At 62.6% G+C, this 55294-nt stretch carries 60 protein-coding genes (2 of these 60 running past the window's edge); 36 read left to right on the top strand and 24 right to left on the bottom strand.

Annotation, left to right across the window (positions count from 1 at the left end):
* On the top strand, window positions 1-57 hold the 3' portion of the coding sequence (locus NKJ81_RS16220; protein ID WP_352541020.1) for an ATP-binding protein. 1359 nt of this gene lie to the left of the window's left edge; only the last 57 of its 1416 coding nucleotides appear in the window; the start codon falls outside the window, past its left edge; the stop codon is at window positions 55-57.
* Between the two features lie 206 nt (window positions 58-263).
* Complete coding sequence (locus NKJ81_RS16215) at window positions 264-1286, top strand: glycosyltransferase family 4 protein (protein ID WP_352541019.1); 1023 nt, start codon at window positions 264-266, stop codon at window positions 1284-1286.
* A 12-nt stretch (window positions 1287-1298) separates the two neighbouring features.
* On the opposite strand, the gene NKJ81_RS16210 is transcribed toward NKJ81_RS16215, so the two are convergent.
* From NKJ81_RS16210 to NKJ81_RS16200, 3 genes are all read right to left on the bottom strand, one after another.
* A complete protein-coding gene (locus NKJ81_RS16210; protein ID WP_352541018.1) occupies window positions 1299-1658 on the bottom strand; it encodes a tRNA-binding protein in 360 nt (119 codons plus the stop codon).
* Between the two features lie 6 nt (window positions 1659-1664).
* Window positions 1665-2165 (bottom strand): type III secretion system chaperone family protein, encoded by a 501-nt coding sequence (locus NKJ81_RS16205; RefSeq protein WP_023678420.1) that lies wholly within the window; start codon window positions 2163-2165, stop codon window positions 1665-1667.
* Between the two features lie 331 nt (window positions 2166-2496).
* The gene (locus NKJ81_RS16200) at window positions 2497-2799 is read right to left on the bottom strand and encodes an accessory factor UbiK family protein (RefSeq protein WP_352469829.1); all 303 of its coding nucleotides are present in this window, start codon (window positions 2797-2799) and stop codon (window positions 2497-2499) included.
* Between the two features lie 131 nt (window positions 2800-2930).
* Here NKJ81_RS16200 and lgt point away from each other — a divergent pair, with 131 nt between their 5' ends.
* The 6 genes from lgt to NKJ81_RS16170 all read left to right on the top strand — a co-directional run bounded on the left by lgt (window position 2931) and on the right by NKJ81_RS16170 (window position 8806).
* The gene (gene lgt, locus NKJ81_RS16195) at window positions 2931-3782 is read left to right on the top strand and encodes a prolipoprotein diacylglyceryl transferase (protein ID WP_352541017.1); all 852 of its coding nucleotides are present in this window, start codon (window positions 2931-2933) and stop codon (window positions 3780-3782) included.
* Window positions 3779-4867, top strand: coding sequence for a class I SAM-dependent methyltransferase (locus tag NKJ81_RS16190; protein WP_352541016.1), 1089 nt, complete (start codon window positions 3779-3781; stop codon window positions 4865-4867). Before lgt ends, NKJ81_RS16190 begins: the two co-directional genes overlap by 4 nt.
* Window positions 4868-5005: 138 nt before the next feature.
* On the top strand, window positions 5006-5794 hold the full coding sequence (gene pgeF / locus NKJ81_RS16185; RefSeq protein WP_352469752.1) for a peptidoglycan editing factor PgeF: 789 nt from the start codon (window positions 5006-5008) through the stop codon (window positions 5792-5794).
* A complete protein-coding gene (locus NKJ81_RS16180) occupies window positions 5794-6945 on the top strand; it encodes a M24 family metallopeptidase (RefSeq protein ID WP_023678425.1) in 1152 nt (383 codons plus the stop codon). The genes pgeF and NKJ81_RS16180 overlap by 1 nt, the downstream gene beginning before the upstream one ends.
* Window positions 6946-6998: 53 nt before the next feature.
* Window positions 6999-7619 carry a hypothetical protein gene (locus NKJ81_RS16175; protein WP_023678426.1) on the top strand — a complete coding sequence of 207 codons (621 nt, stop codon included), beginning with the start codon at window positions 6999-7001 and terminating at the stop codon, window positions 7617-7619.
* 251 nt (window positions 7620-7870) lie between these two features.
* Window positions 7871-8806 carry a ribose-phosphate pyrophosphokinase gene (locus tag NKJ81_RS16170; protein ID WP_023678427.1) on the top strand — a complete coding sequence of 312 codons (936 nt, stop codon included), beginning with the start codon at window positions 7871-7873 and terminating at the stop codon, window positions 8804-8806.
* Between the two features lie 99 nt (window positions 8807-8905).
* Here NKJ81_RS16170 and NKJ81_RS16165 read toward each other — a convergent pair whose 3' ends face one another.
* Window positions 8906-9787, bottom strand: a complete 882-nt coding sequence (locus NKJ81_RS16165; protein ID WP_352541015.1) for an AraC family transcriptional regulator — start codon at window positions 9785-9787, stop codon at window positions 8906-8908.
* Window positions 9788-9915: 128 nt separating this feature from the next.
* Here NKJ81_RS16165 and NKJ81_RS16160 point away from each other — a divergent pair, with 128 nt between their 5' ends.
* Entirely contained in the window at window positions 9916-11166 is a 1251-nt protein-coding gene (locus NKJ81_RS16160) for an MFS transporter (protein WP_352541014.1), read from the top strand.
* 123 nt (window positions 11167-11289) lie between these two features.
* On the opposite strand, the gene NKJ81_RS16155 is transcribed toward NKJ81_RS16160, so the two are convergent.
* Window positions 11290-12480, bottom strand: coding sequence for a glycerate kinase family protein (locus tag NKJ81_RS16155; protein WP_352469747.1), 1191 nt, complete (start codon window positions 12478-12480; stop codon window positions 11290-11292).
* Window position 12481: 1 nt separating this feature from the next.
* On the bottom strand, window positions 12482-13906 hold the full coding sequence (locus tag NKJ81_RS16150) for an SLC13 family permease (protein ID WP_352469746.1): 1425 nt from the start codon (window positions 13904-13906) through the stop codon (window positions 12482-12484).
* Between the two features lie 208 nt (window positions 13907-14114).
* Between NKJ81_RS16150 and NKJ81_RS16145 the strand changes: the two genes are divergently transcribed.
* The 10 genes from NKJ81_RS16145 (at window position 14115) to NKJ81_RS16100 (ending at window position 22926) form a co-directional block, all read left to right on the top strand.
* Window positions 14115-15719, top strand: a complete 1605-nt coding sequence (locus NKJ81_RS16145) for a sensor histidine kinase (RefSeq protein WP_352469745.1) — start codon at window positions 14115-14117, stop codon at window positions 15717-15719.
* Window positions 15697-16377, top strand: coding sequence for a response regulator transcription factor (locus NKJ81_RS16140; RefSeq protein WP_352450507.1), 681 nt, complete (start codon window positions 15697-15699; stop codon window positions 16375-16377). Before NKJ81_RS16145 ends, NKJ81_RS16140 begins: the two co-directional genes overlap by 23 nt.
* Before the next feature lie 421 nt (window positions 16378-16798).
* A complete protein-coding gene (locus NKJ81_RS16135) occupies window positions 16799-17305 on the top strand; it encodes a DUF2938 family protein (RefSeq protein ID WP_352541013.1) in 507 nt (168 codons plus the stop codon).
* A gap of 223 nt (window positions 17306-17528) precedes the next feature.
* Window positions 17529-18173 (top strand): 50S ribosomal protein L25/general stress protein Ctc, encoded by a 645-nt coding sequence (locus NKJ81_RS16130; protein WP_352469743.1) that lies wholly within the window; start codon window positions 17529-17531, stop codon window positions 18171-18173.
* A 23-nt stretch (window positions 18174-18196) separates the two neighbouring features.
* The gene (gene pth, locus NKJ81_RS16125) at window positions 18197-18922 is read left to right on the top strand and encodes an aminoacyl-tRNA hydrolase (RefSeq protein ID WP_352541012.1); all 726 of its coding nucleotides are present in this window, start codon (window positions 18197-18199) and stop codon (window positions 18920-18922) included.
* A 3-nt stretch (window positions 18923-18925) separates the two neighbouring features.
* Window positions 18926-19489 (top strand): hypothetical protein, encoded by a 564-nt coding sequence (locus NKJ81_RS16120; RefSeq protein ID WP_352541011.1) that lies wholly within the window; start codon window positions 18926-18928, stop codon window positions 19487-19489.
* Window positions 19490-19566: 77 nt separating this feature from the next.
* A complete protein-coding gene (ychF, locus tag NKJ81_RS16115) occupies window positions 19567-20670 on the top strand; it encodes a redox-regulated ATPase YchF (protein ID WP_352469740.1) in 1104 nt (367 codons plus the stop codon).
* Between the two features lie 218 nt (window positions 20671-20888).
* Window positions 20889-21863: a magnesium/cobalt transporter CorA gene (corA, locus tag NKJ81_RS16110; RefSeq protein WP_352469737.1), complete on the top strand. Its 975-nt coding sequence runs from the start codon at window positions 20889-20891 to the stop codon at window positions 21861-21863.
* Between the two features lie 134 nt (window positions 21864-21997).
* A complete protein-coding gene (locus NKJ81_RS16105; protein WP_352469736.1) occupies window positions 21998-22459 on the top strand; it encodes a MaoC family dehydratase in 462 nt (153 codons plus the stop codon).
* Complete coding sequence (locus NKJ81_RS16100) at window positions 22456-22926, top strand: MaoC family dehydratase (RefSeq protein WP_352541010.1); 471 nt, start codon at window positions 22456-22458, stop codon at window positions 22924-22926. Before NKJ81_RS16105 ends, NKJ81_RS16100 begins: the two co-directional genes overlap by 4 nt.
* Window positions 22927-22972: 46 nt before the next feature.
* Here NKJ81_RS16100 and NKJ81_RS16095 read toward each other — a convergent pair whose 3' ends face one another.
* The 4 genes from NKJ81_RS16095 to petA all read right to left on the bottom strand — a co-directional run bounded on the left by NKJ81_RS16095 (window position 22973) and on the right by petA (window position 26573).
* Entirely contained in the window at window positions 22973-23518 is a 546-nt protein-coding gene (locus NKJ81_RS16095) for an adenine phosphoribosyltransferase (RefSeq protein WP_352469734.1), read from the bottom strand.
* 214 nt (window positions 23519-23732) lie between these two features.
* The gene (locus NKJ81_RS16090; protein WP_352541009.1) at window positions 23733-24605 is read right to left on the bottom strand and encodes a cytochrome c1; all 873 of its coding nucleotides are present in this window, start codon (window positions 24603-24605) and stop codon (window positions 23733-23735) included.
* An 89-nt stretch (window positions 24606-24694) separates the two neighbouring features.
* Window positions 24695-25996 (bottom strand): cytochrome b, encoded by a 1302-nt coding sequence (locus tag NKJ81_RS16085; protein WP_352541008.1) that lies wholly within the window; start codon window positions 25994-25996, stop codon window positions 24695-24697.
* Between the two features lie 16 nt (window positions 25997-26012).
* Complete coding sequence (gene petA, locus NKJ81_RS16080) at window positions 26013-26573, bottom strand: ubiquinol-cytochrome c reductase iron-sulfur subunit (protein WP_352541007.1); 561 nt, start codon at window positions 26571-26573, stop codon at window positions 26013-26015.
* A 281-nt stretch (window positions 26574-26854) separates the two neighbouring features.
* Between petA and NKJ81_RS16075 the strand changes: the two genes are divergently transcribed.
* Window positions 26855-27211: a cupin domain-containing protein gene (locus NKJ81_RS16075; RefSeq protein ID WP_352469828.1), complete on the top strand. Its 357-nt coding sequence runs from the start codon at window positions 26855-26857 to the stop codon at window positions 27209-27211.
* Window positions 27212-27238: 27 nt separating this feature from the next.
* Here NKJ81_RS16075 and NKJ81_RS16070 read toward each other — a convergent pair whose 3' ends face one another.
* Genes NKJ81_RS16070 through NKJ81_RS16055 form a run of 4 tightly spaced genes read right to left on the bottom strand, consistent with a single transcriptional unit; the run spans window position 27239 to window position 31915 of the window.
* On the bottom strand, window positions 27239-27553 hold the full coding sequence (locus tag NKJ81_RS16070; protein ID WP_352469730.1) for a DUF6665 family protein: 315 nt from the start codon (window positions 27551-27553) through the stop codon (window positions 27239-27241).
* A 22-nt stretch (window positions 27554-27575) separates the two neighbouring features.
* A complete protein-coding gene (locus NKJ81_RS16065; RefSeq protein WP_352541006.1) occupies window positions 27576-29459 on the bottom strand; it encodes an ABC transporter ATP-binding protein in 1884 nt (627 codons plus the stop codon).
* Window positions 29456-31345: an ABC transporter ATP-binding protein gene (locus NKJ81_RS16060; RefSeq protein ID WP_352541005.1), complete on the bottom strand. Its 1890-nt coding sequence runs from the start codon at window positions 31343-31345 to the stop codon at window positions 29456-29458. The genes NKJ81_RS16065 and NKJ81_RS16060 overlap by 4 nt, the downstream gene beginning before the upstream one ends.
* A gap of 27 nt (window positions 31346-31372) precedes the next feature.
* Window positions 31373-31915: a hypothetical protein gene (locus tag NKJ81_RS16055; RefSeq protein ID WP_352469727.1), complete on the bottom strand. Its 543-nt coding sequence runs from the start codon at window positions 31913-31915 to the stop codon at window positions 31373-31375.
* A 283-nt stretch (window positions 31916-32198) separates the two neighbouring features.
* Between NKJ81_RS16055 and NKJ81_RS16050 the strand changes: the two genes are divergently transcribed.
* The 3 genes from NKJ81_RS16050 to NKJ81_RS16040 all read left to right on the top strand — a co-directional run bounded on the left by NKJ81_RS16050 (window position 32199) and on the right by NKJ81_RS16040 (window position 33480).
* Window positions 32199-32657: a tRNA (cytidine(34)-2'-O)-methyltransferase gene (locus tag NKJ81_RS16050; protein WP_352541004.1), complete on the top strand. Its 459-nt coding sequence runs from the start codon at window positions 32199-32201 to the stop codon at window positions 32655-32657.
* A 132-nt stretch (window positions 32658-32789) separates the two neighbouring features.
* Complete coding sequence (gene soxR / locus NKJ81_RS16045; protein ID WP_352541003.1) at window positions 32790-33236, top strand: redox-sensitive transcriptional activator SoxR; 447 nt, start codon at window positions 32790-32792, stop codon at window positions 33234-33236.
* Between the two features lie 43 nt (window positions 33237-33279).
* The gene (locus NKJ81_RS16040) at window positions 33280-33480 is read left to right on the top strand and encodes a hypothetical protein (RefSeq protein ID WP_352541002.1); all 201 of its coding nucleotides are present in this window, start codon (window positions 33280-33282) and stop codon (window positions 33478-33480) included.
* 6 nt (window positions 33481-33486) lie between these two features.
* Here the strand turns inward: NKJ81_RS16040 and NKJ81_RS16035 are convergent, their stop codons facing one another.
* A complete protein-coding gene (locus NKJ81_RS16035) occupies window positions 33487-33744 on the bottom strand; it encodes a hypothetical protein (protein ID WP_023679487.1) in 258 nt (85 codons plus the stop codon).
* Window positions 33745-33847: 103 nt separating this feature from the next.
* Here NKJ81_RS16035 and hemF point away from each other — a divergent pair, with 103 nt between their 5' ends.
* The 3 genes from hemF to NKJ81_RS16020 all read left to right on the top strand — a co-directional run bounded on the left by hemF (window position 33848) and on the right by NKJ81_RS16020 (window position 35747).
* Entirely contained in the window at window positions 33848-34762 is a 915-nt protein-coding gene (gene hemF / locus NKJ81_RS16030; protein ID WP_352541001.1) for an oxygen-dependent coproporphyrinogen oxidase, read from the top strand.
* 257 nt (window positions 34763-35019) lie between these two features.
* Window positions 35020-35280 (top strand): DUF1344 domain-containing protein, encoded by a 261-nt coding sequence (locus tag NKJ81_RS16025; protein WP_352541000.1) that lies wholly within the window; start codon window positions 35020-35022, stop codon window positions 35278-35280.
* A 281-nt stretch (window positions 35281-35561) separates the two neighbouring features.
* Window positions 35562-35747: a DUF1059 domain-containing protein gene (locus NKJ81_RS16020; RefSeq protein ID WP_023679490.1), complete on the top strand. Its 186-nt coding sequence runs from the start codon at window positions 35562-35564 to the stop codon at window positions 35745-35747.
* A gap of 3 nt (window positions 35748-35750) precedes the next feature.
* On the opposite strand, the gene NKJ81_RS16015 is transcribed toward NKJ81_RS16020, so the two are convergent.
* The 3 genes from NKJ81_RS16015 to NKJ81_RS16005 are packed head-to-tail and all read right to left on the bottom strand — an operon-like array spanning window position 35751 to window position 38291.
* Window positions 35751-37019 (bottom strand): CCA tRNA nucleotidyltransferase, encoded by a 1269-nt coding sequence (locus tag NKJ81_RS16015; RefSeq protein WP_352540999.1) that lies wholly within the window; start codon window positions 37017-37019, stop codon window positions 35751-35753.
* Window positions 37016-37648: a CoA pyrophosphatase gene (locus NKJ81_RS16010; protein ID WP_352541101.1), complete on the bottom strand. Its 633-nt coding sequence runs from the start codon at window positions 37646-37648 to the stop codon at window positions 37016-37018. Before NKJ81_RS16010 ends, NKJ81_RS16015 begins: the two co-directional genes overlap by 4 nt.
* Window positions 37649-37661: 13 nt before the next feature.
* Window positions 37662-38291: a DUF1285 domain-containing protein gene (locus NKJ81_RS16005; protein ID WP_352541100.1), complete on the bottom strand. Its 630-nt coding sequence runs from the start codon at window positions 38289-38291 to the stop codon at window positions 37662-37664.
* 144 nt (window positions 38292-38435) lie between these two features.
* Here NKJ81_RS16005 and NKJ81_RS16000 point away from each other — a divergent pair, with 144 nt between their 5' ends.
* From NKJ81_RS16000 to NKJ81_RS15985, 4 genes are read left to right on the top strand one after another with little or no spacing between them, the layout of a single operon-like run.
* Window positions 38436-39440, top strand: coding sequence for an AAA family ATPase (locus NKJ81_RS16000; protein ID WP_352450525.1), 1005 nt, complete (start codon window positions 38436-38438; stop codon window positions 39438-39440).
* Entirely contained in the window at window positions 39440-40354 is a 915-nt protein-coding gene (locus NKJ81_RS15995; RefSeq protein ID WP_352540998.1) for a DUF58 domain-containing protein, read from the top strand. The genes NKJ81_RS16000 and NKJ81_RS15995 overlap by 1 nt, the downstream gene beginning before the upstream one ends.
* Window positions 40351-43173, top strand: coding sequence for a DUF4159 domain-containing protein (locus NKJ81_RS15990; RefSeq protein ID WP_352540997.1), 2823 nt, complete (start codon window positions 40351-40353; stop codon window positions 43171-43173). Before NKJ81_RS15995 ends, NKJ81_RS15990 begins: the two co-directional genes overlap by 4 nt.
* A gap of 3 nt (window positions 43174-43176) precedes the next feature.
* Window positions 43177-45264, top strand: coding sequence for a hypothetical protein (locus NKJ81_RS15985; RefSeq protein WP_352540996.1), 2088 nt, complete (start codon window positions 43177-43179; stop codon window positions 45262-45264).
* A gap of 172 nt (window positions 45265-45436) precedes the next feature.
* On the opposite strand, the gene clpS is transcribed toward NKJ81_RS15985, so the two are convergent.
* The 3 genes from clpS to NKJ81_RS15970 all read right to left on the bottom strand — a co-directional run bounded on the left by clpS (window position 45437) and on the right by NKJ81_RS15970 (window position 46597).
* Window positions 45437-45742, bottom strand: coding sequence for an ATP-dependent Clp protease adapter ClpS (gene clpS / locus NKJ81_RS15980; protein WP_352540995.1), 306 nt, complete (start codon window positions 45740-45742; stop codon window positions 45437-45439).
* A gap of 258 nt (window positions 45743-46000) precedes the next feature.
* A complete protein-coding gene (locus NKJ81_RS15975) occupies window positions 46001-46216 on the bottom strand; it encodes a hypothetical protein (RefSeq protein ID WP_352450529.1) in 216 nt (71 codons plus the stop codon).
* Between the two features lie 36 nt (window positions 46217-46252).
* Window positions 46253-46597, bottom strand: coding sequence for a hypothetical protein (locus NKJ81_RS15970; protein ID WP_352469825.1), 345 nt, complete (start codon window positions 46595-46597; stop codon window positions 46253-46255).
* 237 nt (window positions 46598-46834) lie between these two features.
* Between NKJ81_RS15970 and NKJ81_RS15965 the strand changes: the two genes are divergently transcribed.
* Complete coding sequence (locus tag NKJ81_RS15965) at window positions 46835-47551, top strand: response regulator (protein ID WP_352469721.1); 717 nt, start codon at window positions 46835-46837, stop codon at window positions 47549-47551.
* Window positions 47548-48957 (top strand): ATP-binding protein, encoded by a 1410-nt coding sequence (locus NKJ81_RS15960; protein WP_352540994.1) that lies wholly within the window; start codon window positions 47548-47550, stop codon window positions 48955-48957. Before NKJ81_RS15965 ends, NKJ81_RS15960 begins: the two co-directional genes overlap by 4 nt.
* A 236-nt stretch (window positions 48958-49193) precedes the next feature.
* On the opposite strand, the gene choV is transcribed toward NKJ81_RS15960, so the two are convergent.
* The 3 genes from choV to NKJ81_RS15945 form a co-directional block, all read right to left on the bottom strand.
* Window positions 49194-50375 carry a choline ABC transporter ATP-binding protein gene (gene choV / locus NKJ81_RS15955; protein ID WP_352540993.1) on the bottom strand — a complete coding sequence of 394 codons (1182 nt, stop codon included), beginning with the start codon at window positions 50373-50375 and terminating at the stop codon, window positions 49194-49196.
* A complete protein-coding gene (gene choW / locus NKJ81_RS15950) occupies window positions 50372-51226 on the bottom strand; it encodes a choline ABC transporter permease subunit (RefSeq protein WP_254819158.1) in 855 nt (284 codons plus the stop codon). The genes choV and choW overlap by 4 nt, the downstream gene beginning before the upstream one ends.
* A 118-nt stretch (window positions 51227-51344) precedes the next feature.
* The gene (locus NKJ81_RS15945) at window positions 51345-52280 is read right to left on the bottom strand and encodes a choline ABC transporter substrate-binding protein (RefSeq protein ID WP_292660734.1); all 936 of its coding nucleotides are present in this window, start codon (window positions 52278-52280) and stop codon (window positions 51345-51347) included.
* A gap of 236 nt (window positions 52281-52516) precedes the next feature.
* Here NKJ81_RS15945 and NKJ81_RS15940 point away from each other — a divergent pair, with 236 nt between their 5' ends.
* The 4 genes from NKJ81_RS15940 to NKJ81_RS15925 form a co-directional block, all read left to right on the top strand.
* A complete protein-coding gene (locus NKJ81_RS15940) occupies window positions 52517-53128 on the top strand; it encodes a thymidine kinase (RefSeq protein ID WP_352540992.1) in 612 nt (203 codons plus the stop codon).
* Between the two features lie 127 nt (window positions 53129-53255).
* Window positions 53256-53645: a c-type cytochrome gene (locus tag NKJ81_RS15935; protein WP_352540991.1), complete on the top strand. Its 390-nt coding sequence runs from the start codon at window positions 53256-53258 to the stop codon at window positions 53643-53645.
* Window positions 53646-53861: 216 nt separating this feature from the next.
* Entirely contained in the window at window positions 53862-54950 is a 1089-nt protein-coding gene (locus tag NKJ81_RS15930; protein ID WP_352540990.1) for a hypothetical protein, read from the top strand.
* 35 nt (window positions 54951-54985) lie between these two features.
* A protein-coding gene (locus tag NKJ81_RS15925; RefSeq protein WP_352540989.1) for a hypothetical protein crosses the window boundary here: on the top strand, window positions 54986-55294 show its beginning. 837 nt of this gene lie beyond the right edge of the window; the window shows 309 of its 1146 coding nt (coding positions 1-309); the start codon lies at window positions 54986-54988; its stop codon lies beyond the right edge, outside the window.

The raw sequence follows: 55294 nt of genomic DNA, 5'->3' as shown, positions 1-55294 counted from the left end.
GTCCTCGAACGCAGCCCGCTCGGCGGCCTTCGGGCGGTGATCAAGGTCCCCGCTTGACGGCAGCGACACCCGGGCCTTCATCGGCCCGTCATGAAACCATGGTGAAGAGCGCCAATGAAGCGCGCGATCCTGATTGATTCGGCCCTGCGGCCTCATTTCGACCCCGCGCCTGCCCAGGTGCGCTGGTGCGACGCCCGAGCTGCGGCGTGGTCGCCGCTCAGGCGTCGCGGCGAGGCAATCAAGCTTGCCGCCAAGGGACCGCCATGCGCATCCTGATGGTCACCGACGCCTGGCGCCCGCAAGTCAACGGCGTCGTCCACACGCTGGAGCGTCTCTCGGAGACCCTGAAATCCTTCGATATCGAGACGGACTTCCTGACGCCGAATATCTTTCGCACCCTGCCTCTGCCGACCTATCCCGATATCAGGCTGGCGCTGACGACGCCGCACCGCGTGGCGCAGCTGATCGAGGCACGCAAGGTGGACCACATCCATATCGTCACCGAAGGACCGCTCGGCATTATGGCCCGGCGCTACTGCCGCAACGCCGGCCGCCCGTTCACGACCAGCTATCACACACGTTTTCCGGAATATCTGAGCGCGCGCCTGCCGGTGCCTGAAGCATGGGCCTATCGCTGGCTGCGTGATTTCCACAATTCAGGACAGGGCACGCTGGTTGCCACCCAGTCGCTTGCCGACGATCTTGCGGCCCGCGGCTTCACCAAGCTCCGGCCGTGGACGCGCGGCGTCGACACCGATCATTTTCGGCCGGACAAAAGAAAGGACCTGGGATTTCCCGGACCGATCTTCCTCTGCGTCGGCCGCGTCGCGATCGAAAAGAACCTGCCGGCCTTCCTAGGCCTCGATCTGCCCGGCAGCAAGTTGGTCGTAGGCGAAGGGCCGGAATTGGCGAAGCTGAAGGCCAGATATCCCGATGCCCATTTCCTTGGCCATCGTCCGAACGACGAACTGGCCGAGATCTACGCTTCGGCCGATGTTTTCGTCTTCCCCAGCCGTACCGACACGTTCGGCAACGTCATCATCGAGGCGCTGGCCAGCGGCACGCCGGTCGCAGCCTATCCCGTCACTGGACCGATCGATATTGTGGGTGACGGCATCGGCGGCGCGGTGTCGGACGACCTGCGGCAAGCAGCGCTCGCCGCCCTTCACGTCGACCGCGCCGAGGCGCGGCAACGCGCAATGCGCTACAGCTGGAAGGCCTGCGCGGAAATGTTCATGGAAACGGTCGAAGAAGCGCTGGGTACCACGCGTAAACTGGCTGCGTGAACAACAGCGCAGCTAGAACAGCCGCCCGCCGTTCGGCACTTTGCGTTCGATTGCCCCAAGCACCACCGCGCCCTCTTCATCGGGAAAGCCGAGCGTCAGCACTTCCGACATGAACGGCCCGATCTGACGCGGCGGGAAATTGACCACAGCGAACACCTGCCGGCCGATCAGGGCTTCGGGCGTATAGTATTTCGTGATCTGGGCCGAGGATTTCTTCACCCCGATCACGGGACCGAAATCGATTTTCAACTTGATCGCCGGCTTGCGCGCCTCGGGAAAAGGCTCGGCCTCGACGATCGTGCCGGCGCGGATGTCGACGCGGTCGAAATCGGCAAAGCTGATCTCGGGTTTTCGCGCGTTGCTCGAAACCATCGACGGTCAGGCGTTTCCGTAGGTTTCGAACAGCACGCCGGCCAACGCATCCTTGGCCGAAGTTCCCGACCAGACGACGAACTGGAACGCCTGGAAATAGCATTCGCAGGCTTCCAGCGCCGACGACAGCAGCACCTCGACCTGCTGGCTCGACGGCTCGACCCCACCGGCCAGCAGCAGCGACTGGCGGAACATGATGGCGCCTTCCTGCTCCCAGAGGTCGAAATGGCCAAATAGCATCTGCTCGTTGATCAGCGAAAGCAGCCGCATCACCTCGAGCGCGCGCGCCTCCGGGACCTTGATGTCGAAGGCGCAGGCCAGGTGCAGCGCTTCGTAGTCCTCCATCCAGGAGAATGAAACGTGGTAGTCGGTCCAGCTTCCGGCAACCGAGATCGAGATCTCGTCGTCGCCGGCCCGCTCGAAGGACCAATCGTTGTTGTGCGCCACCTGCTCGATAACATCCACCGGATGGATTTCGCGGGAGAATTCGAGTTCGAGAAGTTCCATGAAATGCTTCCTGTCGTTCTGGGAGCGCCACCACACGCTCCGCGGGAGAGGCACACTCGAACAATTCTGCCTAGAACTCGGACGGCCAGGACTTCGTCAACGCAAAGACCCCGGACCGGACCCCACCGCCCGGCGCATGACCCTGCTCCGAATCATGCAACAAATTCAGTCTATTGATCGGGAGTCGCGTGACCAGCCAAATTTTTCGCACTGCGTCATTCGCATGTGGAAAGGCACTGTCACAAAGATTCACGCAGTACCGGTAAGCGATTCACGACAAAGCGCTTTTTGCGATCCGGCTTTGTGGAAAAGTTTAACGATTTATTTCTTGTTATTTTTTTGCACGCGGCTTTGACGCAGCCGCAGGCGCTGGTTGACCGGTCAATTCGGCAAGCCTGGCCTCGAGCGCCTCGATGCGAGCGGCGAGGCGGGTGTTTTCTTCCCTGGCCTTCGCCGCCATGTCGCGAGCGGCCTCGAATTCCTCGCGCTGCACCACGTCCATGGAGTTGAGTATGCGCTCGGCCTGGCCCCTGAAGGCGGTCTCCACCTCGCGCCGCACGCCTTGCGCGGCACCGGCTGCATCGGTCATCAGCTTGGCGAATTCATCGAGAATGCGGTTCGGTCCGGTCGCCATGGCAAATCCTCGCTTGGTCGAATTGACGTAGTGGCGCGCGATTCGGAATGCAAGCATATGCTTGCCTTGACCCCGCCAAAAGCCTGCCGCATGGTCCGCGCCCGAACCTGATTGGGAACCCGGAGACCCTGTTGAGCGAATATTTGCTGCCGCTGGCCGCCCTGCCCTTTCCCAACATCGACCCGGTCATCGTCCGGATCGGACCGCTGGCGGTGCATTGGTACGGCGTCGGCTACATCGTCGGCATTCTGTTCGCCTGGTGGTATGCCAAGCGCCTCGTCACCAACCCAAAACTGTGGCCCGACGGCACCCTGCCGATGAAGCCCGTCGACCTCGACGACTTCATCGTCTGGGCAGCCATCGGTGTGGTGCTCGGCGGACGCACCGGCTACGTGCTGTTCTACGACCTGCCGCGCTACATCGCCAATCCGCTCGATATCGTCGCCGTCTGGCAGGGCGGCATGTCGTTTCATGGCGGTCTGATCGGCGTCATTGTCGCAATGACGCTGTTTTCCCGGTCTCGCGGCATCCGCACATGGTCGCTGTTCGACGTGGTTGCCGCCGGCGTGCCGGTGGGGCTTGGCCTCGTTCGCCTGGCAAACTTCATCAATTCCGAACTATGGGGCCGGCCGACCGACGTTCCATGGGCATTCGAATTCCCCAATGGCGGTCCATTTGCACGCCATCCGAGCCAGATCTACGAGGCGCTGCTCGAAGGGCTGGTGTTGTTCCTTATCCTGCGCTTCCTCACCCATTCGCGGCTCAAGCTGAAGACGCCGCGCTTCGTCGGCGGCGCCTTCATCGCCGGCTATGGCGCCTCGCGCATCTTCGTCGAATTCTTTCGCGAGCCCGACCAGCAGCTTGGCTACCTCCTTGGCACGAGCTGGCTGACCATGGGAATGGTGCTGTCACTGCCGATGGTGCTGGCCGGCATCTGGGCGATGGCTACAGCCAAGCCGGTGACAAAACCGCAGCCGGCATGACGCGGCTGAAGACCCGCATCGCCGAGCTGATCGGTGCGGTGGGACCGATCCCCATCAGCGAATACATGGCGCTCTGCCTGTTCGATCCGCTGGACGGCTACTATACGACACGCGAGCCGTTCGGCGCCGCCGGCGACTTCGTCACCGCGCCGGAGATCAGCCAGATGTTTGGCGAACTGGTCGCCATCTGGCTCTACCAGGCGTGGCTGGCGATCGACCGGCCGACGCCGGTCGCCATCGCCGAAATAGGCCCCGGCCGCGGCACGCTGATGAGAGATATGCTGCGCACGCTTTCGCGGCTCGATCCGACGCTTACCGCCAGCGCATCGTTCGCCTTGATCGAGACCAGTCCGCGGTTGACCGAGGTCCAGAAACGAACGCTTGCCGGGACGTCGGCCACCGTCGCCTGGCATGAGGCCGTGGACACACTACCGCAGGCGCCGCTTCTGATTGTTGGTAATGAGCTGTTTGACGCGGTGCCCATCCGCCAGTTCGTCCGCGCCGGAGCCGGCTGGCGCGAGCGGATGATCGGTCTCGACGATGCGAACCGGCTGCGCTTTTTCGTCGGCGCCGGCTCGCTCGACCCGATGCTGCTGCCGGAGGGTGCCGAGAATGCGCCGGAAGGTGCGATCGTCGAGGTGGCGCCAGCCCGCGCCGCCCTGATGGCGGCCATCGCCGGGCGACTTGCCGGATTTGGCGGCGCCGGCCTGTTTCTCGACTACGGTCACCTCCAGCCCGGGATCGGCGACACCTTGCAGGCCTTGCGCAAGCACCGTCATGAGGACGTGCTGGCCAATCCGGGGCGGGCCGATCTCACAGCCCATGTCGATTTCGCTGCCCTCGCGGCAACCGTTCGGGCACACAGCCTCGATGCCCACCTCTCAACGCAAGGTGAATTCCTGCTCAAGATGGGGCTTCTCGAACGAGCTGGCCGGCTCGGCGCCAATGCCGATGAGGCAGCTCGCGAAAAGATCGCGGCCGACGTCGAGCGCCTCGCCGGCCCGCTGGCCATGGGCGAACTCTTCAAGGTGCTTGCCGTCCTCCCCGCCGGCATTGCCGTTCCGCCGTTTCCAAGCATGGATTGACTTTTCGCTGCCGCCTCTCCCACTCTCCCATCTCCGACTAGCGGCCGACATCAACTGCGCCAGCCTTAAACTGACCAGCCTTCAACTGCGCCCTTCAACTCGCTTGACGAAATCGCCCATACGGACAACAAAGCCGCCATGCTGAATCAGACCAAACCGGATCCCGTTCGGTCGCCCTTGCTGGAAACGGCGCAAGGCATCCGCCACGGCTACTTCACGCGCGTCGGCGGCATTTCCAGCGGCATCTACCGGGGCCTCAACATCGGCACCGGCTCGAACGACGACCAGACGCTGGTGCGCGAGAATCGCCGCCGGGTCGCCGAATGGATGGGCGTGCCTGCAAACCATCTGCTGACCGCTCACCAAGTTCATTCGCCGGACGTCGTCATTGCCAGGGAGCCTTTTGCCGGCGAGCGGCCCAAGGCCGACGCAATTGTCACCGACCGGCCGGGCATTGCCGTCGGTGCCTCGACCGCCGACTGCGGACCGGTCCTCTTCGCCGACGCCGAGGCGCGCATTATCGGCGCCGCCCATGCCGGCTGGAAAGGCGCTTTCACCGGAGTGCTGGAAAACACCATCGCGGCAATGGAAAGCCTCGGCGCCCGGCGCGACCGCATCGTCGCAGTGCTCGGTCCTTCGATCGGCCCACGGAATTACGAAGTCGGACCGGAATTTGTCACCCGTTTCGTCGACGCCGATGCTGGCAGTGCCCGCTATTTCGCGCCCTCCGCAAATGCCGGACACGCGATGTTCGATCTCAACCGCTACACGGTCGACCGGCTGACCAAGGCTGGCGTCAATGCCGAAGGACTTGGCCGCTGCACCTATGCCGAGGAAGAGCTTTTCTACTCCTATCGGCGCAGCACGCATCGCAACGAGCCCGACTACGGGCGGCAGGTTTCGGCAATCGTTTTGGAGGCTGACTGATGGCGCTGCATTTCGAACGCTCGGAATTCGACGCGCGGCGCGATCGACTGATGATCGAGATCGCCGAAAAGAAGCTCGACGCCGTCCTGCTGTTTGCCCAGGAAAGCATGTATTGGCTAACCGGCTACGACACCTTCGGCTTCTGCTTTTTCCAGTGCCTGGTGGTCAAGGCCGACGGCTCGATGGTGCTGCTGACGCGTTCGGCCGACTTGCGCCAGGCGCGCCACACCTCGATCATCGACAACATCGTTTTGTGGACGGACCGCAACGGCGCCAATCCGGCGGTAGATCTGCGCAATCTGCTCAACGAGCTTGACCTGCTCGGCGCCCGGATCGGCGTCGAATACGACACCCACGGCCTGACCGCCTATAATGGCCGGCGCCTCGACGAGCAGTTGCAGACCTTCGGGCAGATCGCGGATGCCTCCGGCATTGTCAGCCGGCTACGGCTATTCAAGAGCCCGGCAGAAATCGCCAAGGCGGAAAAAGCCGCAAATCTGGCCGACGACGCGCTGGACGCAGCACTGCCGCTGATCAAGCAGGGTGGCGATGAGGCGCTGATCCTCGCCGCCATGCAAGGTGCGATCTTTGCCGGCGGCGGCGATTATCCGGCCAACGAGTTCATCATCGGCTCCGGAGTCGACGCCCTGCTTTGCCGCTACAAGGCCGGTCGCCGCAAGCTCACCAAGAACGACCAGCTGACGCTCGAATGGGCCGGTGTCTTCCACCACTACCATGCGGCAATGATGCGCACGGTGTTGACCGGCAAGGTATCGAAACGCCACCAGGAATTGTTCGATGCCGCCCGCGCCGCGCTACTTGCAGTCGAGAAGGCGATGACGCCCGGTAATACGTTCGGCGACGTGTTCGACGCCCATGCCCGCACCCTCGAAGCCCACAACTTGACCAAGCACCGGCTCAATGCCTGCGGCTATTCGCTCGGCGCCCGCTTCACCCCGTCCTGGATGGATATGCCGATGTTCTATCAGGGTAATCCCGAACCGATTGCGCCCAACATGACGCTGTTCGCCCATATGATCATCATGGACTCCGAAACCGAAACCGCGATGACGCTTGGCCGCACCTATCTGACCACCGAATCCCAGCCGAAGCCGCTGTCCCGCCATGATCTCGACTTGATCGTGCAGTGAATCCATAATGGAAAGAGTGTAAGGGGCGTTCGTCGCCAAGGAGTTTCAGGCTAATGAGACGATCGCATGTGACGACCGTGTCATTGCTCGTGGCGCTGGCACTGGCGGCCTGCACCAATGCGAAGGACGTTCTCGAACCCTCGGCCATTGCCCCGCAATCGACGCAATCCCTCTCCGGAGCCGGAGGTGCCGCGACGCCCCCCGCAACTCCGGCTCAGCCTGCCGGCACCGCGCAAACTGCAGATACGGCGCAGCCTTCCGCTGCAGCAGCCGTGCCGCCCGCCAAAAGCGCGGCTGCCATTGCGCGGACCCGGCTGCAGGTGGCGCCGATCGTCGGCGCCTCGGTAGAAGCCGCGACACCGCTGACCGCCGAGCTTCAGACACGCGCCAGGCAGCGCGGCATCACCTTGGCCGGCAGCACCGACCAGACCCCAACACATGTGCTCAAGGGCTATTTCTCGACCATGACGGAAGGCAAGGACACTACCGTCATCTATGTCTGGGACATCTATGACCCGGCCGGCAACCGGCTGCATCGCATCAACGGCCAGCAGAAGGCGCCGTCTGTTGGCGGCGGCGAAGGCTGGACGGCGGTCGCGCCTGCGACCATGCAGGCAATTGCCGACCAGACAATCGACCAGTTCGCCACCTGGCTTGGCGGCGGCGCCGGCTGACCTGGAGCATAATTCCGAAAGTGAAATCCGGTTTTCGGAAAAGATCATACTCAGACTGAAAGATAGAGCTATGCCGATTCCGTCGGCGTCGAAGTGGACCTATCGCCGCATCGTCAAGCCGTAAGCGTTTATTGAGATTAGCCGGCGGATTCCCATTCACGACGCTTGCAATACCGGCGCGGGCCGCTAAAAGCCCGACTAAGAGGCTGGAGTGCTATCGGAGTCTCTCAATCCTTCGCCAGGAACGGTGCATGAAGCTCTTCGCGGGCAATTCCAACAGGGTGCTGGCCGAATCAGTCGCCCGCTACCTCAACATTCCGCTGGGCAAGGCCAGCGTCAGGCGCTTCGCCGACCAGGAAATCTTCGTCGAGATCCAGGAGAATGTGCGCGGCGAGGACGTCTTCATCCTGCAGTCCACCTCGTTCCCGACCAACGATCATTTGATGGAACTGCTCATCATGATCGACGCCTTCATGCGCTCTTCGGCCAAGCGCATCACTGCGGTTATTCCTTATTTCGGCTATGCCAGGCAGGATCGCCGTGCCTCGGGCCGCACACCGATCTCGGCCAAGCTGGTCGCCAACATGATCACCAGGGCGGGCGTCAACCGGGTGCTGACCCTGGATCTCCATGCCGGCCAGATTCAAGGCTTCTTCGACATCCCGACCGACAATCTGTTTTCCGTGCCGGTCATGGCCCGCGACGTAAAGGCGAAATACAAGCAGCTTGCCAATGTCATGGTGGTGTCGCCGGATGTCGGCGGCGTGGTCCGCGCCCGCGCGCTCGCCAAGCGCATCGACGCCCAGCTTGCCATCGTCGACAAGCGCCGCGAGCGCCCCGGCGAATCGGAAGTCATGAACGTCATCGGTGACGTGCGCGGCAAGGATTGCCTGTTGATCGACGACATCATCGATTCGGGCGGCACGCTGTGCAATGCGGCCGATGCGCTGCTTGCCGATGGCGCCACCAGTGTGACCGCCTATACTACCCATGGCGTTTTGTCCGGCGGCGCCATCGCCCGCATCGGCGCCTCGAAACTGCAGGAACTGGTCATCACCGATTCCATCCAGCCGACCCAGGCAGTGCTGGACGCCGCCAATATCCGCGTCATCTCCATCGCCGAACTGATGGGCGAGGCGATCTCGCGCACGGCGACCGAGGAATCGGTGTCGAGCCTGTTCGATTAATGCGTGTCGCGCAAAACTGTGCAGCGGTTTTGCGATAACGACATGCATACAACAAGAACCCAAAGCGCGTCGCATGAGGCCGGTCGAACGCGACGCCCTTCAGGGCTGCGCCTCAGGCCGAGCCGGACCACTTGTTCGTCGCACACCTTCGCCAGCATCACGGGCGCCCCGCATGTAACCGCGTGGCGAGGCTCCCAGCATGCGCTTGAACATGGTGATGAACGCCGGCACGCTGTCATAGCCGAGATCGAGCGCCACCCTCGTGATCGGCTCGCCGTCGGCCAGCCGTGGCAGCGCCGCGAACAGACAGGCCTGCTGACGCCAGGTCGACAGCGACAATCCGGTCTGGCGGTGGAACGCGCGGGTGAAAGAGCGGCGGCTCATGCCGACGATAGCGGCCCACTCGTCGATCGTCGCATGCGGTGACGGTGCCGACACGAAGCGCCGGCACAGCGTCGCCAACCTTGCATCGGACGGGAACGGAAGGCCGAGCGGCCGTTCCGGCAGGTTCGGGATTTCGTGCAGCAGGAGCTTCATGATCAGTCCGCCCCGCCCCTTCAGCTCGGCGCCTTGCGGCAGCTTTTCCGATTCGACGATCAGGCTGTGCATCAGGTCGGTGATGCCGACGACACGCAACCCGTCCGGCAGGCCGGGAATGGCCTCCGGCATCACATAGACGGACCGCATGCTGACGTCGCCCAGCATCTCGACGGAATGTTCGGTGCCGGCGGGGATCCACATCGCGTGGTCCGGAGGCACCATCCAGCGCCCATGCCGCGTCTTCACCAGCACGACACCGACCAGCGCGTGCAGCAACTGGCTGCGGCTATGATGGTGCGGTGGCACATGGTAGCCGTCCGGATATTCGGTCGGCAGCGCCACTGCCGGCCCTACGGCCTGCTCCAGCCATTGCCAGCGACGCTCATGCAACAGCCCGAAATCGGTGTCGCCCGCTCTGAACATTTCCCTGCCATGCGGCATCAGCTATGGCCCACTTGCGAAACTATTGGACCAAACCACGAAAGAAGTCGCGTGACAAGCAACGTATAAGGCTGCGCCCTATAAGACCGCCTGCGGGAGCGCCCGCCAAAAAGACCACGGAGCCTGCCTTGACCGATACCACAGCAACCGCCGACGCCAAGCCGGCAGCGGCCAGCCACATTTCAGCTCAGGCGACGGCCTTCACCGTCATCCTGGCGGTGAGCTTCTGCCATTGCATCAACGACATCATGCAGTCGCTGCTGTCGGCGATCTATCCGCTGCTGAAGGACAATTACGGTCTCGATTTCTGGCAGATCGGCCTTTTGACTTTTACCTTCCAGGTGACGGCATCCTTGCTGCAGCCGGTGATCGGCATGATTACCGACAAGCGGCCGATGCCTTATTCGCTGCCCTACGGCATGGCTTCTTCGCTGATCGGGCTGGTCGTGCTGGCCTATGCCGGACATTACTCGCTGCTCCTCATCGGCGCCTCGCTGATCGGCATCGGCTCAGCGATCTTCCACCCGGAATCCTCACGCATCGCCCGCTTCGCCTCCGGTGGCCGGTTCGGTCTTGCGCAGTCGCTGTTCCAGGTCGGCGGCAATTTCGGCCAAGCGATGGGGCCGCTGCTGGCAGCCTTCATCGTCGTGCCCTTCGGCCAGACCAGCATCGCCTGGTTTGCCGGCGGCTCGCTGATCGGCATCATCGTGCTGTGGCAGGTTGGCGGCTGGTACAGCCGCCTGCGCGCCGCACAGGGCACCCGCAAGGCGGCACGCTTCGTTTCGCCTTTCCCGCGCCGCAAGGTCCTGGGCGCGCTGGCGGTGCTGACCTTGCTGGTATTGACCAAGAACGCCTACATCGCCAGCCTGTCCAGCTACTACACCTTCTATGCCATCCATAAATTCGGCGTTTCGGTGCAGATGTCGCAGGTCATGCTGTTCCTGTTCCTCGGCGCCTCGGCCCTGGGCATCCTGCTCGGCGGCCCGTTCGGCGACCGCTACGGACAGAAGGCGATGATCTGGTTCTCGATCGTCGGCGTGCTGCCCTTCACCCTGGCCCTGCCCTACGCCAATTTCGAGTGGACAATGGTTCTCACCGTGCTGATCGGCCTGATCCTGTCCTCGGCCTTCTCGAACATCGTCGTCTTCGCGCAGGAACTGGTGCCCGGCCGGGTCGGCATGATCGCCGGCATCTTTTTCGGCTTCGCCTTCGGCATGGGCGGCATCGCGGCCGCCGTGCTTGGCGTCGTCGCCGACATGAAGGGCATCGATTTCGTCTTCCAGGTCTGCTCGTATTTGCCGCTGCTCGGGCTGCTGACGGTCCTCCTGCCTAACATGAAGGAAGCGAGGAAGGTGGAGGCGGGGACCACGATCGGGTGAAGTTTGGGTTGGACTTCGGCTTCCCCGCCCACCGGGCAGCGCGAAATTCGGTTCTCGACATAGACTTCGAGCCGGTCAGGGCCGCAGCGTGGCGACATCGCGGCCATTGGCTGACACGCTCCGTCATCTGAACTTGAAAGCACGCGTCGCCCGCATCAGCCGGAATGCCTGCTCGGCAGCGTTCGCCAGCAGCGTGTCGGCGTCACGGATCGCGTCTTCGAGGGAACACGGTCGGCACAGAATGCTGAAGAAGGCATCGATGCCGATGTCGTGGGTCGCCTCTGCACCTGCTCCGATCGTTCCGGCCAAGGCGATGACAGGCAGATTGTGACGTTTCGCGCGCCGGGCAATCTCGGCTGGTATCTTTCCAAAGCTCGTCTGACCATCCAGGCCACCCTCGGCTGTCATGACGATGTCGGCGTTTGACAGCCGATGATCGAGATCCATATACCGCAGGATCAGGTCGAAGCGCGGATGCAGCCGGGCCCCAGCAAAGGCGTGAAGTCCGGCGCCGAGTCCCCCGGAAGCTCCTCCGCCGACAAGCGACGTCACGTCGACGCCGAGGTCGCGGCGAACGACGTGAGCGACATTTTCCATGCCCTGCTCGAGCAAAACCACCTGGTCAGGTGTTGCACCCTTTTGCGGGCCGAACACCCGGGCGACGCCTCTCTCGCCGAGCAGCATGTTGTAGGGATTTACCGCGACGTCGATACGAACATTCGAAAGGCGATGATCACGACTGGAAAGATCGACACGAGCTAGCGATGAGAGGGCCGAGCCGCTCCCCGAAATGGGACGGCCGCCGCCATCGAGCAGACGCACGCCTAATGCTTGGGCCATGCCGGTTCCTGCATCGTTGACACCCGAGTCACCGCAGCCGATCAGAATTCTTTCCGCGCCAAGATCGAGCGCAAAACGAATCAACTCACCAACCCCATAACTTGTAGTGCGGGTCGGGTCACGCATGTCAGTGGGGACGAGCCGGAGCCCGGCAGCCGCCGCGATTTCCAGAACTGCAGTCCGTTTCTTTCTTCGCCCGAGAAAACCGACATTGGCCGCCACGGGTTGTCCCACCGGTCCCGTCACTGTGACGGAATGCAGCTCGCCATCAGACAATTCAACAAGGGTCCGCGTAAAATCCTCGCCGCCATCCACCATTGGAAGGCCCAGGATCTTTGCTGTCGGAACGGCATTGCGAACGCCGCGCGCCAATGCAGCGATGACATCACGAACGCCGAGGCTCTCCTTAAAGCCGGAGGGTGCGACCAATACTCGAAGCCGTCTTCGTTTCGTCAATCCTTTCTTTTTCGACATTCTACGGCTCTCCAACAAGTTGCAGATGGAGCGTGTTGAGCAGGGCTCCGGTGGCTGGCCACACGGTGACCGCGAACACGACGATGAGGATGAACTGCATCGGCAGCAGGATTGAGCTGAGCAAGGCGAGGTCTTTCGGGCCGTAGCCTTCCTCGTCGACCCCCGCGAAAAGCGCCACCGGTTTCGCGCAGATCGCGAGGGTTTGGCAAAAGCCGGTCGCCGAGACGAGGACAAACATTGCCAGGAGAGGGTCGAGCCGCGCTGTCGATGCGAGCATCAGCGCCGGGGGCAGCAGCACCGAGACACGCGCCGTGCGACTGTGGATCACGAGATGACTGAAAAGCCCAAGCAAGGCTAATAAGGAGATAAGCGCCAACGGACCCAAGCCGGTGCCGCGCAGCGGATCGACAGTCGTCTCGATCAACCACCGATTGAGGCCTGATGCCGTCAGGCCGTCTGCCAAGCAGATCGTCGCCGCCAGAAACAAGAGCAGCTTCCACTCCGCACTCTTGATTGCATCGCCAAACGCCACGGAGCCTACTCTAGGAAGTGTGGCCAAGAGAGCGCCGCCAAGAGCGACAACGGTGGCATCAAGTCCGTGGACAGGTTCGGTCAGCCACGCGGTGACAACCCCGCCGGCGATCCAGAGTATCGGCTGCCGTGCCAATCCGGCACCGCCACTAGTCACCGTCGTTGGCTGCAAAAGGGTCATCCGCCGTTCGACCGGCGACAGGAAAAGCCGGAGCAGGCATTCGACCGAAAGGAAGGTGCTTACGGCCGCAAACGGCAGGCCGAAAGCGATCCATTCCAGATAGCTTACTTTCACACCCGAGAGGCGGCCGACCATTTCGATCGCCAGCAGATGGGCACCGGCGCCGACGGGCGATGCAATGGCCGAGAGCAGGATAACAGTGGGGAACAGCAGCGCGAAGGCCCTTCGCAACCGGGCGCTTCCACAGCGTCCCGCGATCGCCTGAAAGGCGGGGATCATCAAAGCTGCGCGACCTGAGGTCGACGGAATGACGAAGGCTGTGGCGATCATGACGGCCGTCAAGGAATAGGCGATTGCGCGAACCGATCGCATGCGCCCCGTCACGAGGCCGAGAACGCGATCTGCGACCCCACTCGCCTTGAAGGTGGCCGCCAACATGAAGGAGGCAAGCAATAGCCAGATCAACTCATCGCCGAGCGCATGAAACAGCGCGCCTGGATCACGGTTGACCAGCAGCGCCATTGCCAGCCCGGCGGCGATCGCAACGAAGGTGTCGTCGAACGGCGTCAGGGTCCACCCGATGATCGCGACAAGCAGGATCTCGAGCGCTCGCCGGGCGTCGGACGGGAGCGCGGAGAGGCCGAATTCAATGATGGCCACACACAGGGATACACAGGTTCCGATCAGTGCGGCTCGCCATATCGGCCAGAGCACCGGCGGTGTCCTTTCCCGAAGGGTGGCGTCACTGTCGGTCCGAAAATCTACTTGTGCCAACCGAAACCTCGTCTAGTTCGCCGCCAACGTGGCGATGAGGGCGTCGCACACCCTCCGCTCGAACTTAGGAGGTTCCGATTAGACGCTTGCGAGGGCTCCGGTTAGAATTTGGTGAGAGGCATTATCCGATCGCCGGCAGGATTACCGCATGACCGTTCGAGGCCGCATCTTCCTATTTCAAATCGTCATTCTCGCCCTTGTCGGACTGATTTCAGGACTGGCATTCGCAACACTCCAGCTGACAGAGGAATTCGTCCGCCGAATCGACAGCGTCCACGGGCGGTTCGAGGCGCTCGCCGAACTCAATGGGCAAGCCAACAATTACACCGAGCAACTCGCTGAAGTCTTGCTGCTTGGGCCCGAGCAAATGCCGGATTTCGAAGCGGCACGAGAAGCAGTGAAATCCGGATTCTACAAGCTGGAGGGCGCCACTCGCGAGGAACTCGGTGCTCTCGGATATTGGAGCGATAGACGCCAGGAGGAGGCCGAACTCAGATTCGTCGGTCGCGTCAAGGCGCTGTTTGAGGCGATCGATCGGGCCGCCCAGCGACTGTTCAGCCAGCGAACAAAGGGGGATCCAAAGGGCATCGTAGACGCCTTCCGCAACGATGTGGAGCACCGATTAGAGAACGATCTTGAAGAAATGATTGAAGCCGCTTTGCACGATGAGCGCAGGGAGGTTGGAGAGGAACTCGCCGGCGTCCGTGGCGCACAATGGCGGCTGCTGCTGCTGACCGGCGGCTTCGCTGCGTTGCTCATGCTGGGCAGTCTGGGGTTCGGCCTGGTCCTGCGACGATCAATCGCCACACCTGTGCGTGAACTGAACGAAAGCGCCAAAGCCATCGCTGCAGGCAAGCTCGACCATCGCGTTTCCGCGACCGGACGCGACGAGTTCGCTTCCCTCTCGCGAAGTTTCAACAGCATGGCCGAGGCTCTCGAGATCGAACGTGCTGCTCTGATTTCGGTACAGGACCGCTTGGAGGCGGAGGTTCAGTTGCGCACCCGTGAACTGCGGAAAGCCAATGAGCAACTGAGAGCGATCGATAGCCGACGCACACAATTTTTTGCGGAGGCAAGCCACGAACTCCGCACGCCGTTGACGATTCTCCGCGGAGAGGCCGACGTTGCCCTCCGCGGCCAACCGCGTGTTCGATCTTACCGCGAAGCTCTGAGCCGAATCCGCAATTGCGCTGAAGATATGGCTCGCAACCTGGGGGACCTTCTGGCATTCGCCCGCTCCGAAGCTGAAAATTTCAGGTTCTCCTTGCGCAACATCGATACCGGTGAGGTTGTGAAGGCGGCCGTTCAGGAGGCTTCCGTACTCGCAGGTCCCAAGCAGATATCCGTTGACCTGTCGCTCAACCCAGACCATTGCCTCATTCGGGGTGACGCCCAGCGCCTAAAGCAAGCGCTGCTGATCGGCTTCGACAACGCCATAAAGTACTCAAAGCCGTATCAGACAATAGCAGTCGAGATGGCTGAGCGTCATGGAATGCTTGAGATCGCCATCCGCGACAACGGTTCAGGGATCGATGCCAACGATCTCCCGTTCGTGTTTGACCGATATTATCGCGGGCGTGTCGGCGGGAGGTCCGCAGCCGACGGCCTTGGTGTTGGCCTCGCGATCGCCAAGGAGATTATAGACGGGCACAATGGCACAATCGGCCTTGAAGGAATTGAGCCTTCGGGAACCCTCCTCAGAATCAGACTGCCGCTGGTACATCGCACCCATGATTCGAATCCTGATCGTTGAAGACGACCGGCGTGTCTCCGACTTTCTCCGCCGGGGGTTGGAGGCCGAAGGCTTCCACGTGAGTGTCGCGGAGGACGGTCGCGAGGGACTAGCCATTATTCGTACGGATCCATTCGATCTCGTGATCCTGGACCGTCTGCTTCCCTACCTGGACGGCCTTGAGCTGTGCCGGATCGTGCGATTGGAGCAGTGGCCGGTTCTCATCCTGATGCTGACCGCGAAGGAGACAATTCAGGATCGCGTAGATGGGCTCAAGGGCGGTGCCGACGATTACCTGACGAAACCGTTTGCGTTTGATGAACTGGTGGCCAGGATTGACGCGCTGCGCCGACGCCGTCAGGGTGCAGTGGATCGACAATTGCTTCGAGTGAGCCGCCTCAATCTCGACACGAGCGCTCGTCGTTTTGCGGACGGCGACCGGGAAATCAGCCTTACCCGACGTGAATTCGACCTTCTGCATTTTCTCATGCTCAACGCGGGGAAAGTGGTTAGCCGCGAGCGCATCCTCAACAATGTCTGGTCATACAGCTTCGAACCCGGGACGAAGATCGTGGAGGTATACATTCGCTATCTGCGTGCGAAGCTCGGGCCGGATGCATCGGCCAGCATTCAGACAGTTCGTGGGATCGGCTACATGCTGGTCGAGCGGAAGCCATAGAAGGTAGAGCGAAACTCTTTATCGCACCGTTCTCGCCACTCGCTGGAAACCTCCTCTTTCCGCAACGCCGCTTCCACCGCTTGTTTCCGAATAGGTGTTCATCGGCTCCCTTCCATGCTGCCGGCGCGCGCCGTCCACCCGCCGTGGGCATTGCCCCGCCGCGGTTCCCCTTTCCACCCGCCGCGGTTCCCCTTTCCATTTGTGTTCGGGCTTGGGCGGCGACACCGATTTTGGCGGCCGTTAACCGCTTTCGTAATTCACGGCCTCTACCCCCAGGCCTGCAGCCACCCAGTCGGGGAAGCCGCCTTCGAACCGGCGCGGGGCCCAGCCTCGTGCCCTGAGGATTGCCAAGGCGTCGGGCGAAAGAACGCACTGGACTCCACGACAATAGGCGACAACGGGTGAAACAAGAGATGCCAAAATGTTGGAGTTCGTTGTTCGTGCGGCCGTCGTTGGAATCGGCGCGACAGCCCTGATGGACCTCTGGGGATGGTTTCTGAAGCGAATGTTCGCGATTCCACCGCTTGATTACGCCTGGGTCGGCCGCTGGATCGGGCACTTTCCACATGGACGTTTTGCACATGCGAATATCGCACAAGCTGCCCGCGTTCGCGGCGAAACCGCCATTGGATACCGCCATTGGATGGAGTGCGCATTACGCGACCGGCATCGTATTTGCCGCAGCGCTGATTGGAGTGTGGGGCCTCGACTGGGCACGGCACCCGACAGTGCTTCCGGCCCTGTTGGTCGGCGTCTGCACCATCGTCGCCCGTTCTTCGTGATGCAACCGGCTTTTGGGATCGGCATCGCGGCTTCGAAAGTTCCCAACCCGCGCACTGCGCGCCTGCGCAGCCTTATGGCCCATCTGTCTTTCGGGGTTGGGCTGTACGTTGCAGCATCGCTTTCGGCATTGCTACTTCCGGCCTGATGGGCCGCCCGCTTGCACCTCGCGCCGCCTTCCGCTATAGAGCCGCCACCCGCGTAGACACCCTTGGAGGCAACGCGGCGGAAGGCCGCCTTCCCGCATGATCCCGAAAAGTGGATTCCGGTTTTCGGACCAGGTCATGCGTTAGCTATGTCGGCTTTCGACGTTTACGGCCCCGGCACGTTGCCGGCCGCGAACGCTCCAGAACAACGCGAAAGGAAATGCCATGAGCCACGATACTTACGAGCTCAAGGCCGAAGCGCGCGAACAGGTCGGTAAGGGGTCCGCCCGTGCAGTTCGCCGCAACGGTAAAGTGCCTGCAGTGATTTACGGCGACAAGCAGCCTCCCCTGGCGATTGCGCTGACCTACAAGGACATCTACTACAAGATCCATGGCGGCGGGTTTCTGACCACGGTCGCCACGATCGATGTCGACGGCAACAAGATCCAGGTTCTGCCCAAGGATTTTCAGCTCGACCCGGTCAAGGATTTCCCTGTCCATGTCGATTTCCTGCGCATCGGCAAGGATACCGAAGTCAACGTCGATGTGCCCGTGCACTTCATCAATGAAGACAAGTCGCCCGGCATCAAACGCGGCGGCGTGCTCAACATCGTGCGCCACGAGGTCGAGTTCCACTGCCCTGCCAATGCGATCCCGGATTTCATCACCGTCGATCTCACCGGTACCGATATCGGCGATTCGATCCACATTTCGGCCGTCACCTTGCCGGCCGGCGTCAAGCCGGTGATCTCCGACCGCGACTTCACCATCGCGACCATTGCCGGCTCCTCGGCGATGAAGCCGGAGGCCGCGGAAGAGACGACTGAAGCGGCTGCGCCCGAAGCGGCTCCTGCCGCCGAAGAGAAGTAACCCCTTCCCGCCCGGAGGCGACGATGCTTGTCTTTGCAGGCCTCGGCAATCCGGGCGCGAAATACGCCAACAACCGGCACAATGTCGGCTTCATGGCGGCGGACGCGATCGCCCGCCGCCATTCCTTTTCGCCCTGGTCGAAGAAATTCCAAGGTCTGATTGCCGAAGGCACGCTTGCCGGCGAAAAGGTGATCCTGATCAAGCCGCAGACCTTCATGAACCTGTCCGGCCAGGCGGTCGGCGAAGCCCTGCGCTTCTACAAGCTCGGCCCTTCGGCACTGACCGTCTTCTATGACGAGATCGACCTTGCCGCCGGCAAGGTGCGGGTCAAGGTCGGTGGCGGTTCCGGCGGCCACAACGGCATCCGCTCGCTCGACCAGCACGTCGGCAAGGATTTTCGCCGTGTGCGCATCGGCGTCGGCCACCCCGGCGTCAAGGAAATGGTGCATGGCCATGTGCTCGGCGATTTCGCCAAGGCCGATCGCGAATGGCTGGACGTGCTGCTCGACGCAATCGCCGATGGTGCCGGATTGCTTGCCAAGGGCGACGACAATTCGTTCATGAACCGTGTGACGCTGGCGCTGCGCGACAAGCTCACGCCGACGGACGACGACGATCGCCCGCCGCCCAAGGCGCCAAAGGCGCAAAGCCACGTCCGCCAGGCGCGGCCGCAGCAGCCGGCGGCCAAGCTGCCCGAAACCGGCCCGATGGCGGCCATGCTGAAGAAGCTTTTTGGCGGCAAGGACTGAGCCATGGATCTGGATGACATTCAGGAATTGGTCCGTCTCATCAGACAGAAGTATGTTGATTATTTCGTCACCGCTGCCGGCGAACTTGCACGCAACTGCCAAGGATCGCATGCGACCGAAATCAAGTTTTCGAACGTCGATTCCTTCTATCGAAATTTCATCGCGGTTGATTTCGTCAGTAATGACGGACAGCCAAATCCGCAATTCATCAACAGCGATTCCTATGTGAAATTCTCTCCGGATATTCACGCCGGGATGGGTGGAATGGATGTCCTCATCTCACCTTTCAGGTGGGATGAGATTCATTTTAAATTCCCTATAAATGAGCTCGACGGCGATCTCTTCGACGAATGGTTTCGCGGCTGGTTCGATATCGATGGCGAGCGTGAAACATCGGAGACCGTCGGAAACGTCATTCACAGTGCGCAGTTGCTCGACGGGCAACTGACCATCGATTTCGGAACCGCTGAGGTCGACGCGTTCTGGCATCTTCTGCAAATACTGAGCAGGTCCGGCGTTCGTTCGTTGGCGATAGGCACCGATGACATCGCGCAGCGTCTGAATTGAATTGCGCCTTGACGATCATCGGCGCTTTCGCCCATAGCCCTGATCAAATTTCGATTTCCCGATAGGACCAGACAAAAATGGGTTTCAAATGCGGCATCGTTGGCTTGCCCAATGTCGGCAAGTCGACGCTCTTCAATGCGTTGACCAGGACGGCGGCGGCGCAGGCCGCCAATTATCCGTTCTGCACCATCGAACCGAATACCGGCGAGGTGGCGGTGCCCGATCCGCGCCTGCAGAAGATCGCCGCGATCGGCAAGTCGAAGGAGATCATCCCGACCCGCATCTCGTTCGTCGACATTGCCGGCCTGGTGCGTGGCGCCTCCAAAGGCGAAGGGCTTGGCAACCAATTCCTCGCCAACATCCGTGAGGTCGACGCCATCGTCCATGTGCTGCGCTGCTTCGAGGATGACGACGTCACCCATGTCGAGGGCCGCATCGATCCTGTCGCTGATGCCGAGACCGTCGAAACCGAATTGATGCTTGCCGACCTCGACAGCCTTGAGCGCCGCATCGTGCAGATCCGCAAGCGTGCCGCCGGCAAGGACAAGGAAGCAGCGACCGCACTTCCGATGATGGAAGCGGCGCTTGAACTGCTGCAGGCGGGCAAGCCCGCCCGCATCCTGCTCAACGGCATCTCGGCTGAGGATCTACGCATCCTGCAGGGGCTGAATCTCTTGACCTCACACCCGGTGCTTTACGTCTGCAACGTCGCGGAAGCCGATGCCGCCACCGGCAACGCGCATACCAGGGCGGTCGAGAAGATGGCCGCCGCGCAAGGTGCCCGCACCGTTGTGATTTCCGCGGCGATCGAGGCCGAGGTCGCCCAGCTCTCGGACGAAGAGGAAATGGAATTCCTGGCAACGCTCGGTCTGGACGAACCCGGCCTGAACAAGGTCATCCGCGCCGGCTACGAGCTGCTCCAGCTCATCACCTACTTTACCGTTGGCCCCAAGGAGACACGCGCCTGGACCGTGCACAAGGGCGCCAAGGCGCCGCAGGCGGCAGGCGTCATCCACACCGATTTCGAGCGCGGCTTCATCCGCGCCCAGACCATCGCCTATGAGGACTTCGTCAGGCTGGGCGGCGAAGTCGCGGCCAAGGAGGCCGGCAAGGCGCGCGACGAAGGCAAGGAGTATGTCGTCCAGGACGGCGACATCATGCTGTTCAAGTTCAACACCTGAACCGGCGAGGGAGCCCAATGGTCACCATTGCCGTCGCTCGATGACAAACTTCAAAGCAGGGTGTCGCAGTGCCTCTTGCGCTGCTTGACGGGCCATCGTGCGGGGTCTAAGGGGCCTCTGCACCGGCCTCGCGCCTCGCCTGCCCGTGTCCGTGCGATGTGACTGACGCGCCCCCTCCAAACGAACGCTCTTTGGCAACAGCAAGGGAGACCCCGGCGATGATCAAGGCCTTCGTCGTCGACAATGATCGCCTGCGCCTGGTCGACGATCTCGTGCAAAACAGCGACACTGTCGTCTGGGTCGACCTCTTCAACCCGACAAAGGAAGAAGAGACGACAATCGAGACCTGGCTCGGCATCGCCGTTCCGACCCGCGAAGAGATGGAAGAGATCGAGATCTCGAGCCGTCTCTACGTCGAGGACGGCGCCTACTTCATGACCGCCATTCTGCCTGCGCAGACCGAGGTGAACGATCCCTTGATGTCGCCGGTCACCTTCGTGCTCGCCGGAAGCAGGCTGATCACCGTGCGTTACCACGAGCCGAAGGCGTTCAAGACCTTTCCGCTGCGCGCCGAGAAGGTGGCGACCGGCTGCACCAGCGGCGACACCATCCTGATCGGACTGCTGGAGGCGATCGTCGACCGCCTCGCCGACATTCTGGAGCGCGCTGGCCGCGACGTGGAGGCGATCTCGCGCGACATCTTCGAGGCACGCTCGACCAAGGTTTCCAAGCGCAACCGCGACTTCCAGGAGCTGTTGAAAGGCATTGGCCGCAAGGAGGACCTCGCCTCCTCGATCCGCGACAGCCTGATCTCGCTACAGCGCCTTGCCGGCTTTCTCGCCCATGCCTCCACGCAAAGCAGGATGAGCAAGGATACCCGCGCTCGCATCAAGACCTTGTCGCGCGACGTGCTGTCGCTCGCCGACCACGCCACGTTCCTGTCGCAGAAGATCAGCTTCCTGCTCGACGCGACGCTCGGCATGATCTCGATCGAGCAGAACGCCATCATCAAGATCTTCTCCGTCGCCGCTGTCATCTTCCTGCCGCCGACGCTTGTCGCTTCGATCTACGGCATGAATTTCGACATCATCCCTGAGCTCAAATGGCACTTTGGCTATCCCTTCGCCATCGGCATGATGGTGCTTTCGGCAATCCTGCCTTTCTGGTATTTCCGCCGCCGCGGCTGGCTATAGGGTCGTCAATACCGCGCTGCGGCTTGGTCGCAACGGGCTGGCGCAATAGAAATTGCTTGACCAAATGCCGCCCTGCCTGCATCCGGGACCCGGACCCGTAGCGATCGTACAATCCTGAACAGGATTTCCAGACCATGACCGCAAAGACCTGGGCTTATGAGGATTTTGTCGAGGGCGCTTCGCTCGACCTCGGCACCAAGTTGGTAAGCGCCGCCGAAATCATAGAATTCGCCAACGAGTTCGATGCCCAGCCGATGCATCTCGACGAGGCCGCGGGCAAGGCCAGCATCCTCGGCGGGCTGGCGGCTTCAGGCTGGCACACCTGCGCCGTGTTCATGCGCATGCTGTGCGATGCCTTCCTGCTCGACTCGACCTCCCAGGGCGCGCCGGGCGTCGACCAGGTCAAATGGAAACGGCCGGTCCTGGCCGGCGACCTGTTGACCGGCAGCACCACCGTCCTTGCCAAGCGACTGTCCAGATCGAAACCCCGCCTTGGCCTGGTGACCATGCGCAGCGAGTTGTTCAACCAGCGCGGCGAAGGTGTTTTCGAGCTCGAAAACACCGTCATGTTCCTCACCCGCGAGGGCAGTGCGTGAGCCTCGACGAATTCTTCTGCATCGGTATCACCGTCACGCTCGGTTCACATCGATTCGAACCGGAGGCGATCAAGGCGTTCGCCCGCAAATACGACCCGCAGATATTCCATATCGACGAAGAGGCGGCGAGGAACAGCATATTCGGCGGGCTCTGCGCCTCGGGCTGGCACACCGCCGCCACCTGGATGAAATTGAACCTCCAGGCTGGCATAGAGGCAGAGGTCGCCCGCTGGCCCGGTCCCGGGCCGGTGCCGGAATTCGGCCCCTCGCCCGGCTTCAAGAACCTCAAATGGCCCAAACCTGTCTATGCCGGGGAAACCGTGACTTTCACCCGCACCGCGCTGGCCCATCGCCCTATCGCCTCGCGACCGGGCTGGCGGCTGCTGACGCTCCGCTCGGAGGCCTTCGATTCGACCGGCGACAAGGTCATCGAATTCGAAAGTGCCGTGCTGGTGAAGGTGGAGTGAGCGGAGTTCTTCCCTACTCCACAAGAAGGGGAGAAGGAAGAAACGCTCAATGCCCCTCAAACCCGATCAGCGTCCTCACCGGTACGCCGAGCGCCTCTAACCTCTCGCGGCCGCCAAGGTCCGGCAGGTCGATGACGAAGCAGGCGGCGAGGATGTCGGCGCCGATCTGCCGCAATAGCTTGACGGCCGCCTCGGCCGTGCCGCCGGTGGCGATCAAATCGTCGACGAGGATTACCTTCTCGCCTGGAGAAACACCGTCTTTGTGCATCTCCATCTCGTCCAGCCCGTATTCCAGGCTGTAGGCGACGCGCACCGTCTCGGAAGGCAACTTGCCCTTCTTGCGGATCGGCACGAAGCCGGCCGAGAGCTGGTGGGCGATGGCGCCGCCGAGGATGAAGCCGCGCGCCTCGATGCCGGCGATCTTGTCGATCTTGAGGCCGGCATAGGGATGCACCAGTTCGTCGATGGCGCGGCGGAAGGCCCGCGCATTGCCGAGCAGCGTGGTGATGTCGCGAAACAGGATGCCCGGCTTGGGATAATCCGGAATGGTGCGGATCGCGGCAAGCAGCGTCTCTTCGAGCGAGGATTTCATCAAGCGGCTCTCCGGGCCTTTCAGATTCGGCTGAAGACGTGAAGGGAATGGGCCAATCGTAACCCGGTGCAGCTAAGTCCGGCTACCGCCATGTGACGCCTGACGGAAAATTGTCCGGCAAAAGGGGCCACTCTGCGCCGGCAGCGATGAATCGACATGCCTGCAATGAGGAGGGCGTCTTTCGACGCCCTCGCATTCTCGTAGATCGCAGGGCTCAGTGCGCCACGCCGGCCCACACCTTGCGCTTGGTCAGGTAGACCAGTGCGCCGAACAGCAGCAGGAAGACCAGTACGCGAAAGCCGGTCTTCTTGCGGTCCTCGAGGTGTGGCTCGGCCGCCCACATCAGGAAGGCCGACACGTCACGCGAATACTGGTCGACCGTCTGCGGCGCGCCGTCATCATAGGTTACCTGGCCGTCAGAGAGCGGCTTCGGCATCTTCAGCGACACGCCGGACAGGAAGTACGGATTGTAGTACGTGCCTTCTGGTATGACCATGCCCGCCGGCGGCTGCTGGTCGTAGCCGGTCAGCAGCGAGTGGATGTAGTCGGGGCCGCCCTGGGCATACTGGGTAAAGATATCGAAGACGAAGCGCGGGAAGCCGCGTTCGACCCCGCGCGCCTTTGCCAGCAGCGACATGTCGGGCGGTGCTGCGCCGCCATTTGCCGCCGCCGCCGCCTCCACATTGGGGAACGGCGCCGGGAAATGGTCGGACGGCTTGCCGGGACGATCGAACATGTCGCCGGCATCGTTCGGTCCGTCATGGATCGTATATTCGGCCGCCAGCGTCTTGATCTGCGCATCCGAATAGCCAAGGCCCACCAGTGTACGGAACGCCACCAAATTCATCGAATGGCAGGCCGAGCAGACTTCCTTGTAGACCTTCAGCCCGCGCTGCAGCTGGGCCTTGTCGTAGGTGCCGAATGGCCCGGCGAAGCTCCAATCCATTTCCTCCGGTTCGTGTATCGGGAAATGCGTCGGCGCCGCCTCATTGTGCGCCTCTTCCTGGGCGCTGGCTCCAGTGCTTGCGGCACCCATGCCCGCGGCCAAAAGGCCAAGCAGCGCCAGCGAGGAGAGAATCTTCTTCATGCCAAATCCCCTTGAGATTCTCTGACGCGCCGTCACCGTCTCGAGCATGACCTTGTCCGAGTACCGGTTTCCACTTTTCGGAATCATGCTCAGCCCTTGGTTTCCGGCGCGGTCGTGGCGCCGGCAGGATGTCCACCGCCGCCCTTGTTCTTCTCGAGCACCGCCTCGGTGATCGAGTTCGGCAGCCGCCGCGGCTTTTCGATCAGCCCGAGCACCGGCAGCGCTACCAGGAAGAAGGCGAAGTAGAACAGCGTCGCCATCTGCGCCATGAATACATAGCTGCCCTCGGCCGGCTGCGAGCCCAGCCAGCCGAGCAGGATGGCGTCGGCCACGAACAGCCAGAAGAACAGCTTGTACCAGGGCCGGTAGACTGCCGAGCGCACCTTCGAGGTGTCGAGCCACGGCACCAGGAACAGCATGACAATCGCGCCGAACATGCAGAGCACGCCGCCGAGCTTGGAGTTGATGGGCCCGATATTGAAGGTGATAGCGCGCAGGATCGCGTAGAACGGCAGGAAGTACCATTCCGGCACAATGTGGGCCGGCGTCTTCAGGGGGTTGGCAACGGTGTAATTGTCCGGATGGCCGAGATAGTTCGGCAGATAAAAGACGAAATAGGCGAAGACGAACAGGAACACGATCATGCCGAACCCATCCTTGATGGTCGCGTAAGGCGTGAAGGCGAGCGTGTCGGTCTTCGATTTGACCTCGATGCCGGTCGGATTGTTCTGGCCGACGACGTGAAGCGCCCAGATGTGCAGCACGACAACGCCGGCGATCATGAACGGCAGCAGGTAATGCAGCGCAAAGAAGCGGTTCAGCGTCGGATTGTCGACCGCGAAGCCGCCGAGCAAAAGCTGCTGGATCCAGTCGCCGACCAGAGGTATGGCGGTGAAGAAACCGGTGATGACGGTGGCGCCCCAGAAGCTCATCTGGCCCCAGGGCAGCACGTAGCCCATGAATCCGGTCGCCATCATCAGCAGGTAGATGATACAGCCGAGGATCCACAGCAGCTCGCGCGGCGCCTTGTAGGAGCCGTAGTAGAGCCCGCGGAAGATATGGATGTAGACGGCGACGAAGAAGAACGACGCGCCGTTCGAATGCAGGTAGCGCAGCAGCCAGCCCGAATTCACGTCGCGCATGATCTTTTCGACCGAATCGAAGGCGAGAGTGCTGTCGGCCGCATAGTGCATGGCCAGCACGATACCGGTCAGGATCTGCGCCGCCAACATAAGCGCAAGGATGCCGCCGAAGGTCCAGGCATAGTTCAGGTTGCGCGGCACCGGATAGGCGATGAAGCTGTCATAGACCAGCCGCGGGAGCGGCATGCGGGAATCGAACCAGCGTCCGATACCGGTCTTGGGCGTATAGGTCGAGTGTCCCTCGCTCATCGAAATATCCCTTGCCTCAGCCGATACGGATCTTGGTGTCGGAAACGAATTGAAACACCGGCACCGCCATGTTCTCCGGCGCCGGCCCCTTTCGGATGCGGCCGGCCGTATCGTATTGCGAACCGTGGCATGGGCAGAACCAGCCGCCGAAATCGCCTTCCTGGCCGAGCGGGATGCAGCCGAGATGGGTGCAGACCTGGACCATCACCATCCAGGCTTCCTTGCCCGGCGTGGTCCGGTTGGCGTCGGTTGCCGGCGCGTCGGCCGGCAGGTTGGCATTGCGGGCAATTGGATCCTTGAGTTCGGCGAGATTGACCGCCTCGGCGTCCTTCATCTCTTTTTCGGTGCGGTTGCGTACAACCACCGGCTTGCCGCGCCACTTCACGACGAGCGACATTCCCGGCGTCAGCGAGGAGACGTCGACCTCGACCGAGGCGAGCGCCAGCGTCGAGGCATCCGGGCGCATCTGGTCGATGAATGGCCAGGCAACGGCGCCCGCGCCGACCACTGCGGCCATGCCGGTGGCGACGTAGAGAAAATCACGACGGTTGGGATCCTGGGTGTCGGTTGCGCTCACGGGTGCCTGATCCTTTCGCCTCTTCCGTGCCGGCGGCCGAGCCTTGTTCCCCGCTCAATCGCGCCGGCCCGACAGCGCATGGCGAACAGGCTAGCGAATTCCTCCGGCATTTGGGACTTGGGTTTATGCGTGAAGCCTGTTTTTGTCCAGACGGGTGAAGGCACAAGGGCAGATTGTCGCGGGGACGTAATTCGCACGGCGGAACGATTGGAAAACAGCAGCAAAACCAAATGGCTGCGTTCGCCTCGACATCTGGCGCTCGCCCGGTTTATCCTCGGCCTATGGCGCATGTCATAGACCGCGGCAAATGGGCCGAAGCGCCCGACCGCTGGCCCGACCACTGGCAGGGCGAGCTGCAAGGCGGAGCTTACGGCTCCCGCAGCTGTCTGATCTTCAACTACCTGCCTGACATCGGCGGCGGCCCTAGGCTGCACAGCCATCCCTATTGCGAGATTTTTATCATCCGGACCGGCACCGGCCTGTTCACCATCGGCGACCGGCAGATCGAGGCCACCGCCGGCCAGATCCTGGTCGTACCGCCGAACACGCCGCACAAATTCACCAATCTCGGGCCAGGCCCGCTGGAAACCACCGACATACACGAGAACGGCAGCTTCATCACCGAGTGGCTGGAATAACGCTTCTCAAACCAGTTCCGGTTCGGATCATGCGCTGGCGCCGAGCCTGGCCAGCACGGCCTTGGGAATGTTGTATTCCCGGATCACCGCGTCGTGCTTGCGCAGGCCGCAGAGTTCGCGCTGGATGAAATATCCGTGCACCGCTTCGGCTGCATCCCTGAGCAGCCGGGCGCGGTCGACATCGTCGCAATTCTCGCGCAGCCTCGTCAATGTTTCCTCGACGCGCCGGCCGGCGCGGCCGAGCGCGGCCGCCTTCTCGCCGAGGATTTCATGGCCAAGCAGGTCCAACGCGCTCTCCTGCGCGCCGGACCGTCCGAAATTCGATGGCATTCTCACCGCCATGGTCTACTCCGGTCTTTAGAAACTACTCCGCCGGCCGGGTCTCGGCCAGCGCGCTCTCCTCGTTGAACAGGAAACCGCCGGACTGCCGCTTCCACAGCCTGGCATAGAGCCCGTCGAGCCCGACCAGCTCGTCATGCGTGCCTTGCTCGACGATGCGGCCCTCGTCGAGCACCACCAGCCGGTCGAGTGCCGCAATGGTCGACAGCCGATGCGCGATGGCGATGACCGTCTTGCCTTCCATCAGCCTTGCCAGATTTTCCTGGATCGCCGCCTCGATGTCGGAATCGAGCGCCGAGGTCGCCTCATCGAGCACCAGGATCGGTGCATCCTTGAGGAAGACGCGGGCGATCGCCACGCGCTGGCGCTGGCCGCCGGAGAGCTTGACGCCGCGCTCGCCGACATAGGCCTCGTAGCCGATACGATCGCGATTGTCGCGCAGACCGAGGATGAACTCGTGCGCCTCGGCCTTCTTCGCTGCCGCGACCATCTCGGCGTCGGTCGCTTCCGGCATGCCGAGCTTGATGTTGTCGCGCAGCGAGCGGTGGAAAAGTGCCGTATCCTGGCTGACGACGCCGATATTGGCGCGCAGCGAATTCTGCGTGACCCTGGAGACGTCCTGCCCGTCAATGGTGATCTTGCCGCTCTCGAGGGCGTAGAGGCGCAGGATCAGATTGACCAAGGTCGTCTTGCCGGCGCCGGACGGGCCGACCAGGCCGACCTTTTCGCCCGGCCGCACGACGAGGTCGATGCCGTTGAGCACGCCGGACCCCTTGCCGTAGTGGAACTCGACATTGCTGACGTTGATGCGCCCGCCGCCGACGACAAGCTCTTTCGCGTCCGGCGCATCGGTCAGGCCGAGCGGCTGTGAGATCAGCGCCTTGGAATTCTCCAGCACGCCGAGGTTCCGCAAGATGCCGTTGAGCTGCATCATCAGCCGGCCGAGCAGCATGTTCAGCCGCAGCACCAAAGACAGCGTGAAAGCCACGGCGCCGACTGTGATCGCACCCTCGACCCAGAGATAAACGGCAAAGCAGGCGATCGCCGTGATCATAATGCCCGACAGCATCGTCAGCGCCATGCGCACGCCGGTCAGCCTGCGGGTGAACGGGCGCAGCGCGTCGAGATAGATGTCGAAGCCGTTCCTGATGTAGCGGTCGTCGCCATCGGCCGAGAACAGTTTCAACGTCTGCACGTTCGAATAGGAATCGACAAGGCGGCCGGTGATCATCGAGCCGGCTTCGGCGGTGGCTTCGGCATGTTTGCGGATTGCCGGCAAATAGCGCCTGGCCAGAAAGCCGAAGGCGGTAATCCAGATCACCACCAGCACCGCCAGCCGGAGATCGAGCCCGGCGACCAGCGCCAGCGTCGTCACCGTATAGACGACCATGAACCAGACCACCTCGATGAAGCTTTCCATCAGATCGCCGGTCGCCTGTCCCGCCTGCCAGACCTTGGTCGCGATACGCCCGGCAAAGTCGTTCTGGAAGAAGGCGTAGGATTGGCGCGAGACATGGCGATGGGCCTGCCAGCGCACCAGATTATAGAAGCCCGGCGTGATCGTCTGCTCGTCGACCAGCGCCGACAGGCCGACGACAATGGTGCGGATGACCAGCACCACCGCGATCATGAAGACAAGTTCCGGGCCGGCGGCAGTCCACAGAGCGTGCCAGCTGCGTTCACCGGGAAGCTGGTCGAGGATGTCGACCAGCCGCCCGACGAAATAGAACAGTCCGGCTTCGACCAGCGGCGCGATGCCGCCGATCACCAGCATGGCGAAGAAGGCGATCTTCGCCTGCCCGACATAATGCCAGAGGAAACCCCTGACGCCGGCAGGTGGGCGAAGGTCCGCAGGCTCGCGGAATGGATAGACCCAGTTCTCGAACCAGCGGTAGATGGCAGTCATCATTCGGCGGCTTCACCCTTGGCGATTGCATCGTTGGCGGCTGCATCGTTGGCGGAGGGGCCGTCGTCGAGCAGGAAGCCGCCCGACTGGCGTTGCCAGAGCTGGGCGTAGAGCCCGCCGCTGGCAACCAGTTCCTCATGCGAACCTTCCTCGATGACGCGGCCCTTGTCCATAACGACGAGCCGGTCCATGGCGGCGATCGTCGACAGCCGGTGCGCAATGGCGATGACGGTCTTGCCTTGCATCAGTCTGTAGAGGTTCTCCTGGATGGCCGCCTCGGCCTCGGAATCGAGGGCGGAGGTCGCTTCGTCGAGGATAAGGATTGGTGCGTCCTTCAGCATGACACGGGCTATGGCGATGCGTTGCCGCTGGCCGCCGGACAATTTGACGCCGCGATCACCGACATGCGCGTCGAAACCCTTTCGACCGTTAGAATCCGACAATCCGGCGATGAAATCCAGCGCCTCGGCGCGCCGCGCCGCCTCGATCAGCATCTGGTCGCTGGCGTCCGGCCGGCCATAGAGGATATTCTCGCGCACCGAGCGATGCAGCAGCGAGGTGTCCTGCGTGACCATGCCGATCTGGGCGCGCAGCGAGTCCTGCGTCACCGCCGCAATGTCCTGGCCGTCGATCAGGACCTTGCCGCTTTCGAGGTCATAGAAGCGCAACAGAAGATTGACCAGCGTCGACTTGCCGGCACCCGAACGGCCGACGATGCCGACCTTCTCGCCCGGCTTCACCGTCAGCGACAGGCTTTCGATCACGCCCTTCTGCTTGCCATAGTGGAAGCGGATGTCCTCAAAACGGATCTCCCCCTTGGTCACGGCAATATCCTTGGCGCCAGGCCGGTCTTCGACGAGGCGCGGCAGCGAGATCGAGGCGATGCCGTCCTGCACCGTGCCGATATTCTCGAACAGCGTGGACATCTCCCACATGATCCATTGCGACATGCCCCAGAGCCGAAGCACGAGGCCGATGACCAGGGCGACGGCGCCGATCGTCACGGCTTGGCCGAGCCACAGCCATAGCGAGATTGCAGTGACCGAAAACAACAGCAGCGAATTCAGGACGTAGAGCAGGCCGTAGAGCTGCGTCACCAACCGCATCGACCGGTAGACTGTATCGAGAAAGCCAGCCATACCGTCCTTGGCGAAGGATGCCTCGCGCCGCGCATGCGAGAACAGCTTGACCGTCTGGATGTTGGAGTAGCTGTCGACGACACGGCCGGTCATGGTTGAGCGCGCATTAGCCTGCTCCTCGCCGACCTTGCCCAGCCGCGGGATGAAATAGCGCAACAGCAGGACATATCCGGCAAGCCAGACGGCAAGCGGCGCAGCCAGCCGCCAGTCTGCCGAGCCGACAATGAACAGCATGCCGAGAAAATAGACGACGATATAGTTGAGCACATCGATGAGCTTGATGACGCACTCGCGCACCGCGAGCGCGGTCTGCATCAGCTTGGTCGCGATGCGCCCGGCAAACTCGTCCTGATAGAAGCTCATCGACTGCTTGAGCAGGTAACGATGCACCTGCCAGCGGATACGCATCGGATAATTACCCATCAGCGTCTGCTGGTTGAGCAGCGAATGGAACCAGACCGTCGCCGGCAGCGCGAAAACCACGATGAAGGCCATCCCGGCCAGCTTCAAGCCTTCGGTCTGCAGGAACGTCTCGCGATTCTGTCCGGACAGCCAGTCGACGATCCGGCCCATGAAGCCGAACATCCACACCTCGGCAAGGGCGATGGCCGTCACCAGTACCGCATCGAGAGCGATGTAGGGCCACGCGCCGCGCGTATAATGCACGCAGAAGGCGATCAGTGTCCGCGGCGGCTCGACCGGCTCCTTGGCAGGGAACGGATCGAGCCTTTTTTCAAACCAGCTAAACATAGAGATGCTCACAATACCTGTTTCCGCTCACGCGGCACGCGAACGGACGGGGTGCCCAGACCGCATGGCGTCAAGGACCGGCGATACGGAATCGTCCGCCTCGCCGGTCCTGCTTCGCGCTATATAGGTTGTCGCGGGCCTTTCGCCGACAGTCTCGTTTGACGATGCTGACGACGTTTTGACGATCCGGATTTTCGCGCTGGTTTTTGCACCAGGCCGGATCAGCCTGATGATCCGGCGCACCAGCGACGGCCGGCTATAGTCCGGAACGGCGCGCGAGAAATCGACGTCCGGCAGCATACCGCGATGCGGACGCCGGCGGGTCTCGGCGTGAACCGCCGACGAGTAGGTCTCGCCGATCAAAAGCGCCCAGGTCGCAGTCTTCCGCTCGTGCAGGCTTCTTGAGCCGGGTATTCTACAGGGATCGAACATCGGTCCGTCCTCCAGTTGAAGATGCAGGTAGAAGGGTGAACCAACCCAGGCCGCGGGCACGCGCGGCGCGGCAAAGGTGGCATCGGTCGAAGCGTGTTCAGGTGGGGCGTTCAGCCCCTTCCACAGCTTGAAAAACATCGCAGGATTCCTTCAAAGGCCGAAAAAGGTTTCGGCGGGAATCGGTGCGATTGAAGTCTAGAAGGTCAGGAGAATCGTCGTACCGAAACCGCCGTCGGGCTGGTAAGCCCACGAGAGGGGTGGTGGATGTGCATGGCCATCATGAATTACCCCTCCGTCGGTTCGGGTTGACAATGCTGGCCGTATAACCGACTTCGCAGAAAATGACCACCCGCCAGTCCAGGAATTTCCAAAACCGCGAGAGCTCTGTGGCTGATCTGCCACTTATTAGAAAGACGCGGAAATGAACGACCGTCTCCGCATCGCGCTCTACCAGCCTGATATCGCCGGCAACACCGGGACAATCCTGCGCTTCGCCGCTTGCCTCGGTCTCGGCGTCGACATCATCGAACCGGCGGGCTTCCCGCTCGGTGACCGGGCGCTGAAACGGGCCGGCATGGACTACCTCGAAATGGCGGCGCTCACCCGGCACGTCGACTGGCACGCCTTCGAGGACTGGCGCAAGCTTGCCAAGCGGCGGCTGGTGCTGCTGTCGACCAAAGCCACGACCCCTTACACCAGCTTCGCCTTCGGCGATGACGACATTCTTCTGTTCGGCCGCGAATCCGCAGGCGTTCCGGATCTTGTCCATCAAGCGGCGAATGCCCAATTGACCATTCCCATGCAAGACGCTGCGCGCAGCATCAACGTCGCGCTTTCCGTCGCCATGGTGGCGGGTGAAGCCATCCGGCAACTCGGATAACGGCACTCCGTCTCCCGTCATCCTGGCCCAGGCGCACATCACCATCTCCTTGGTTTGCAGATCCCGGGTTTCTTCGCTACAAGCTCAACTTAACTTTAGGTCAAGCGAAAAAATCGGAACGGAAAAAGAGGGATGGCACCGGTAACGGAATTGACGGTCGGCCAAGTGGCCATGCGCAGCGGTGTGGCGGTGTCGGCGCTACATTTCTATGAGGCCCGCGGGCTGATCCGCAGCCACCGGACGTCAGGCAACCAGCGGCGCTACGGCCGCGACGTGCTGCGCCGTGTCGCGATCATCAAGGTAGCGCAGGAGGTCGGTATCTCACTGGCCGAGATCGGCACGGCCCTTGCGTCACTGCCTGAGGGCCGGACGCCGACGCGCGAGGATTGGAACTTGCTTTCGACCGCCTGGCGCGACGGGCTCGACCACAAGATCGCCCAGCTGAAGAAACTGCGCGACGGGCTGACCGACTGCATCGGCTGCGGCTGCATGTCGATCGACAAGTGCCCGTTGAGGAACAAGGGCGACCGGCTGGCAAGGGAGGGGACCGGGGCGCGGCGGCTGATTGTTGCATCCTAAATGGAAGCAGTGCGATTATGGTGCGATACGGAAGGGAACCTCAGTGCTGGGACATCTAATCCAAGCAGAAGAAGAGACACAGCTCATCGTGATCTATCGGATCGATTCCGGCGGCATGCCAACGCCCTATACGTCCTTGAGCTTCGATGAGGCGCAGAAAATGGGCTTCGAAAAATTCGGCAAGCTATTTGGTGAGAACCTAATTCTAGATTCTCCAAAATTGCGCGATCTATTTTTGTCGTGACATCCCTTAATCTGCTGCCGGCAACCGTCGTATCGTGAACTCGATCACGTCGCCCGGCCGCTCGAACCAGCTTTCGATCTCGGTCCAATAGGCCTGCTTGGGAAAGCGCTCGAACCATTCCTTCGCCTTGAGACGAGCGTCGGAGCGCGGCAGCACGAAGGTCTCGCGCAGGAAGCCGTCGCGCGGCATGCGCGCGTTCTCGGCGCGCGAACGGTCGAGCCTCTTTTTCAGGCCATCCAGCGGCGGTCTTGCCGGGGTGCGCACGAAACAACTCCATTCACACTTGACCCTTGCACCCAAGAGATTAGGGATCGCGGCCGGAAAAGACGAGTCATTTGTCGGGCGCGCCCGCAACCGGAGACAGGATTTGCAACGACCCGAGATACCGGCGGGGCTGCCAGCCGACATCGAACAGAAGAAGACGAAGGCACGGCTGTGGTTCGAGACGTTGCGCGAGCGCATCTGTGCCAGCTTCGAGCAGATCGAGCAGGACCTGCAGGGGCCGCAGGCTAGCTGGTCGCCCGGCCGCTTCGAAAAGACGCCGTGGCAACGCGATGCCGGCAAGGGCGGCGGCGGTATCATGTCGATGATGCACGGCCGCGTCTTCGAGAAGGTCGGCGTCCACACCTCGACCGTCCACGGCGAGTTCTCCCCCGAATTCAGGAAGCAGATGCCGGGCGCCGAAGAGGACCCCTCCTTCTGGGCAAGCGGCATTTCGCTGATCGCCCATCCGTGGAACCCCAACGTGCCGGCCGTGCATATGAACACGCGCATGGTCGTCACCTCGCGCCAGTGGTTCGGCGGCGGCGCCGATCTGACACCGGTGCTCGACCGCCGCCGCAGCCAGGACGACCCCGACACGATCGCCTTCCACAGAGCGATGCAATTTGCCTGCGAGAAGAACGCGGCGATCGCCGACTACGTGAAATTCAAAGCCTGGTGCGACGAGTACTTCTACCTGCCGCACCGTGACGAGCCACGCGGTACCGGCGGTATCTTCTTCGACTGGCTGCATTCGGATGAGGACAAAGGCGGCTGGGACGCCGATTTCAACTTCGTCCAGGACGTCGGGCGATCTTTTCTCGTCGTCTACGAACATCTGGTGCGCGCCAACTTCAATGACAACTGGACCGATGGCGACCGTGACGAGCAGCTCATCCGCCGCGGCCGTTATGTCGAATTCAACTTGCTTCACGATCGCGGCACCATCTTCGGGCTAAAGACCGGCGGCAATGTCTCCTCGATCCTGTCCAGCCTGCCGCCAGAAGCGAAATGGCCGTAAAATCTCGGTGAGCACGACGTGAGCCGCAATCGGGTCCAAATCCCCAGAATTTGACGGCGAATGTGGCGCAAGGCGCGCCAGAAAATATCTTTTTCGTCTAATATATCATTGTAAAGATTGGGCTATTTGTCGCGTCGGGCCGGGAAACGCCGGCGGTTCTTTACTCCCGAGAGCCGCGACCCGACGTGACCGGACGGCCCATGATTGAATCGGGCACCTTTCCCAAGCGGTGCCCGTATTTTCCAGGAGAGCATGCCATGCGCAAGCTTATTATGACCGCAGCCGCCACTGCCGTTCTCGCCTCTGGTACTGCCGCATTCGCTGCGGTCAAGCACACCACCGGCACGATCAAAAGCTTTGATGGAACGGCGATGAGCCTAGTTCTGGATAACGGAGCCACTTTTACGTTGCCCCAGACCTTCAAGGATCCTGGCCTGAAGGTCGGCGAAAAGGTCCGCGTCACGTGGGATATGAGCGGCAAGGATAAAATTGCCGAGGCAGTCAAGATCGTGAAGTGATGACCTGCCCGCTGGAGCAAGACGAGGTCTTACTCCTGGGTAGCGCAAGAGGGCGGAGCAGCGATGCTCCGCCCTTTCGCAACCCGATCACTAGAGGGCCGCGTGTCGGCTTGGACGCACGGGCACTCTAAGGCAACCAAAACCGTTCGATCGTGTTATGCTAAGCTGGCCAGCGTGTAGCCCGGATACCGGACACGGTTTCCGGATCGCGCAATCAAAGGTCTGGGGCTTCCGTGTCATTGCGCGGCGCGGCGCTCCAAGGAGGAAATGAGGAGAAGCCGATGAAGGAATTCCATTGCGGGTCGCTCGTACCCGGCTGCGAGTGGCACACACGCGCCGAGGAGGAGGCTGAGGTCATGCGCCGTGCCGTCGAGCATCTGCGCGAGACGCACGGCGAGACGGTGATCCGCGAGACGATGATCGAGGCGATCCGCTCGCGCATCGAAAAGGTCCGCGACGCAGCGTGACGGTCAGGATTCGAGTGCCTCCGCGGCGCGCTTGAGCAGCGCGCCGCGATCAAGCGCAAAACCGGACTCGACCCATTCCTTTTCGAGATTCTTCAACGTTGCACCAAGCTTCGGCCCCGGTGATGCGCCAAGCGTCGTCAGATCGGCGCCCTTGACCGGAAAAACAGGGTTTTGCCATTTTGCAGCAAAGGCAAGCAGGCGCGAGAAGCCGCCGGTTTCGAGCAGTGCGTCATTGTCTTCGACCGCGCGGGCTCGAGCGGAAGCGAGCAACAGCCGCAACCGATCGACAAAGCCTTGGCGGTCGCCAAAATAAAGCCTTTTCGCCAACTCTCCTTCGGTCGTTTTCGGATCGACGGCAGCCGTGATCGCCCAATTCCGCAGCCGGCTTGCTTCGCTCACGGAAAGCCTCAATCTCTCGGCAAGCGTTTTCATGCGCGCGGCATCCGGCGGCACGATGGCTTCCAGCCTGAGCAGCGGGTCCGGCGCCCAGGCCAGATCCTTCTCGGTCTTGGTCAGCCCGTGGATGGCATCGATGCCCCATTTCTCGCTTTCCGGCAAAACGGCGGTCAGAACGCCGGCCTGGCGCATCCACAGCAGCGCCCGCGACGGATCTGGCGCTGACAGCAATTTCTTCAATTCCCACCAGACGCGCTCGACCGAGAGCTGGTCGAGCCCCTGCTTCAGCCGGGCACAAGCCTTCAACCCTTCGGCATCCGGCCTGCCGTCGCCATACCATGCGAAGAAACGGAAGAAACGCAGGATGCGCAGATAATCCTCGCGGATACGCGCTTCCGGATCGCCGATGAATCGCAGCCTCCGCGCTTCGATATCGGCGATACCGCCGACCAGATCGACGACCGTTCCATCGGCTTCGGCATAGAGTGCATTGATGGTGAAATCACGCCGCTCAGCGTCGGCTTTCCAGTCGCGGCCGAACGACACTTTGGCGCGCCGGCCGTCGGTTTCGATATCGGCACGCAGCGTGGTGACCTCATAGGCCTTGCCGTGGCCGACCGCGGTGACTGTGCCATGCTCGATGCCGGTCGGTACCGTCTTGAAGCCTGCCGCCTCGGCGCGCCGGATGGTTTCCTCGGGCACCGTGGTGGTGGCGATGTCGATGTCGGCGACCGGCTGGCCGATGAGCGTGTTGCGCACCGCACCGCCGGCGACACGCGCCTCCTCGCCGCCATCAGTCAGCGCCGCGAGCAGGCGCTGCAGGTGGCGTTCGCCGAGCCACCCGGCCTTGCCCGCGATCGACACTGGATCGCTCACGAATAGAGCCTTTCATAAAGCGTACGGATGATGCCCGCGGTGACGCCCCAGATGCGCTGGCCGCCATAGGGCATCTCGTAATAGAACCATTCGAGGTCGTTCCACATGCGACTGTCTCTGGTGTGGTTGGCGGGGTCCATCAGAAAGCCCAGCGGCACCTCGAAGACGGCATGGACTTCGTCGGAATTCAGCGTCAGGCTGAAACCGGGCCGCACAATCCCGAGCACCGGGGCGATGCGATAGCCGCTGCCGGAAACGTAGTCCGGCAGACGGCCGACGATCTCGATGTAATCCCTATCGAGACCGATCTCCTCGAATGTCTCGCGCAACGCCGCCGCTTCCGGGCTCGCATCGGTTTGATCGATGGTACCACCGGGGAAAGCCACCTGCCCCGAATGGTTGCGCAGCTTTTCGGCCCGCCTGGTCAAAAGGACCGTGGCTTCATGGCCATGATCGACCACCGGGATCAGCACGGCGGCATCGCGCAGCGCCTTGGCCAGCTTCAGCCTGGGATGGCCCGGATTGAAGCGGTGGTCGCCAAAATCGTCGCCGGCATGCGCCAGCGGCTGCGCCGCGACGCGCTGGCGAAACCCGGCAACGGAAAACGGCAACGGCATCACCTGATCCATCATAGGCGGTCCATCATGCGCTCAGCCGTTTCAGTTTCTCAGCCGGCATGATTGGATAGACCTCGCCTTTGGAACGGACGGCAAACATCCTCTTGCCACCGATGTCGATCTCTTCGCCGTGCTCGACCAGCTCGTACATCACCGGCCGTGCCACCAGCGCCTCCAGCCGCCCGCGCACCAGCACATAAGGCTTCAGGCCACCTGTCTCGTCCTCATCGACGAAGCGCAGCGGGTGTCCCGCCCCAGCCTCGACCACGTCGCCGACATTGGTGCGAAAGGTGATGATTTGTCCGTCGCCGGCGCCCGACACGTCCATCTCGACGGCAATGAAGGGCGCGTCGGCGACGCGGATGCCGACCTTTTCCACCGGCGTCACCAGGTAAGTCCTGCCGTCCACGTCCTTGCGCAGCACTGAGGAAAAAAGCTGCACCAGCGGCATCCGGCCGATCGGCGTTCCCAGATAGAACCAGGTGCCGTCCTGCTTGATTTCCATGTCGAGATCGCCGCAAAATGCCGGATTCCAGCGTTCCACCGGCGCCGGCCCCTTACCGGCGCCCGTCGCGCGCGAGACCAGCGCTTCCAGCCCGCGCGCCTCGGTCGCGGCCGTCAGGCTCTCTTCACGATGGTCGGCGGCTTCCGTCATGGTCACGAAATAGTCACTGTTGTTCCGCTTGTCAGCCTAAGTCTGTGATTTAAGTTCATTGCAGGCGCATGCGAAGCCGAATCGCGGCATTCTCTGCGGCACCAAGGTGCCAAGCGGTGTTTCCAACAGAAGGATCGATGCTGCATGAGCGTTATGATCAAGGAAAGCCCAATCAGCGAAAAGGACATGGTGGCGCAGGCCGAGAAAGCGCTGGCCGACATTTCGAGGGTCCGTGACGGCGTCGGCCGGGTCATTTTCGGCCAGGAAAGCGTCGTCGAGCGCACGCTCGTCGCATTGCTGGCCGGCGGCCATGCACTGCTGGTCGGCGTGCCCGGCCTCGCCAAGACCAAGCTGGTCGAAACGCTGGGCATCGTGCTCGGCCTCGATTCGCGCCGCATCCAGTTCACGCCCGACCTGATGCCATCCGACATTCTCGGCTCCGAAGTGATGGAGCAGGATGAATTCGGCAAGCGCTCCTTCCGCTTCATTTCCGGGCCGATCTTTGCGCAACTGCTGATGGCCGACGAGATCAACCGCGCCTCGCCACGCACCCAGTCGGCGCTGCTGCAGTCGATGCAGGAATACCACGTCACCATTGCCGGCGTGCGCCATGATCTGCCGTCACCGTTCCACGTTCTGGCGACGCAGAACCCCCTGGAGCAGGAAGGCACCTATCCGCTGCCGGAAGCGCAGCTCGACCGCTTCCTGATGCAGGTCGATATCCTCTACCCCGAGATCGAGGCGGAGCGCCGCATCCTGCTGGAGACCACCGGTATCGAGGATGCCAAGGCTGAAAACGTGCTGCAGCCGGCGCGGCTGAAGGACATCCAGACGCTCATCCGCCGTATGCCGGTGCCGGAAAGCGTCGTCGAGGCGATCCTCAAGCTGGTGCGCTCAGCGCGCCCCGGCCAGGGCAACGCCGATACTGACAAGCACGTCGCCTGGGGCCCAGGCCCGCGCGCCAGTCAGGCGCTGACGCTGTGCACCCGCGCCCGCGCCCTCTACGATGGCCGGCTGGCGCCGTCGGTCGACGACGTCCGCGCGCTCGCCGAGCCGGTGCTGCAGCACCGCATGGCGCTGACCTTCGCCGCCCGCGCCGAGGGCACCACGGTTCGCGATGTTGTGGCGAAGCTCGCGAAAGGGATTTGATGGCGCGCATCGGTGAAGCGCAGGCACCGGCAGCGACGCGCGATGCGCTCGCCAGAGGCCGGTTGCGGGCTTCGTTGGTGCCGGACCTGCTGGTCGAGGCGCGCCGCATCGTCAACACGGTAATTGCCGGCTGGCATGGCCGCCGCAAGCGCGGTATCGGCGAGAATTTCTGGCAGTTCCGGCCCTATGTCGAAGGCGATTCCTCGCGCATTGACTGGCGCCGTTCCGCTCGCGACGACCACACCTATGTCCGCGACCGTGAATGGGAGGCTGCCCACACGGTGTGGCTTTGGGCCGATCCCTCGCCTTCCATGCTCTACAAATCGACCGGGGCCAGCGTTTCCAAGGAATCGCGCGCCCTGGTGCTGACGTTGGCCATGGCCGAGCTTTTGTCGCGCAGCGGCGAGCGCATTGCCTGGCCGGGCCTGACCGACCCGTTCACCGCCCGCAATGGCGCCGAGCGCATCGCGGCGCAACTGATGCACGCCGGCGACCTGCCGGCAAAGCCCGATCTATCCGGCATTCGCAGGTTCTGCGACATCGTCCTCGTCAGCGATTTCCTCGACCCCGTCGAGGACACTATTGCGTGGCTGGACGTTCCCGCCCGCCACGGCGTGCGCGCCCATCTGGTCGAGGTCGCCGATCCGGCCGAGGAAAGCTTCCCCTATGCCGGGCGCACCGAATTCACCGATCCTGAGACCGGCGACAAGCTGACCGCCGGCCGCGCCGAAATGCTGGGCGAGGAATATCGCCTGCTTTATGCCGCCCGCCGCCAGGAACTGGCCGCCTGGTGCAAACGGCTTGGCTGGAGCTTTACCGTCAATCATACCGATCGCCTTGCCTCCGAGGCGCTGGTGCGCATCCACATGGCGATGACCGCCGAAGGCAGCTTTGCCGGGAGGGCCCGCGCATGAGTTGGCTGCCGCTCTCCTTCGGGGCGCCGATGGTGCTGTGGGGCCTGCTGGCGCTGCCGGTGATCTGGTGGCTTCTGCGGCTGACCCCGCCCAGGCCGCAAGCCGAGGTGTTTCCGCCGCTCAGGATTCTCGCCCGCGTGCTGAGGCGCGAAGAAACGCCGCAGCAGAGCCCTTGGTGGCTGACGCTGCTCAGGCTGCTGATGGCCGCGCTTGTCGTGGCAGCACTTGCCGAACCCGTCTTCAACCCGCGCGAAAAGCTGCCGGCCGAAGGCGCCGCCCTGGCGCTGGTGATCGACAATGACTGGGCAAGTGCCGCCGACTGGGGCAAGCGGGTCGCCACCGCCGAGCGGCTGATCGCCGATGCCAATTCGAACGGCGTGCCGGTGCTCATCGCTTTCACCGCCGAGAAGCCGAATGCCGAGATCGGTCCCTTCGATGCCGCTGCCGCGCTCGACCGGCTGCGCGCGGCAAAGCCGCGGCCGATCCCGACCGACCGCCCCGCCGTCTATGCCCGCGTCGCGTCAGCCCTGGAGTCGCTGCCGGGCGCAAGCGTCGCAGTGCTCGCCGATGGCTTGGCGGCGCAAGGCGACGAAGCCGCCTTCAACACGTTGTTGTCAAAGAACGCGGCACGTGTCGTCTGGGCCGTCTCCGACCGGCTGTCGCTGACCGGCCTGACCGGCGCCGACAACCAGGTCGACGGCTTCGCCCTGACCGCCATCCGCGCACCGGGCGATCCGGCACCTGCACAGGTGACGGCCGGCGCGTTCGACGACAAGGGGCGCCGCATTGCCGACGCGACGCTGACCTTTGCCCCGGGCGGAACCACCGCAACCGGCACGATGGCGGTGCCGTTCGAACTGCGCAACGACTTCGCCTACATCGCGCTCGATGGCGAGCGCCAGGCCGGTGCCGTCCGCGTGCTCGATGAGAGCTCAAAACGCCGCCGCGTCGGGCTGCTGTCGCAGTCCGAGGCTGATCAGGCGCAACCGCTGCTGTCGCCGCTCTACTACATTCGCCGCGCCCTGCAGCCCTTCGCCGATCTCGTCGAGCCGTCGAGCGTCGATCTCGCCGACGCCATCCCGCAACTGCTCGACCAGAAACCGGCGATGATCGTCATGGCTGATGTCGGCACCATTCCGGAACAGGCGCGGCAGAGGCTGGTCGACTGGGTCGACAAGGGCGGCACGCTGGTGCGTTTTGCCGGTTCGCGGCTGGCCGCTGCCGGCAATGACGACGATCTGCTGCCGGTCCGGCTGCGCACCGGCGAGCGATCGCTTGGCGGCGCGCTGTCATGGACGGCGCCGCAGCCGGTCACCGAATTCCCGAAAACCGGTCCCTTCGCCGACCTCGCGCCGCCGACCGAGGTCACCGTTACCAGGCAGGTGCTGGCCGAGCCGACGCCCGACATTGTCGAGCGCACCTGGGCCACGCTTGCCGACGGTACGCCGCTGGTGACCGGGATGAAGAAGGACAAGGGCACCCTCGTACTGTTCCACGTCACCCCCGAGGCGACGTGGTCCAACCTGCCGATCTCCGGCAGCTTCGTCGAGATGCTGCGGCGCATCGTGCAATTGTCGCGCAACCAGGGCTCGGCGGTCGCCAATGCCGAGGCAGCCGCCACGTCGCTGGCACCCTATCGCATGATCGCTGCCGACGGCACGCTGGTGCCGCCGACGCCGGATGCCAGGCCGCTGGTGCCCGGCGCCGGCCCGCTGCCGGTGACGCTGGAAAACCCGCCCGGCCTCTACGGCTCGGAGACGGGAGTGTTCGCTCACAATCTGCTCGGTGGCGACAGCGCATTCACGCCGCTGGCCCGGCCTGAAATCACGGTACCGGTCACCACCATCCAGTATGCCTTCGACGAGCAGCACAACCTCAAAGGTCCGCTTGTCACGGCCGCTCTGGTGCTGATGGTGCTCGACACGCTTGCCGTATTCTGGATGGGCGGCCTGTTGTCGCGCCGGCCGCGCCGTGCCGGCGCTGCGGCCACGGCAGCCGTCCTGCTGATTGCGCTCGGCGCTTTGATTGGCCACGCGGACGTCGCGCGCGCCGACGACGCCAAACCGGGAGATACGGAGGCGATCGGGGACATTTCAAAGACCCGGATCGCCTACGTGCTGACCGGCGAGCCGGGTGTCGATTCGATCAGCCGCGCCGGGCTCGAAGGCCTGACCCGCTTTCTTATCGAAAAAACCGCGCTCGAACCCGGAGCACCGGCCGGCGTCGACATCTCGAAGGACGAACTTTCCTTCTATCCGCTGATCTACTGGCCGATCGATGCCTCGGCCCCGATGCCCAGCGAGGCCGCCATCGCCCGCATCGACGCCTACATGCAGCAGGGCGGAACGGTCTTGTTCGACACCCGCGACCAGTTCGCCAATGGCATTGGTGCGGATTCGACCAGCCCGGCGACGGAGCGGCTGCGCGACATCCTCGGCAACCTCAACGTGCCACCGCTTGAACCGGTGCCGTCGGATCACGTGCTGACCAAATCCTTCTACATTCTTCCGGAGTTTCCCGGCCGTTTTGCCGGCAGCCCGCTTTGGGTCGAGGCATCGCTCGAAGCCAGCAACACCGAGAACCGCCCGGTGCGCACCGGCGACGGCGTTTCGCCAATCATGATCACCGCCAATGATTTCGCCGGCGCTTGGGCCGTCGACGAGAATGGCGACCCGCTATTGCCGACGATGCCTTCGGATCCGATGCAGCGCATCTATGCGCTGCGTGCCGGCGTCAACATCATGATGTACATGCTGACCGGCAACTACAAATCCGATCAGGTGCACGTCCCGGTGCTGCTCGAACGGCTGGGGCAGTAGACTATGAACTGGTCGCTCTCCTTCGAACCGCTCATCACCTGGCCACTGCTCGCAGTGGTTCTGGTGCCGCTGCTGCTGCTGGCGCTGGTCGGCCTTTGGTTTCGCCAGCGCGGCGCGGTCTTCCGCCTGGCAGCCCTGATTGCCCTGGCGGCGGCGCTGCTCAATCCGGTGTTCCTCGACGAAGAACGTGAGCCGCTGAAAAGCATTGTCGCCGTCGTCGTCGATCGCAGTCAGAGCCAGGATATCGGCGACCGCACCAAGCAGACTGACGCGGCGTTGGCCGGGCTTCAGCAGCGTCTCGGCCGCTTCAAGCAGTTCGACGTCCGTGTCGTCGAAGCCGGCAAGTCCGAAGCCGCTGACGAGCGCACCGAGACGCGGTTGTTTTCCTCGCTCGAAAATGCTTTCCGCGACGTGCCGCCATCGCGCATCGGCGGCGCCATCATGATCACCGATGGCGAGGTGCATGACGCGCCGTCCGGCGCACCCGATTTCAATGCCCCGCTGCACGCGCTGATTACCGGCAACGAGCATGAAAAGGACCGTCGCATTCGCTTCGAGAATGCGCCGCGCTTCGGCCTCGTCGGCAAGCCGCTCGACATGACCTATCGCGTCATCGCCACCAACAACGAAACCGGCCTGGTCGATGTCCGCGTATCGGTCAATGGCGAGCAGGTATCGGTCGAGCACGCCAACATCGGCCAGGCGATGCCGCTGCAGGTGACCATTCCCAGCGCCGGGCGCAACATTGTCGAACTCGCCATCAACCACGAGCCGGGCGAACTCACCGACACCAACAACCGCGCCATCGCGCTGATCGACGGCATTCGCGAAAATCTGCGCGTATTGCTCGTTTCCGGCGAACCGCATGCGGGCGAGCGCACCTGGCGCAATTTGCTGAAATCCGACGCTTCGGTGGACCTCGTGCACTTCACCATCCTGCGCCCGCCGGAAAAGCAGGACGGCACACCGATAAACGAATTGTCGCTGATCGCCTTCCCGACGCGCGAGCTGTTCGTCGAGAAGATCAAGGATTTCGACCTGATCATCTTCGATCGCTATCAGCACCGCGACGTACTGCCGATCCTCTATTACGACTATATCTCCGAATATGTCGAAAAGGGCGGCGCGCTGCTGATCGCGGCGGGCCCCGAATATGCCGGCGAAAGCTCGATCGCCCGCACGCCGCTGATGTCGGCGCTGCCGGCAATGCCGACCGGCGAGGTCATCGACAAGGCCTTCTATCCGCGCCTCACCGATACCGGCCAGCGTCATCCGGTAACGCGCGGGCTCGACGGCTCCGCGACCGAGCCGCCGCACTGGAGCCGCTGGTTCCGCACCATCGGCGTCGAGAACCCCGAGGGCGAGGTGGTGATGAAGGGCGCCGACAACCGGCCGCTGCTGCTGCTCGACCGCAAGGGCGAAGGCCGCGTCGGCATGCTTCTGTCCGACCAGGGCTGGCTGTGGGCGCGCGGCTTCGAGGGCGGCGGCCCCCATGTCCAGCTTTACCGGCGCATCGCCCACTGGCTGATGAAGGAGCCCGAACTCGAGGAAGAGCGGCTGACCGCCGACGGCCGCGGCATGGTGCTTGAAATCCGCCGCCAGACGATGAGCGACGACCCCGGCCCGGCGCAAGTCATCACGCCGTCCGGCAAGGCACTGATCGTCAGGCTCGAGAAATCCGAACCAGGCGTCTTCCTCGGCAGCGTCGAGACCAACGAAATCGGTCTCTATCAGGTCGGCAATGGCGACCTGACGGCATTGGCCCATGTCGGGCCGGTCAACGCCCCGGAATTCACCGACGTCGTCTCCACCGAGAACCAGCTGAAACCACCGGCTGAGGCAACCGGCGGCAGCGTTCGCCGGCTGGCGCCGGCCTCAGCACTTGGCACTCTCACCAGCACCGTCACGCTGCCATCCGTAGTCCCGGTCCGTTCCTCGGGCGCTGCCTCCGGCGATGACTGGATCGGCCTGCGCACCACCGACGACAGCGTACTCAAGGCCGTCTCGCGCGTGCCGCTGTTCGGCGGCTTCCTCGGCCTCGGCCTGCTGCTTCTGGCGATGGGCTCGATGTGGTACCGCGAAGGGCGGTAACGCGGTTTATCCTTCTCCCCTTGTGGGAGAAGGTGGATTGGCGCGCAGCGCCAAGACGGTTGAGGGGTGCTGGACGGAGTGCCGTCCTTGCCAAGCTGGAACACCCCTCATCCGACCGAGCTTCGCTCGGCCACCTTCTCCCACAAGGGGAGAAGGAAGAAAGCGAACCGCCCTACTCCTCCGGCTCCGTCGTGAACATCAGCGGGTAGCCCTTGGCCTTGCCGGCATCGGTTGCCCGCGCCGCCTTGGTCTCGGCGACATCCCTGGTGAAGACGGCGACAACGCAGACGCCGCGCCGGTGCGCGGTGATCATTATCCTATGCGCCTGGTCTTCGCTGAGCTTGAACTCGGACTTCAGCACCGTCACGACGAACTCGCGCGGCGTGAAATCGTCATTGACCAGGATGACCTTGTAGAGCTTCGGCCGTTCGACCTTCGGCTTCGTGCTGGTACGGGGTTTTGTCGTGATTTCAGGCATTGGACCGGCAATTGCGTACGACAGCTTTGCGGTCATTTTGACATGGGCAAAAGCGGTCGTCCATTCAACCGCGCGCGATCGGCTTGCCGGCGAGCGCAGTTCACAAATCCGTGCCTATGTGGGAACTGCCGGCTGGCGTTCACCTGGGCGGTGTGGGCAGGGACTGGCCCTATTGTATGCACGCAACAAAAAAGACGACCGCTCCAGGCAAATCGCAACTGGAGCGGTCTTCTCATAGGGTAGAAAGATGTCGCTTGATCAGGCCTTCGGAGCTGCCTTGACCGCGTGCTTCTTGTGCTTCTTGACGGTCTTCTTGGCAGCGACCTTCTTCACGGCCTTGGCCGGCGCAGCGGTCGTCGTTGTCGTCGCAGCCGGGGTGGTGGTCGCGGCATTGGCGCTGCTGGCGCCGAGAACCGGCATCGAGACGGCCAGCGCGATGGCGAGACCGAGGGCGGAGAGGAGGGACTTTTTCATGGCTTCACTTCCTTTTTGTGCAGATCGGATTGAGTGTCACTGAACGGGATCGATCGGTGTCACTCCAAGCAGCTTCAAAGCGTTCGCGAGCATCCGGATTCCCTGTGCCTGTTTCTTGTTGGCGCAGAACCGGTTTCCCTTTCTTTGAAGTGCTTTCGCCGCGGTGACCTGCGTTGCCGCGGCATGGGTTTCGAGGGCTTCGTCAAACTGGCGGTTCAGATCGATGCAACGCTCGCTGCGGGTGGTCGCCACCTTTGCATCGGCCGCCTTTGCATTGGCCACCTTCGCATCGGCCAGTTTTGCATCGGCATGTTCGACCGCGACCGTGACGAGCGAAATGGAAAGCAACGCACCCATCAGACTGATCGAGAACCTTTGCATTGGTCTGTCCGTAATCCCGTAACGCGTGTCGCAGCCGATGACCTGACCGCCACGGCACCACTTATGCCTTTGATTTTTTTCGGCAGTTTTTCCGGATTGTAGAATTTTGTTTCTGGATTGTTTCTGGGCAGCCCGGATCGGGTCGCCGATCTCCACTGGCCAACTTATGGCCTGAATTCTATCGTCTGGCTGACAGCCGAAGCAGCGCTTGGGCGATCCACAAATGACAGGTTCCCTGTGAAATCCGACCCCCACATACTGATCGTCGACGACGACAAGGGCATTCGCGACCTGCTTCAGGAATTTTTCCAGAAGCGAGGGCTGCATACATCGGTCGCCGCCGACGGCACCGAGATGGAGACCATCCTACGCCGCGCCCAGGTCGACCTGATCGTCCTGGACGTCATGCTGCCCGGCAAGAGCGGGCTGGAGCTCTGCCGCGAGTTGCGCGCCAATTATTCGACGCCGATCATCATGCTGACCGCGGTTACCGAAACTACCGACCGCGTGGTTGGGCTGGAGATGGGTGCCGACGACTACGTGCCGAAACCCTTCGATCCGCGCGAGCTGCTCGCACGCATTCGTGCCGTCTTGAGACGCAATGGCGCCGCCGAACCGCGACGCGCGGCCTCGCGGCAGATCTACCATTTCGCCGGCTGGACGATGGACTGTTCGCGCCGCCGGCTGATGGCGCCCGGCGACGTCAGGATCGAGCTGACGATGGCCGAATTCAATCTACTGCAGACCTTCGTCAAGAGCGCGCAACGCGTACTGAGCCGCGAGCAGCTGATCGAGCTGTCCGGCGGCGACAGCGGCTACAGTTTCGACCGCAGCGTGGACATTCTGGTCAGCCGGCTGCGGCGCAAGATGGAGGATGACCCGAAAACGCCAAAGCTGATCTTGACTGTGCGCAGCGGCGGCTACCAGTTCCTGCCTGAGACGACCGCCGAATGAGACGTATTCTGCCGCAAACACTGCCGGTCTGGGTGCTGCTCATCGTCATAGCCGGCCTGCTGATCAGCCAGATCGCGACCCTCTACATCGTTTCGCGCGACCGTGCCGCCGCCAATGACGTCGTCGATCTCTACCGGCTAAACGACCGCGCCTTCTCGCTGGTACAGCTGATGCATGACGCCACCCCCGAACAGCGCAAGGCGACGGCCTCCGGCCTGTTCAACGCCACTTATGCGCTCACCGTTTCCAACACGCCCGCCGTTACTTCCTCGATAGCCGGCGACGACGAGCTGGCCGAATTGGAGGACATATTGGTCGGCCGGCTATCGAAGTTCGGCATCACCGACGCGCGGGTCCGCCGCGACCCGGCAACGCACGAAGCCGACGCTCCCGGCGGGACGGTCGCCGGTCCCGATATTGGCCAGGTCGAGCGCGACCTGCTGGTGCTGGCGGCCGATTTCGCCCAGAGCGACAAGCTGACCGCTTCGCTTCGCTTTGCCGACGGCCAATGGCTGAACTTCACCGAGCCGAACACGCCGGCCGGGCCGATACTGAGCTTCGATAGCCTGCCACTCTATGCCTTGATCGCCGGGCTGGTGGTGGCTTCCTCGATCTGGTCGCTGCGCCGGCTGACGGCGCCCTACCGGATGATGGAGACCGCGGTGAAGCGGATCGGCGAGGACCTGAAGAGCCCGCCGATCGCCGAGAGCGGCAGCCGCGAGGTGCGTACCGCGGCAAAGGCGGTCAATGCCATGCAGGCAAGACTGCGCGCCTACGTCGAGGACCGCGAGCATCTTGCCGCCGCACTGGCGCACGACCTGCGCACGCCGTTGACCAGGATGCGGCTGCGCCTCGAACTGCTGAGGAATTCGTCCGTGCGCGCCGCACTGGCGCACGACCTCGCCGACATCGAAGGCATTGCCAGCTCGGTCATCGACTTCGCCACTTTCGAGGTGACCGAGGAGAAGAGCGAGAGGATCGATTTCTGGTCGCTGGTAGAATCGATCGCCGACGGCTTCGACGAGGTCTCCTTCGACAATGAGGACGCGCGCTCGCGCGGCCTGATCTGCGTCGCGCAGCCGGTCGCGCTACGGCGCTGTGTCACCAACCTCGTCCAGAACGCGGTGACCTATGGCAAGAGGGCGCATCTCAGCCTGCGTCAATCAGGCAAGACAATCACGCTGGCGATCCATGACGAGGGTCCGGGCATCCCGCAAGCCGAGCTCGACGCCGTGTTCGGCTCGTTCGTGCGCCTGGAACAGTCGCGCAGCCGTCAGACCGGCGGCCTCGGCCTCGGCTTGACCATCGCCCGCAACATCGCCCGTAGCGCCGGCGGCGAAGTCAGCCTGTCCAACCATCCCGATGGCGGCCTGATGACGGAGCTGCGCCTGCCGCTGGCGGTTTAGCTTGCGTATCGGGCTAAGCCGGCGTTCCTTCGCGCCCCCCTCTGTTCTGCTGGACACCTCCTCCACAGGTGGGGAGATTGGTCGTCATCGCCGATTTCGCCAATTACAAACGTTGGAATGTGAGAGCCGTCCGCGAAGCCGCCGATCTCCCCCCAAGTGGGAGAGATGTCCGACAGGACAGAGGGGGCGCGACAGAACTCGGCGTTTGGTCTTGGTTCTCTCCCCAAGGAGAAAAACTATCTTCGCAACACCGCGCTCAACACATCCCTGACGCCGATGGCGCCGACGAAGCGCGACTGCTCGTCGAATAGCGCGACGGGTGCGGTCTGCGAGCGATGCATGGCCAGCATCACGGTCTTCAGCGAGGTGCCGGGATTGGCCCAGAATACCTGAGCCGTCTCCTCCGGCTGGGCTTCGACATCGGCGCAGGACACCCAGACCGCCGGCTTGCCGTCGCGCTCGGCCGCCGCCACCAGCCCATGCTCGTCGATCTTGAAACGCGTCGTCCTGCGCCGGTCGAGCCACACCCAGCCGTTCTCGCCATGTTCGAGGTCGCGGCGGTCGCGCATGACGTTCCACGCGGTCAGCACCGAGAGCGGGTTCACATTGGCGATGAAGTCGCGGACATAGTCGTTGGCGGGCCGCAGCACGATGTCTTCCGGCGCGCCTGTTTGCACGATGCGCCCGCCTTCCATGATGGTGATATGGGTGCCGATCTTCAGCGCCTCCTCGAGGTCGTGGCTGACGAAGATGATGGTCTTCTTCAGCTCGGCCTGGAGCTGCAGCAGCTCGTCCTGCAGCTTGGTCCGGATCAGCGGATCGAGCGCCGAGAACGGCTCGTCCATCAGCAGGATCGGCGCCTCGGTGGCAAAGGCGCGCGCCAGGCCGACGCGCTGCTGCATGCCGCCGGAAAGCTCATGCGCATATTTCTTCGACCACTGGTCGAGATGAACCAGCTTCAGCTGCCTGTTCACCCGCTCCTTGCGCTCGGCTTCGGGTACGCCGGCGAGCTCGAGGCCAAGGCCGACATTCTCCTCCACCGTGCGCCACGGCAGCAGGCCGAACTGCTGGAACACCATCGCCACCTGTTTCTGCCGCAGCCGCCGAAGCGTCGCCTCGTCGCAGGTGACGACGTCGACCGTGCCGTCGCCATCCTTGACCAGCACCTGGCCGCGCGAGACGACGTTCAGCCGGTTGACGGCTCTGAGCAGCGTCGATTTGCCGGAGCCGGAAAGCCCCATCAGCACCGAGATCTCGCCCTCGTTCACGGTGAGGCTGGCGCCGGCGCAGCCCAGTACGTTGCCGGTTTTTTCGAGGATCTCGGCTCGGGTGGCACCACTGTCGATCAGCGCCAGCGAGCCTGCCTGGTCGGCGCCGAAGACGATGTCGACATTCCTGAAATCGACGGCGACGGTCATTTCTTGCCTCCCACGCCGATGCGCGTCATCCGGTCGAGCACGATGGCGAGCACGACGATGGCGAGCCCTGCCTCAAGCCCGAGGTCGATCCTGCGCGAACCGAGCGCCCGGTTGATTTCCGTACCGAGGCCGCCGGCGCCGATCAGGGCGGCGAACACCACCATCGACAGCGACAGCATGATCGACTGGGTCAGCCCAGCCATGATGGTCGGCAGCGCTGAAGGCAGCTCGACCTTCCACAGCAGCTGGCGCTTGGTGGCGCCGAATGCCTCGCCCGCCTCGACGATCGATTTCGGCACCGAGGTGACGCCGAGATGGGTGAGCCGAACCGAGGTCGGGATGACGAAGATGATGGTGACGATCAGGCCGGGCGCGTTGCCGAGGCCGAACAGGGTCAGCACCGGGATCAGGTAGACGAAGGTCGGCAATGTCTGCATCAGGTCGAGCACCGGCAGCATGACGCGATACACCTTCGGCTTGTGCGCGGCCCAGATGCCGAGCGGCACGCCGATGGCCATCGACACGGCGGCGGCGGCGACCACCAGCACCAGCGTCTCCACCGTCTGCTTCCACAGGTTCTGGTTGAGGATGAACAGCAATCCGATGAATACCGCCAAAGCCAGGCCTTTCGAGCGCTGCAGGAAATAGGCGAGCAGAGCGATCAGCGCGATCAGCAGAACCGGCGGCAGCAACAGCAGCCCGTCGACGATGCCGTCGAGCAGGAAGTTGAGGCTGTTGGAAAAGGCCCTGAAGATGGTGTCGAAATTGTCGGTGAGAAAGCCGAAAAACGCCTTCCCCCATGCCCCGATGGGAATCTTGTAACTGACCAGGAATTTGGAGATCGGATCCATCTAGCCCCTCTTCTGCCGGCGCCGTCCTTCGCCGGACGGTCATCTTGTCACAGGATATGAAAAAGGGCAGCCATTTCTACCGTGGCTGCCCTTTGTCTCGTCATGCCAGATGGTCGGGTCAGCTTCCGAGCGCCGTTTTCACCGCAGCCGCCGCATCGCCGCCGTCGAAGGTGGTGACGCCGGCGATCCAGGGAGCGACCGCGTCCGGGTGCTTCTTCAGCCAGTCGGTCGCGACCGTATTGGCATCGCCGCCCTTCAGGATCGCGTCCATCATCTCGCCTTCCATGTCGAGGTTGAACTTCAGATTGGCGATGAACTTGCCGGCGTTCGGGCATTCGCTCATGTAGCCCTTGCGTACGTTGGTATGCACGGTGGCAGCACCAAAGCCGCTATCTCCCATCCCCTCGAGATAGGTGATCTTCATGGCGCCCATCACCGGATGCGGCGTCCAGCCGAGGAAGGCGATCCATTCATTGTTCTTCATCGACTGCTCGGCCTGGGTGAGCATGCCGGCCTCGGAAGATTCGACCAGTTCGAAGCCTTCAAGATTGGTCTTCGGATCCTTGATCATGTCGAGGATGATGCGGTTGCCGTCATTGCCGGCCTCGATGCCGTAGATCTTGCCGTCGAACTTGTCCTTGAACTTGCCGAGATCGGTCAGCGTCTTGACACCGGCATCGGCGACATAGGTCGGAACGACGATGCCGTAGCCGGCACCGCTGAGATTTTCGCTGACGGTCTCGACCGAGCCTTCGGCGGCATAGTCCTTGATGTCGTTGGTCATCGACGGCATCCAGTTTCCGAGGAACACGTCGAGGTCTTTGTTCTTCAGCGACGCATAGGTCACCGGCACCGAAAGCTGGATCACCTGCGGCTCGTAGCCGAGCGCCGTGAGCAGCACCGAAGCGACGCCGGTGGTCGCCTGGATGTCGGTCCAGCCGACATCGGACAGCCGCACCGTCTTGCAGCTTTCCGGATCGCCGGCGAAGGCCCCAGTCGTGGATAGAAAAGCCGCCAGGCCGAGGCCGGCGACGAATGAACTCATACGCGACATGAAAATTCTCCCATTTCAGTTCTCGGTGAAGCGAAGCGACGGTTTATCTCCGCCTTTGTTCCGTCAGCCAAACATCATTCTGCTGCGGTTTCAAGCACTAAGGCAATCACGAACAACGGCGCAGGCTGGCCGATCAGCGACACGCCCGCCGCTTTCCGGATGGAAGTCGCCTTTTCCCGGTGGAATGTAGGCGCTCCCCCTCCCCGCTTTGTTGCAACTCGGCTTAAAAGGACGGCATGGCCAAGCTGTACTTCCATTATGCGACGATGAATGCCGGCAAGACGACGATGCTGTTGCAGGCCTCGTATAATTACCGCGAGCGCGGCATGACGACGATGTTGTTCATCGCCGGCCACTACCGCAAGGGCGATACCGGGCTGATCTCGTCGCGCATCGGCCTGGAGAGGGAAGCCGAGATTTTCCGCGACGGCGACGATCTGTTTGCCCGGGTCGCCGAGCATCACGACCACGCCACGGTCCATTGCGTCTTCATCGATGAGGCCCAGTTCCTCGAAGAGGAGCAAGTCTGGCAACTCGCCCGCATCGCCGACCGGCTGAACATCCCGGTCATGTGCTACGGCCTGCGCACCGATTTCCAGGGCAAGCTGTTTTCCGGATCGCGCACCCTGCTGGCAATCGCCGACGACCTGCGCGAGGTGCGCACCATCTGCCGTTGCGGCCGCAAGGCGACGATGGTGGTGCGCCTCGGCGCCGACGGCAAGGTGGCGAAACAGGGCGAACAGGTGGCGATCGGCAAGGATGTCTATGTCTCGCTCTGCCGCCGCCATTGGGAAGAGGAAATGGGCCGCGCCGTGCCCGACGATTTCATCGGCTTCACCAGAACCTGACCAGCGCTATTGCTTTCATCCGACCTCCCGGCCGACATTCGTTCGCCAATCGCGCCATCGTGCGGCGCTTGTTTAAGGCCTGCTTCCTATTTCAGAACCTCTCAGCCAGAGCCGTCGGGGAGTTCCCATGCTTCGAGCCATCTCATCTGCAACTGCTTTCCTCATCGCCGGCGCTCTTGCCGCGCATGCCGACGGCGATGCCGCTCTCGGCAAGAAAGTCTTCAACAGATGCGTGGCCTGTCATGAGGCAACGAGCGACCACGACAAGGTCGGCCCGCATCTGCTGGGTGTCGTCGGCCGCACCGCCGGCACCGCGGACAGTTATCTCAGCCGCTACTCGCAGGGGATGAAGGACGCCGGCGCCGCCGGCCTGGTCTGGGACGAAGCAATCCTCGCCGAATACCTGCGCGCGCCGCGGCAGAAGGTCCCTGGCAACAAAATGGCCTTCTCCGGCCTGACCAGCGACGACGACATCGCCAATGTCATCGCCTACCTCAAGGCCGATCCCAAGCCCTGAGCGTCGCTCCCCGACCTAAAGTCCAGCCGCGGTTGAAGCGGTGTCTGACCGGACGGCAGTTACACCGTAATCATTGCCTGACTATCCTGCGGTCGGCCTCCTGAAATTCTTTTGTTTTCCTGTAATCCCATGTCTTCCGTCTTTCATTCGCCAAACCCGGCACATATATTCGCGGCGGTTTGCGAAACGAAACCGATGCCGAAGCGGGAGGCCCCAATGGCGACATTGCAGAATTTCGACGCCGAGATTGCCAAGACCAAGCAGGTCGTTGAGGACATGCGCACCAAGATCGAGCAGTCCGGTACTGTGCTCGAGACGCTCGCCACCGCCGACAAGAAGATCGGCGACGCCAATTTCGACATCGAGAATGCCCGCATCGAGGACGTGCTGAAGCAGCAGAAGGTGATGGAAGGCAATATCGCCGACCTGATTATCGGCCTCGAGGACGCCACCAACGTCTTCGGCGCCGAATTCGAGAGCATGAAGAACTACACCGGCTGGGAAAATTTCGTCGGTGTCTTCTCCAGCCAGCGCAAGCAGCGCCTGCGCACCGACCGCGTCCGCAACATGTCGCTGGCCGGCAATCTGCAGGAGCTGCTGGCGAAATCCGACACCATCGTCGGCATCCTCAAGGCGCAGAAGCAGGTTCTCGACACGCGCTACAAGACCTCCGAGGCCAGCCTGTCGCAGGTGATCGAGCGCCGCAAGACCACCATGTCCAATCTCGAGACCGTGCAGAAACGCATCGAAGAACTCAACCCGATGCTGCTCGACATCGAGAACAAGATCGCCGCCTCGACCAGCCAGAAGGAGCGCACGCAGCTTGAAGGCGAACGCTCGAAACTGGCCACGGAATACAACGAAAAGCAGGCCAAGGAGCAGGAATTGCTGGCCGAAAGCCAGACGCTGGAGCGCTACACCTCGATGTTCCAGACCTTCGTTGATTCGCTCAACAACCAGATCGCGGCGCAATCGACGCTGATCAACAAGCTGACCATCGATACCGAGCAGCGCATCGTGCTGTACAAGGCGCTGGAAGATTCGCTGAAGACCGCCGCCCAACAGGATGTCGCCCACAAGATCAACACGCTGGGCAGCCAGGTCGACAACACCGCCGAAGAGACCATGGCCGGCATTGGTGCCGCCTCGCAAAAGCACATCGGCGATCTGCTTGAAATGCACGAGAAAAACATGGTCGCCACCGCCGACATCCAGCGCCGCAAGAAGCTCGCCGACGATGCCTTCGCCCGCCGCTTCGACGATGTGATGAAGAAGCACAATTCGGCAAATTACGTGCAGTCGTAATTGCTGCACGTGCACTGCTCCCGAGGGCTGGCAGCATGACCCCCGAAAACGAAGCTGCGGCGCGCTATTTCTCGGCGATCGCGGCGGCACTTGGCGGCCTCGAAGTGTTCATGCGCGACGATCGCTCGCCGCTCTACCGGCACGGCATCGTCGCCAAGGTCGTCGCCGAATATATTGCGCGGCTCGACAAGTCGTTCTCGTGCTGGCGCAACCGGCTGGGCTTCACCGAGACGTTCCGCATCTCGCGCGCCGAAAGCGGTTTCCCGGTCTTCCAGAACCTGCTCGAACTGGAAAACGACCGGCTCCAGGCCGATGCGCGACTCGCCGTCATCCCTTCGGCCAGC

It is taken from the genome of Mesorhizobium sp. M0018, assembly GCF_040323955.1.
In the GTDB taxonomy this organism is placed as follows: domain Bacteria; phylum Pseudomonadota; class Alphaproteobacteria; order Rhizobiales; family Rhizobiaceae; genus Mesorhizobium.
This window is presented reverse-complemented; position numbering and strand designations above follow the sequence as displayed.

Bases quoted from the DNA above. Each gene is read 5' to 3' on its own strand.
- NKJ81_RS15970 (WP_352469825.1), bottom strand. From the start codon at position 46,597: ATGCAAAGGTTCTCGATCAGTCTGATGGGTGCGTTGCTTTCCATTTCG.
- NKJ81_RS16065 (WP_352541006.1), bottom strand. From the start codon at position 29,459: ATGATGACTGCCATCTACCGCTGGTTCGAGAACTGGGTCTATCCATTC.
- NKJ81_RS16090 (WP_352541009.1), bottom strand. From the start codon at position 24,605: ATGAAGAAGATTCTCTCCTCGCTGGCGCTGCTTGGCCTTTTGGCCGCG.
- NKJ81_RS15945 (WP_292660734.1), bottom strand. From the start codon at position 52,280: ATGTCGCGTATGAGTTCATTCGTCGCCGGCCTCGGCCTGGCGGCTTTT.
- NKJ81_RS15990 (WP_352540997.1), top strand. From the start codon at position 40,351: ATGAGTTGGCTGCCGCTCTCCTTCGGGGCGCCGATGGTGCTGTGGGGC.
- choW (WP_254819158.1), bottom strand. From the start codon at position 51,226: ATGGATCCGATCTCCAAATTCCTGGTCAGTTACAAGATTCCCATCGGG.
- NKJ81_RS16165 (WP_352541015.1), bottom strand. From the start codon at position 9,787: ATGCCGCATGGCAGGGAAATGTTCAGAGCGGGCGACACCGATTTCGGG.
- NKJ81_RS16000 (WP_352450525.1), top strand. From the start codon at position 38,436: ATGAGCGTTATGATCAAGGAAAGCCCAATCAGCGAAAAGGACATGGTG.
- NKJ81_RS16085 (WP_352541008.1), bottom strand. From the start codon at position 25,996: ATGAGCGAGGGACACTCGACCTATACGCCCAAGACCGGTATCGGACGC.
- NKJ81_RS16010 (WP_352541101.1), bottom strand. From the start codon at position 37,648: ATGGATCAGGTGATGCCGTTGCCGTTTTCCGTTGCCGGGTTTCGCCAG.
- NKJ81_RS16005 (WP_352541100.1), bottom strand. From the start codon at position 38,291: ATGACGGAAGCCGCCGACCATCGTGAAGAGAGCCTGACGGCCGCGACC.
- NKJ81_RS16095 (WP_352469734.1), bottom strand. From the start codon at position 23,518: ATGAAATCCTCGCTCGAAGAGACGCTGCTTGCCGCGATCCGCACCATT.
- NKJ81_RS16190 (WP_352541016.1), top strand. From the start codon at position 3,779: ATGACGCGGCTGAAGACCCGCATCGCCGAGCTGATCGGTGCGGTGGGA.
- NKJ81_RS15975 (WP_352450529.1), bottom strand. From the start codon at position 46,216: ATGAAAAAGTCCCTCCTCTCCGCCCTCGGTCTCGCCATCGCGCTGGCC.
- NKJ81_RS16205 (WP_023678420.1), bottom strand. From the start codon at position 2,165: ATGGAACTTCTCGAACTCGAATTCTCCCGCGAAATCCATCCGGTGGAT.
- NKJ81_RS15940 (WP_352540992.1), top strand. From the start codon at position 52,517: ATGGCCAAGCTGTACTTCCATTATGCGACGATGAATGCCGGCAAGACG.
- NKJ81_RS16130 (WP_352469743.1), top strand. From the start codon at position 17,529: ATGAGCCACGATACTTACGAGCTCAAGGCCGAAGCGCGCGAACAGGTC.
- NKJ81_RS15995 (WP_352540998.1), top strand. From the start codon at position 39,440: ATGGCGCGCATCGGTGAAGCGCAGGCACCGGCAGCGACGCGCGATGCG.
- soxR (WP_352541003.1), top strand. From the start codon at position 32,790: ATGGCACCGGTAACGGAATTGACGGTCGGCCAAGTGGCCATGCGCAGC.
- NKJ81_RS16140 (WP_352450507.1), top strand. From the start codon at position 15,697: ATGATTCGAATCCTGATCGTTGAAGACGACCGGCGTGTCTCCGACTTT.
- NKJ81_RS16135 (WP_352541013.1), top strand. From the start codon at position 16,799: ATGTTGGAGTTCGTTGTTCGTGCGGCCGTCGTTGGAATCGGCGCGACA.
- NKJ81_RS16120 (WP_352541011.1), top strand. From the start codon at position 18,926: ATGGATCTGGATGACATTCAGGAATTGGTCCGTCTCATCAGACAGAAG.
- NKJ81_RS16105 (WP_352469736.1), top strand. From the start codon at position 21,998: ATGACCGCAAAGACCTGGGCTTATGAGGATTTTGTCGAGGGCGCTTCG.
- pth (WP_352541012.1), top strand. From the start codon at position 18,197: ATGCTTGTCTTTGCAGGCCTCGGCAATCCGGGCGCGAAATACGCCAAC.
- NKJ81_RS16060 (WP_352541005.1), bottom strand. From the start codon at position 31,345: ATGTTTAGCTGGTTTGAAAAAAGGCTCGATCCGTTCCCTGCCAAGGAG.
- NKJ81_RS16145 (WP_352469745.1), top strand. From the start codon at position 14,115: ATGACCGTTCGAGGCCGCATCTTCCTATTTCAAATCGTCATTCTCGCC.
- NKJ81_RS16075 (WP_352469828.1), top strand. From the start codon at position 26,855: ATGGCGCATGTCATAGACCGCGGCAAATGGGCCGAAGCGCCCGACCGC.
- NKJ81_RS16210 (WP_352541018.1), bottom strand. From the start codon at position 1,658: ATGGTTTCGAGCAACGCGCGAAAACCCGAGATCAGCTTTGCCGATTTC.
- corA (WP_352469737.1), top strand. From the start codon at position 20,889: ATGATCAAGGCCTTCGTCGTCGACAATGATCGCCTGCGCCTGGTCGAC.
- NKJ81_RS16175 (WP_023678426.1), top strand. From the start codon at position 6,999: ATGAGACGATCGCATGTGACGACCGTGTCATTGCTCGTGGCGCTGGCA.
- NKJ81_RS16025 (WP_352541000.1), top strand. From the start codon at position 35,020: ATGCGCAAGCTTATTATGACCGCAGCCGCCACTGCCGTTCTCGCCTCT.
- choV (WP_352540993.1), bottom strand. From the start codon at position 50,375: ATGACCGTCGCCGTCGATTTCAGGAATGTCGACATCGTCTTCGGCGCC.
- NKJ81_RS16170 (WP_023678427.1), top strand. From the start codon at position 7,871: ATGAAGCTCTTCGCGGGCAATTCCAACAGGGTGCTGGCCGAATCAGTC.
- NKJ81_RS16155 (WP_352469747.1), bottom strand. From the start codon at position 12,480: ATGTCGAAAAAGAAAGGATTGACGAAACGAAGACGGCTTCGAGTATTG.
- NKJ81_RS15985 (WP_352540996.1), top strand. From the start codon at position 43,177: ATGAACTGGTCGCTCTCCTTCGAACCGCTCATCACCTGGCCACTGCTC.
- NKJ81_RS16200 (WP_352469829.1), bottom strand. From the start codon at position 2,799: ATGGCGACCGGACCGAACCGCATTCTCGATGAATTCGCCAAGCTGATG.
- NKJ81_RS15930 (WP_352540990.1), top strand. From the start codon at position 53,862: ATGGCGACATTGCAGAATTTCGACGCCGAGATTGCCAAGACCAAGCAG.
- NKJ81_RS15935 (WP_352540991.1), top strand. From the start codon at position 53,256: ATGCTTCGAGCCATCTCATCTGCAACTGCTTTCCTCATCGCCGGCGCT.
- NKJ81_RS16055 (WP_352469727.1), bottom strand. From the start codon at position 31,915: ATGTTTTTCAAGCTGTGGAAGGGGCTGAACGCCCCACCTGAACACGCT.
- NKJ81_RS16050 (WP_352541004.1), top strand. From the start codon at position 32,199: ATGAACGACCGTCTCCGCATCGCGCTCTACCAGCCTGATATCGCCGGC.
- clpS (WP_352540995.1), bottom strand. From the start codon at position 45,742: ATGCCTGAAATCACGACAAAACCCCGTACCAGCACGAAGCCGAAGGTC.
- NKJ81_RS16070 (WP_352469730.1), bottom strand. From the start codon at position 27,553: ATGGCGGTGAGAATGCCATCGAATTTCGGACGGTCCGGCGCGCAGGAG.
- ychF (WP_352469740.1), top strand. From the start codon at position 19,567: ATGGGTTTCAAATGCGGCATCGTTGGCTTGCCCAATGTCGGCAAGTCG.
- NKJ81_RS16180 (WP_023678425.1), top strand. From the start codon at position 5,794: ATGGCGCTGCATTTCGAACGCTCGGAATTCGACGCGCGGCGCGATCGA.
- NKJ81_RS15960 (WP_352540994.1), top strand. From the start codon at position 47,548: ATGAGACGTATTCTGCCGCAAACACTGCCGGTCTGGGTGCTGCTCATC.
- pgeF (WP_352469752.1), top strand. From the start codon at position 5,006: ATGCTGAATCAGACCAAACCGGATCCCGTTCGGTCGCCCTTGCTGGAA.
- NKJ81_RS16215 (WP_352541019.1), top strand. From the start codon at position 264: ATGCGCATCCTGATGGTCACCGACGCCTGGCGCCCGCAAGTCAACGGC.
- NKJ81_RS16020 (WP_023679490.1), top strand. From the start codon at position 35,562: ATGAAGGAATTCCATTGCGGGTCGCTCGTACCCGGCTGCGAGTGGCAC.